The sequence below is a fragment of the Novosphingobium pokkalii genome, from assembly GCF_014652855.1.
Lineage (GTDB): Bacteria > Pseudomonadota > Alphaproteobacteria > Sphingomonadales > Sphingomonadaceae > Novosphingobium > Novosphingobium pokkalii.
The window spans coordinates 315087-372757 of sequence record NZ_BMZP01000001.1 but is presented as its reverse complement, the minus strand read 5'-3'; the positions used below and the strand labels follow the sequence as shown (position 1 = coordinate 372757).

General features: G+C 66.2%; 46 protein-coding genes (2 of these 46 cut by a window edge). 24 read left to right on the top strand and 22 right to left on the bottom strand.

Annotated features, from left to right (window positions below; genetic code table 11):
- Positions 1-549, bottom strand: partial view of an HWE histidine kinase domain-containing protein gene (locus IE191_RS01650; RefSeq protein ID WP_191322589.1) — the 5' portion only. 399 nt of this gene lie to the left of the window's left edge; only the first 549 of its 948 coding nucleotides appear in the window; its start codon is at positions 547-549; the stop codon falls past the left edge of the window.
- Between the two features lie 62 nt (positions 550-611).
- On the bottom strand, positions 612-1775 hold the full coding sequence (locus IE191_RS01645) for a hemerythrin domain-containing protein (protein WP_191322691.1): 1164 nt from the start codon (positions 1773-1775) through the stop codon (positions 612-614).
- On the opposite strand from IE191_RS01645, the gene IE191_RS20970 reads away from it, so the two are divergent.
- From IE191_RS20970 to IE191_RS01635, 3 genes are all read left to right on the top strand, one after another.
- Entirely contained in the window at positions 1768-2160 is a 393-nt protein-coding gene (locus IE191_RS20970; RefSeq protein WP_229815024.1) for a hypothetical protein, read from the top strand. The genes IE191_RS01645 and IE191_RS20970 overlap by 8 nt on opposite strands.
- Entirely contained in the window at positions 2081-2995 is a 915-nt protein-coding gene (locus tag IE191_RS01640; protein WP_191322588.1) for a Crp/Fnr family transcriptional regulator, read from the top strand. The genes IE191_RS20970 and IE191_RS01640 overlap by 80 nt, the downstream gene beginning before the upstream one ends.
- 243 nt (positions 2996-3238) lie before the next feature.
- Complete coding sequence (locus IE191_RS01635; RefSeq protein WP_191322587.1) at positions 3239-3973, top strand: Crp/Fnr family transcriptional regulator; 735 nt, start codon at positions 3239-3241, stop codon at positions 3971-3973.
- A 189-nt stretch (positions 3974-4162) separates the two neighbouring features.
- Here the strand turns inward: IE191_RS01635 and IE191_RS01630 are convergent, their stop codons facing one another.
- The 3 genes from IE191_RS01630 to IE191_RS01620 form a co-directional block, all read right to left on the bottom strand.
- Positions 4163-4531, bottom strand: a complete 369-nt coding sequence (locus IE191_RS01630; protein WP_191322586.1) for a PRC-barrel domain-containing protein — start codon at positions 4529-4531, stop codon at positions 4163-4165.
- Between the two features lie 128 nt (positions 4532-4659).
- Complete coding sequence (locus tag IE191_RS01625; protein WP_191322585.1) at positions 4660-5685, bottom strand: Rieske 2Fe-2S domain-containing protein; 1026 nt, start codon at positions 5683-5685, stop codon at positions 4660-4662.
- Between the two features lie 63 nt (positions 5686-5748).
- A complete protein-coding gene (locus IE191_RS01620) occupies positions 5749-6417 on the bottom strand; it encodes a TetR/AcrR family transcriptional regulator C-terminal domain-containing protein (protein WP_191322584.1) in 669 nt (222 codons plus the stop codon).
- A 179-nt stretch (positions 6418-6596) separates the two neighbouring features.
- Here IE191_RS01620 and IE191_RS01615 point away from each other — a divergent pair, with 179 nt between their 5' ends.
- Positions 6597-8882, top strand: a complete 2286-nt coding sequence (locus IE191_RS01615; protein ID WP_191322583.1) for a TonB-dependent receptor — start codon at positions 6597-6599, stop codon at positions 8880-8882.
- A gap of 46 nt (positions 8883-8928) precedes the next feature.
- Here the strand turns inward: IE191_RS01615 and IE191_RS01610 are convergent, their stop codons facing one another.
- Positions 8929-9480: a MarR family winged helix-turn-helix transcriptional regulator gene (locus IE191_RS01610; RefSeq protein WP_191322582.1), complete on the bottom strand. Its 552-nt coding sequence runs from the start codon at positions 9478-9480 to the stop codon at positions 8929-8931.
- Positions 9481-9495: 15 nt separating this feature from the next.
- Between IE191_RS01610 and IE191_RS01605 the strand changes: the two genes are divergently transcribed.
- Positions 9496-11262 (top strand): tannase/feruloyl esterase family alpha/beta hydrolase, encoded by a 1767-nt coding sequence (locus IE191_RS01605; protein ID WP_191322581.1) that lies wholly within the window; start codon positions 9496-9498, stop codon positions 11260-11262.
- 10 nt (positions 11263-11272) lie between these two features.
- Here the strand turns inward: IE191_RS01605 and IE191_RS01600 are convergent, their stop codons facing one another.
- Positions 11273-11914, bottom strand: a complete 642-nt coding sequence (locus tag IE191_RS01600) for a TetR/AcrR family transcriptional regulator (RefSeq protein ID WP_191322580.1) — start codon at positions 11912-11914, stop codon at positions 11273-11275.
- Between the two features lie 151 nt (positions 11915-12065).
- On the opposite strand from IE191_RS01600, the gene IE191_RS01595 reads away from it, so the two are divergent.
- The 3 genes from IE191_RS01595 to IE191_RS01585 are packed head-to-tail and all read left to right on the top strand — an operon-like array spanning position 12066 to position 14737.
- Positions 12066-12983: a sugar phosphate isomerase/epimerase family protein gene (locus tag IE191_RS01595; RefSeq protein ID WP_191322579.1), complete on the top strand. Its 918-nt coding sequence runs from the start codon at positions 12066-12068 to the stop codon at positions 12981-12983.
- Positions 12976-13380, top strand: a complete 405-nt coding sequence (locus IE191_RS01590; protein ID WP_191322578.1) for a C-glycoside deglycosidase beta subunit domain-containing protein — start codon at positions 12976-12978, stop codon at positions 13378-13380. The genes IE191_RS01595 and IE191_RS01590 overlap by 8 nt, the downstream gene beginning before the upstream one ends.
- Before the next feature lie 22 nt (positions 13381-13402).
- Complete coding sequence (locus IE191_RS01585) at positions 13403-14737, top strand: family 1 glycosylhydrolase (protein ID WP_191322577.1); 1335 nt, start codon at positions 13403-13405, stop codon at positions 14735-14737.
- 60 nt (positions 14738-14797) lie between these two features.
- On the opposite strand, the gene IE191_RS01580 is transcribed toward IE191_RS01585, so the two are convergent.
- Both IE191_RS01580 and IE191_RS01575 read right to left on the bottom strand, forming a co-directional pair.
- Positions 14798-16303, bottom strand: coding sequence for a S10 family peptidase (locus IE191_RS01580; RefSeq protein ID WP_191322576.1), 1506 nt, complete (start codon positions 16301-16303; stop codon positions 14798-14800).
- Between the two features lie 32 nt (positions 16304-16335).
- Complete coding sequence (locus IE191_RS01575) at positions 16336-16608, bottom strand: hypothetical protein (protein ID WP_191322575.1); 273 nt, start codon at positions 16606-16608, stop codon at positions 16336-16338.
- Positions 16609-16651: 43 nt separating this feature from the next.
- On the opposite strand from IE191_RS01575, the gene IE191_RS01570 reads away from it, so the two are divergent.
- The 4 genes from IE191_RS01570 to IE191_RS01555 all read left to right on the top strand — a co-directional run bounded on the left by IE191_RS01570 (position 16652) and on the right by IE191_RS01555 (position 25035).
- Positions 16652-17539 (top strand): ABC transporter ATP-binding protein, encoded by an 888-nt coding sequence (locus IE191_RS01570; RefSeq protein ID WP_191322574.1) that lies wholly within the window; start codon positions 16652-16654, stop codon positions 17537-17539.
- A 14-nt stretch (positions 17540-17553) separates the two neighbouring features.
- Positions 17554-21147, top strand: a complete 3594-nt coding sequence (locus IE191_RS01565) for an ABC transporter permease/M1 family aminopeptidase (RefSeq protein ID WP_191322573.1) — start codon at positions 17554-17556, stop codon at positions 21145-21147.
- Between the two features lie 139 nt (positions 21148-21286).
- A complete protein-coding gene (locus tag IE191_RS01560; RefSeq protein ID WP_191322572.1) occupies positions 21287-23926 on the top strand; it encodes a TonB-dependent receptor in 2640 nt (879 codons plus the stop codon).
- Positions 23926-25035, top strand: a complete 1110-nt coding sequence (locus IE191_RS01555) for a Ca2+-dependent phosphoinositide-specific phospholipase C (RefSeq protein WP_191322571.1) — start codon at positions 23926-23928, stop codon at positions 25033-25035. The genes IE191_RS01560 and IE191_RS01555 overlap by 1 nt, the downstream gene beginning before the upstream one ends.
- Positions 25036-25039: 4 nt before the next feature.
- Here IE191_RS01555 and IE191_RS01550 read toward each other — a convergent pair whose 3' ends face one another.
- A complete protein-coding gene (locus tag IE191_RS01550; RefSeq protein WP_191322570.1) occupies positions 25040-26182 on the bottom strand; it encodes an MFS transporter in 1143 nt (380 codons plus the stop codon).
- Between the two features lie 112 nt (positions 26183-26294).
- On the opposite strand from IE191_RS01550, the gene IE191_RS01545 reads away from it, so the two are divergent.
- The gene (locus tag IE191_RS01545; protein WP_191322569.1) at positions 26295-27254 is read left to right on the top strand and encodes a LysR family transcriptional regulator; all 960 of its coding nucleotides are present in this window, start codon (positions 26295-26297) and stop codon (positions 27252-27254) included.
- Between the two features lie 42 nt (positions 27255-27296).
- Here IE191_RS01545 and IE191_RS01540 read toward each other — a convergent pair whose 3' ends face one another.
- Positions 27297-28121 (bottom strand): hypothetical protein, encoded by an 825-nt coding sequence (locus IE191_RS01540; protein ID WP_191322568.1) that lies wholly within the window; start codon positions 28119-28121, stop codon positions 27297-27299.
- Positions 28122-28256: 135 nt separating this feature from the next.
- Positions 28257-29543, bottom strand: coding sequence for a S8 family serine peptidase (locus tag IE191_RS01535; protein ID WP_229815023.1), 1287 nt, complete (start codon positions 29541-29543; stop codon positions 28257-28259).
- A 107-nt stretch (positions 29544-29650) separates the two neighbouring features.
- Here IE191_RS01535 and IE191_RS01530 point away from each other — a divergent pair, with 107 nt between their 5' ends.
- The 3 genes from IE191_RS01530 (at position 29651) to IE191_RS01520 (ending at position 31250) form a co-directional block, all read left to right on the top strand.
- Positions 29651-30115: an RNA polymerase sigma factor gene (locus tag IE191_RS01530; protein ID WP_191322567.1), complete on the top strand. Its 465-nt coding sequence runs from the start codon at positions 29651-29653 to the stop codon at positions 30113-30115.
- On the top strand, positions 30112-30822 hold the full coding sequence (locus IE191_RS01525; RefSeq protein WP_191322566.1) for an anti-sigma factor family protein: 711 nt from the start codon (positions 30112-30114) through the stop codon (positions 30820-30822). The genes IE191_RS01530 and IE191_RS01525 overlap by 4 nt, the downstream gene beginning before the upstream one ends.
- Positions 30823-30911: 89 nt before the next feature.
- Complete coding sequence (locus IE191_RS01520) at positions 30912-31250, top strand: DUF2322 family protein (protein WP_191322565.1); 339 nt, start codon at positions 30912-30914, stop codon at positions 31248-31250.
- Between the two features lie 48 nt (positions 31251-31298).
- Here the strand turns inward: IE191_RS01520 and IE191_RS01515 are convergent, their stop codons facing one another.
- The 4 genes from IE191_RS01515 to IE191_RS01500 form a co-directional block, all read right to left on the bottom strand.
- The gene (locus IE191_RS01515) at positions 31299-33581 is read right to left on the bottom strand and encodes a TonB-dependent receptor (RefSeq protein WP_191322564.1); all 2283 of its coding nucleotides are present in this window, start codon (positions 33579-33581) and stop codon (positions 31299-31301) included.
- Between the two features lie 64 nt (positions 33582-33645).
- Positions 33646-34887 (bottom strand): MFS transporter, encoded by a 1242-nt coding sequence (locus IE191_RS01510; protein ID WP_191322563.1) that lies wholly within the window; start codon positions 34885-34887, stop codon positions 33646-33648.
- Positions 34888-34968: 81 nt separating this feature from the next.
- A complete protein-coding gene (locus tag IE191_RS01505) occupies positions 34969-36072 on the bottom strand; it encodes an LLM class flavin-dependent oxidoreductase (RefSeq protein ID WP_191322562.1) in 1104 nt (367 codons plus the stop codon).
- Complete coding sequence (locus tag IE191_RS01500; RefSeq protein WP_191322561.1) at positions 36027-36935, bottom strand: aldo/keto reductase; 909 nt, start codon at positions 36933-36935, stop codon at positions 36027-36029. The genes IE191_RS01505 and IE191_RS01500 overlap by 46 nt, the downstream gene beginning before the upstream one ends.
- A gap of 29 nt (positions 36936-36964) precedes the next feature.
- On the opposite strand from IE191_RS01500, the gene IE191_RS01495 reads away from it, so the two are divergent.
- Positions 36965-38053, top strand: a complete 1089-nt coding sequence (locus tag IE191_RS01495) for a Gfo/Idh/MocA family protein (protein ID WP_191322560.1) — start codon at positions 36965-36967, stop codon at positions 38051-38053.
- A 51-nt stretch (positions 38054-38104) separates the two neighbouring features.
- Here the strand turns inward: IE191_RS01495 and IE191_RS01490 are convergent, their stop codons facing one another.
- From IE191_RS01490 to IE191_RS01475, 4 genes are all read right to left on the bottom strand, one after another.
- The gene (locus IE191_RS01490) at positions 38105-38386 is read right to left on the bottom strand and encodes a hypothetical protein (protein ID WP_191322559.1); all 282 of its coding nucleotides are present in this window, start codon (positions 38384-38386) and stop codon (positions 38105-38107) included.
- A gap of 67 nt (positions 38387-38453) precedes the next feature.
- Positions 38454-39887, bottom strand: coding sequence for an efflux transporter outer membrane subunit (locus IE191_RS01485; protein ID WP_308432863.1), 1434 nt, complete (start codon positions 39885-39887; stop codon positions 38454-38456).
- Between the two features lie 5 nt (positions 39888-39892).
- Complete coding sequence (locus tag IE191_RS01480; protein ID WP_191322558.1) at positions 39893-43063, bottom strand: efflux RND transporter permease subunit; 3171 nt, start codon at positions 43061-43063, stop codon at positions 39893-39895.
- A 6-nt stretch (positions 43064-43069) separates the two neighbouring features.
- Positions 43070-44266: an efflux RND transporter periplasmic adaptor subunit gene (locus IE191_RS01475; protein ID WP_191322557.1), complete on the bottom strand. Its 1197-nt coding sequence runs from the start codon at positions 44264-44266 to the stop codon at positions 43070-43072.
- A gap of 107 nt (positions 44267-44373) precedes the next feature.
- Between IE191_RS01475 and IE191_RS01470 the strand changes: the two genes are divergently transcribed.
- Together IE191_RS01470 and IE191_RS01465 are read left to right on the top strand one after the other, a co-directional pair.
- A complete protein-coding gene (locus IE191_RS01470) occupies positions 44374-45069 on the top strand; it encodes a TetR/AcrR family transcriptional regulator (protein WP_191322556.1) in 696 nt (231 codons plus the stop codon).
- Positions 45070-45108: 39 nt separating this feature from the next.
- On the top strand, positions 45109-48504 hold the full coding sequence (locus tag IE191_RS01465; RefSeq protein ID WP_191322555.1) for an ATP-binding protein: 3396 nt from the start codon (positions 45109-45111) through the stop codon (positions 48502-48504).
- A gap of 31 nt (positions 48505-48535) precedes the next feature.
- Here IE191_RS01465 and IE191_RS01460 read toward each other — a convergent pair whose 3' ends face one another.
- Positions 48536-49165, bottom strand: coding sequence for a response regulator transcription factor (locus IE191_RS01460; RefSeq protein WP_191322554.1), 630 nt, complete (start codon positions 49163-49165; stop codon positions 48536-48538).
- 162 nt (positions 49166-49327) lie between these two features.
- Between IE191_RS01460 and IE191_RS01455 the strand changes: the two genes are divergently transcribed.
- The 4 genes from IE191_RS01455 (at position 49328) to IE191_RS01440 (ending at position 55932) form a co-directional block, all read left to right on the top strand.
- Entirely contained in the window at positions 49328-51766 is a 2439-nt protein-coding gene (locus IE191_RS01455; protein ID WP_191322553.1) for a TonB-dependent receptor, read from the top strand.
- 77 nt (positions 51767-51843) lie between these two features.
- Complete coding sequence (locus IE191_RS01450) at positions 51844-53037, top strand: MFS transporter (protein WP_191322552.1); 1194 nt, start codon at positions 51844-51846, stop codon at positions 53035-53037.
- Positions 53038-53071: 34 nt separating this feature from the next.
- A complete protein-coding gene (locus tag IE191_RS01445; RefSeq protein WP_191322551.1) occupies positions 53072-54730 on the top strand; it encodes a tannase/feruloyl esterase family alpha/beta hydrolase in 1659 nt (552 codons plus the stop codon).
- 56 nt (positions 54731-54786) lie between these two features.
- A complete protein-coding gene (locus tag IE191_RS01440; RefSeq protein WP_191322550.1) occupies positions 54787-55932 on the top strand; it encodes a LacI family DNA-binding transcriptional regulator in 1146 nt (381 codons plus the stop codon).
- Here IE191_RS01440 and IE191_RS01435 read toward each other — a convergent pair.
- Positions 55827-57083 (bottom strand): MFS transporter, encoded by a 1257-nt coding sequence (locus tag IE191_RS01435; protein WP_191322549.1) that lies wholly within the window; start codon positions 57081-57083, stop codon positions 55827-55829. The two genes, IE191_RS01440 and IE191_RS01435, sit on opposite strands and share 106 nt — an antisense overlap.
- 207 nt (positions 57084-57290) lie before the next feature.
- On the opposite strand from IE191_RS01435, the gene IE191_RS01430 reads away from it, so the two are divergent.
- A protein-coding gene (locus IE191_RS01430; RefSeq protein WP_191322548.1) for a TonB-dependent receptor crosses the window boundary here: on the top strand, positions 57291-57671 show its beginning. It continues 2463 nt past the right edge of the window; 381 of the gene's 2844 nt are visible here — the first part of the coding sequence; it begins with the start codon at positions 57291-57293; its stop codon lies off the right edge, out of view.

Sequence of the window (57671 nt, the reverse complement as noted above, 5' to 3'; positions counted from 1 at the left end):
CAGGCGGTTGGCATTGGCCAGAGCCTGGACCCGGCCCAGCAATTCCTGCCGGAACTGTTCCGGATCGTCGTCTGCGCGGGATACGCGGATCAGCGCTTGCACCACGCCCAGGGCGTTCTGCACGCGATGAAACATTTCGCGCACGACGATGTCCTGTTGGCGCGCCAGCGCTTCCAACTGTCGCACGGTGCGACGCAAGGTATCGCCAACGGCGATCAGGGCCAGATCCACCACCAGAAACAGCGCAGCCAGTAGCGTCCGGTTCGCCACGGGCATGGCCACGCCGTCTGGCGCCAGGAGACCGGAAAACAGTACGTTCACGACTAGTGTGGCGATGGCCGCCACGGCCGACGCGGCGCGCCAGCCGAGGAAAACCGCTGCGAACAGAATGAAAGGACAATACAGCACATGAGGCGCCGCGTCTGCCAAGCCATCCAGCCACCAGCGCAGTATCGTGGGCACGGCCAAAGCCAGTATCGCGCCAACGACGCTATGCCATGTCGCGAGATCGAGCAGGATGGCGCGGCGAACCACTTCGATCCGCGTCATGGCGCCTCCACGCAATAAGCCGGCCCCCCAGAGGGAGCCGGCCGTTTTCAGGGATTGTCGCGTCAATGACGGTTATCCCAACCCTTGCGCGAAGCTTCGGAATGGCCACGGGAATCGCCGAACCATCCGCCGTGCCCGCGATCGTCGTCGCGCCCCCCGCGACGGCCTCCCCGGTCGTCGTCGTCGTCATCGCGGCTGTAGCGGCTGCGGCGGTCATCGTCATCATGGCGTCCGCTGCTGCCGCGCGACGACCGGTCGCGATCGTCCCAGCCCCGGCGCGAGGCTTCGGAATGGCCGCGCGGGTCACCGTACCAGCCGCTGCCTTCGTGGTCGGAGTTTTCCCAGCCCCGGCGCGAGGCTTCGGAATGGCCGCGCGAGTCGCCATACCAGCCGCTGCCTTCATGGTCGGAGCGTTCCCAGCCCTTGCGCGAGGCCTGCGAGTGCCCTTCGGGATCGCCGAACCAGCCGCCATGCCCGCGGTTGCCACTGCGCCCGCCGCGATCATCGTCGCGGCTGCTGGAGCTGCGACCCCGATAGTCACGATCGTCGTCGTGGCTTCGGCTCGAACGGCCGCGATCGTCGCTCATGAAGCGCCCTTCCTCGTCGCGCGGTCGATCCTGGCTGCTGCGGCCGCCGCGGTGATCATCGTCTTCGCGATAGCGTCCGCCCTGGCCGGCAAACCGGCCGCGATCGTCGCGACCGCCATTGTCGCGTCCTTGATAACTTGCCATGGTTCTCTCCTGGGTATTGCGGGCCTCGGCCCGGGGGGAAGCGCCGAACGATACCGGCGCCTGAGGAGGAAGCCGGTCTTCGGCTTCCAGTTCGCTGCGCAGTTCCTTGAGCTGCGCGGCAAGTTCGGGCGTGTCGACGCCGGCCTTGCCGGCCCGGGCAAAGATGCCGTCGTCGCCTTCTTCTTCCTTGACGTGGTGCAGGATCTGCTCGGCCAGGACTTTGACCTTCGCGTCGCGAAACGGGTCATCGCGACGGGCGCGAACCAGATCGGCGATCAGCACCTTGGCGCTGTCATGCTCAACCTGTGCCTCGTCTAGCGGGTCTTCATCGCGCGCGGCATGGCGGCACGCCGGGTAGAACACTTCTTCTTCCAGCATGGTATGCAGTGTCAGCGCGTGGCACACGTCCTGAATGATGGCGTCCTTGCGATCATCACCTGCCTTTTCGTATTCCGCGAAAAGCTTTTCCACGCGGCGGTGGTCCTGCTTGAGCATCGCGATCGCCTCACCATCGGACTTCTTGGCATGCGCCGAATTGTCGTGCGCCGAAGACTTTGCAGCAGACGTGCGCCGCGTGGCGGTCCTGCCATTGGGCTTGCTGCCGGACTTCGCCGGGGCGCCCGCGGTGGCCTTGGTCTCTGGCGCCGACGCGCTGGCGCCTGGCGCGGCGGCATTGGCCGGGACGGTGCCGGATATAGCCTTGGTGGTGTTTTCCGGGGAAGGGGGGCTGTTGCTGGCCATCGGGCCGTTCTCCTTCGCGTTGGTGGGCGGCCGCACAGGATCGGTGCGGCGTCTGGCGCATGATGGTGCGGCATCATCGCCGGTTGCGAAGGGACAGCGTTCGGCTGACGACAATTATCCGGGCGGCTATCCCAGGTAAGCGATTTTCAAGATGTCCATTCGGGTATAATTCGGCTCATCGGCTATGCGGCACGGCCGGTCTCCCGAGGGCGGCAAAGCCAACCTATGTAAATGGTCCGAAGTGGTGGTTACTTAAAATTGTCCTGATTCGACAATGGCATCGCGCCACCATCAAGGGACAGGATATGACGCAGGAGACCAACCGGCCGACCGGCCCGGTGTGCATGTTCCGCCGCCACGACTATCTCGCCCGCGCCGGAGAAACCAAGGACTGCGTGCTGCGCATCGAAGATGGATGGGCCGCACAATACCGTTTGCTGCCCGACGGGCGGCGCCAAATCATCACGCTGTTTCTGCCCGGCGACTATTGTGAACCGCAATGGCTGTTGCAGGGGCGAGCGACGCTGCCGATCGTTGCCCTGACGCGGGTGCGGGCACGCGTGCTGCCGCATGGCCGCATCCAGGCGCGCGCGCCGCATGAGGAGGACAGCACGATCCGCGTGCTTGATGCCATGCTCACCCTGTTGCGCAACCGGGAGAAATGGATTTTCAACCTCGGCCGCATGACCGCCACCGAACGATTGTGCAACCTGTTGTGCGAACTCCATGCACGGCTCAAGGCGCGCAACCGCGTGATCCAGGATCGCTGCGCGATGCCGCTGACACAATATGACCTGGCCGACATCGTGGGAATTTCTCCCGTTCACGTGAACCGCGTGTTGCAGACCTTGCGCGGCGAAGGGCTGCTCGATCTGAAAGGCCGGTGGATGCAGGTGCGTGACCTGATGGCTTTGCAGCGCCTTGGCGAAGTTTCGGGCGACGCGGCCGGTCCAAACGTGCCGCAGGCGGCCTGATCGCGCCACGGCTGGGCCAGCACAAATGAAGCAAGAACAAGAAAAGATGTTGCACCTTTACATATGTGTAGAAGGGCTTGTGACAGTCCTTTCATCAGGCCGGCGCAGGCGCGGCGATCCAGATTGGTCGCAAAGCGCTGTAACGATCGGGGATGTCATGCGGCCGCGCCACTGCGAATATCTTGTTGTGGCGGCCACCAAGACCGCCGGGTCCGCGCTTGCGTCGCGCGTGATCGGCCGGCGTTGAGCGCAGCATTCATGCCGTGCAACGCCTTGGGCCGGCGGCTGGCTCGCTACGCCCCGCTGGATGAAACCGACCTGCGCGCGATCGAGCGGCTTTGCGCGGTGCCACGCCATCGTGTGCCCCCGCGTCGGGAATTCCTGCGCGAGGGCGATCGCCCCGGCGCGGTGCAAGTGTTGCTGGAAGGATGGGCGCAGCGTCTGGTGCTACTGCCCGATGGCCGGCGGCAGATCACCGGCTTTGCCTTGCCGGGAGACGTGCTGTGGCGGCCGAGTGGCGCGATGCGGCTGGATTTTTCGGTGATTGCGCTCACCCCGGCCATGATCGTGCCGATCAATGCCGGTGCCTGGGATCAGATTGCGAGCGAGAGCAGCGGGATGGCCCTGGCCCTGGCTCGGCAGGAGCGTGTTGCCGAAGCCATCGAGCGGCGCTGGCTGGTCAACCTGGGGCAGCGCACTGCGTTCGAGCGCCTTGGTCACCTGTTCTGCGAGCTGTGCCACCGCCTCGATACGATCGGCATGGTTACGCGTTCTGACCAGAGCCAGAGCTTTGCTTTCCCGGTCACGCAGGTGGAACTGGCCGAGGCGACGGGCCTGAGTCCGGTGCATGTCAACCGCGTCTTACGCGAGATGCGCAGCGAGGGCCTGATCCGCCTGGAGCAGCGCACCTTGCATTTGCTGAAAAGGCAGGCGCTGGCGCAGCGCACCTTGTTCGACCCCGCTTATCTGGAGCCATGAACTTAGAGGCTGACCGAAAAGTCCTGCGGGTCGGTTTGGCGGGTCTTTTGCGCCACCACGGCGTCGGCTGTTCGCCACGATGCTTCCAGCATCGCTGGGCTCTCAGCCTTCTTGTGGTGACCCAAAATCCCTCGCCAAACCTCCGCCGCCCCACTTTCCGGTCAGCCTCTTAGGGGCGCTGCGAGCGGGTCAATAGGGGTAGGACAGGCCATAGTGGCTGTAGACCTGCCGGCCATATTCGAGATCGTGGACCGGTTCGTCCTCCGTCCCATAGTGCGGGCCGCTTTCCAGCGTGGCGCGATCGAGATCGACGACATAGCCGCCCTGGCCGCTGTCATAATTGAGCGCGTTCCACGGCAGCGGATAGTAATCGCTGCCAAAGCCGAGAATGCCGCCGAATTGCAGCACGGCATATTCGACCTCGCCGCTGCGCTTGTTGACCATGAAGTTGTAGACCGAGCCCAGCCGCTCGCCCATGGCGTTGTAGACGGCCGTGCCTTCCACTTTGTCAGAGGCGATCAGTCGGGTGGTTTCGTCGGTGGCGATATCGTGGGCCATGGCGTGTCTCCTTCACTTTCGTTCAAGCCAACCCGCAGCAGGCCCTTGCGCCGCCGGCCACGCGTTCGGACGACGCGAGGGCGTGGCAGGGTGAAGGAAAAACTGACCTATGCTGGTGCGCGGCGGTGTCAGCCCGGGGCGCCTTCGCGCGCGATCATCGCCTCCAGCATGCGCCGCGCGCGGGTGCCGCCTTGGTCGATGCCCAGCGACAGCGGCTTTTCCTGCCAGAAATCGCGACCGCGCACATTGTCATAGGCGGCCTCGATCATCGGCTTGTCTTCCAGGTCGAAAGCCTCGCCAAACAGGGCCAGCAGCATGGCATCGACTGCCGGGTTGTCGAGGTCGTTGAATCGCGTAGAAGACCAGAAATAATGCGTGGTATGCTCGTCGGCCGGGGTGAGGATATGGGCCTGCGGCACTTCGAAGCCTGCATCGCGCGCCGCGCCGCGTGGGGTTACACCCACGTGCAGCCGCATCGACGCGGGTGCGTTCCAGCGCATGTCTAGCCAGTGATCCACTTTCGCATCGGGGGGGAACACGCCCTGGGCAACCGACGGGGGCGCGATGTCGGGCATCCACCAGTTCGAATGGAGCGTTTCGCCCTCCACGGTGACACTGTGTTGCCCAGCAAAAATCACGCCTTGGCCCGCGAACGTCCCCTTGTGCACGAATTCGATGTGCGACAGGTCGAGCAGATTGTCGGTGCCGTAAGCATAGTTGGCCTGCATCAGGGTATAGCCCCGCACGGTGCGGCTGTGGGCCGTATCGGGCACAAAGCTGAAATCGGGAATTCGCGAGGGTTCGGCCGCCGCCGCGTCACCGGCCCAGACCCAGGCAATGCCGTCGCGTTCCACAACCGCGAAGCTCGGTACGGTGGCGCCGGCTGGAATGCGCTCGCCGAAGGGATTGTGCGCGCAGCGACCGTCGGGGGTGAACGTCAGCCCGTGATAACCGCAGACCACCTTGTCACCATCGCGGGTGCCCTTGGACAAGGGTGCAAAGCGGTGTGGACAGCGATCGAGCAGCGCGGCCAGGCTGCCGTCGTGCAGGCGATAAAGGAACAGCGGCTGTCCGGCGATCCGCCGTGCCAAGCCCGCTTCGCCGATCTCGTCCGCCCAGCCGGCCATGTACCACGCATTGCGCAGCATTTTCATCGCATTCTCTCCGTCGCTTTACAATGTGTACCGTCGGTACATATTGTAAAGCGAGCGGTGCCATCAAGCTTTTTGTGCAGCCGTGAGGCCGGGTAGGAACAGCGCCAGGGCACTGTCGACATGCGCGGTGACCGTCGGGTCGTCCGCCGTCTCGACGAGACCGATCAGAACCTGCTCGTAAAGCCCGGCGCGAATGGCGTGGAGCAGGGTATCGGCCGCACGGGCACAGTCGAGATCGGGATGTACGCCGTCGGGTTTGCGGGCTTCCAGCAGCGCAGCCAAGGCTTGGACGATGACCTGGTGTCCATGGGCATAGAAGGCCTGCGCGCCGGCGGGATTGGCCGATGCCGCGCTGATCACCGCGCGATAGAGCGCGAGTGCGCCCGGCGTGAGGTAGAACCGCAAGACGCCGAGCAGCGCGCGACGCAGCGCCTCTGCCAGAGGCAAGGTGCGGATGGCGGCGCTGTCGAGATCGAGCGTCGCGATCGTGGTCTCGGCCTCGGCATGGATTGCCGCCGCAATCAGCCCGGTGCGATCGCCAAAATACTTGGCCAGAGTGGCTTTCGAGCCACCGGCCAGCCGCAGCACTTCGTTGACGCTGAAGCGATCAACGCCCAGCGCCATGATCTGGGCACGGGCATGATGGACCATCGCATCGCACCGCGCCCGCGCCGCGGCCTGTTTGGCGGAGGCAGGCGTGGCGGCAAGCGACTGGGCAGATGGATCGGGCATGGGGCCTGCTAACCGGCAAGAGGCGCATACGGCAAGCGGCGATCGGTCCGTGGTGTGGCCGGCCCGCCACAGCAAGCGGCAACGTGTGCGCGGATGCGTTAGCCTCTAGCGCTGCGCCTCGTTATGTTATAGAACATAACTTGAAGAGCAAAACTGTGTTCTGACGAGGAGAGGAAACCATGACGACGTCGCGCGTCCGTCCGCTTATCTATCTTGCTTTGCTGACCAGCGCCGCGCTGCCGGCCGTCCCGGCCCTGGCGGCCGACGGCGATGCGCCGCAGGCTGCAACCGGCGATACCGACACCAAGGATATCGTTGTCACGGCGCAGCGCCGCCGTGAAAGCGTGCAGAACGTCAACATCGCGGTCACCGCGCTTTCGGGCGATGCCCTGGCGGAAAAGAACGTGAGCCGCGCTCTCGATCTGCAAACGGCCGCGCCGGGCATCACCATCTCGCGTTCGGGCATCACCGACAGCTTCAACATTCGCGGCATCGGCCTAGCTTCCGCGTCACCGCAGGTGACCAATGGTGTTGCCACCTATATCGACGGGGTGTTCCAGACCCCGATCGTGTCCAACGGCCAGTTCTACGACATGGCGGGCGCGGAAGTGCTGCGCGGGCCGCAGGGCACGCTCTCGGGCGCGAATTCCACCGGTGGCGCGGTCTATCTCACCACGCAGCGCCCGCAACTGGACAAGCTGGGCGGATATGCCACGGCCAATTATGGCAATTACAACAATGTTGGCGTCAACGGTGCAATCAACGTGCCGGTGGGAGACAACTTCGCTATCCGCGCGTCCGGCCTGTTCAATCGCCATGATGCCTGGTTCAAGGACATCGGCCCGGCCAAGAACCAGCCCGAGCGCCTCAACGAAATCGATGGGCGCGTTCAAGCACTCTACAAGTCGGGCGGGTTCCAGGCAAACCTGAAGGTTGAAGCGGTCCAGCGCCGCACCGGTGGCTTCGCGCTCCAGCCGATCAACACCACCTTGGCCAACAACCCCTATGTGGTCGGCCGCACCAACACGCCGTGGACGGTCAGCTATGATTCCCCGGTCGCCAACTTCGAGCGCGCTTTCGCCACGGTGCTGGAAGCCAAGTATCAGTTTGATGGCGGTCTGACCATCCGGTCGGTCAGTGCCTATCAGAACAAGCGGCTGTCGGCGGTGACCGAAACCGACGCCAGTTCAATCAATCCGACCAACTGGTCGACTTATCCGGCGCTGGCTGCCCTGGGCAAGGTGCAGAACCAGGTGGTGGGCGCCAACAATGTCCGCGAGCGCGTCTATAGCCAGGAAATCAACATCATCTCGCCCGATAGCGGCGCGTTCAAGTACGTGCTCGGCGGCTATGCGCAGCGCAACAAGATCGACCTGCGCAACTGGAACAGCACCAACGGGGCGTTCACCACGCTGCCGCAGCCGATGACCAACAAGCTGCTGCTGGGCGTGTTCGGCCAGGCCACCTATCAGCTTGCGCCCAAGTTCTCGGTCGACGCCGGCCTGCGCTATTCGCACTTCCACGTCGACGGCTTTGGCGCGGTCTATCGCGCGGCAGCGGGTTCGACCATCGACCAGGTGATGTCGGTGCCTCCGGTGGGCGCAACCGTGCTGGTGCCGCAAACCGGCAGCGAAGGCGACGGGCGCATGACCGGCAAGCTGGCCCTGAACTTCAAGCCCGACGCCGACAACCTGCTGTTCGTGTTTGCGGCGCGCGGTTACAAGAACGGCGGCATCAACCCACCTGGCGGCAGCTTCCGTCCCGAAACCGTTTGGGATTACGAAGCCGGGTGGAAATCCAGCTTCTTCGATCGTCGTCTGAAGACGCAGATCGGCGCGTTCTACATGAAGTACAACAACTTCCAGATGGACGTGATCAACCCGCTGTCGGGCCAGAGCGGTGTGGTCAACCTCGCCAACTCCGACATCAAGGGCTTTGAGGCGAGCTTCCAGGGCAAGTTCGACGCACTGTCGATCGATGGCGGCCTGTCCTTCGTCGACAGTTCGCTGAGCGCGCTGTCGCTTGTCAACAAGTGGGCGATCCCGGCCGGGGTCAGCCTGCCGCAGTGCAACCCCGCCGGCACCGCCGGCACGGTGGGCACGGGTTGCTTCAACTATGTCATCACCAGCACCTCGGGGGGGCCGAACCTCTACAGCCCGAAGTGGACCTGGAACGTGTCGGCGGCCTACCGCATCGATCTGGGCGGCATGCGCACGCTCACGCCGCGCCTGGGCTATGCCTACATCGGCTCGCAGTGGGCCTATCCGACCTATCAGGCTTCGACCGACCTGATTGCTGCGCGTGGCCTGCTGCAAGGCAGCATCACGCTCGACATGGGCACGTTCAAGGCAGAGGTCTATGGCACCAACCTGGCCAACAAGTTCTACGTGGCTGGGCAGAACGGCAAGAACGAACTCTATGGCGCGCCGCGTGAATACGGCCTGCGCCTGAGCAAGACGTTCTGATGCCGTGGCTGTCCCGGTGCGGAGGGGGCCGCGCCGGGACAGCCATTCAATCCGGGCACCACAGGGCCCGCAGCAAGGGGACGAGTTCGGAGCGCAGATGTTCGGGAACGGCGGCATGAATGCGGGCTTCGTGAGCCTCGAATTCGGCAACGATGCGGGCGGCGAGGTCCTCGCCCGCCGGTGTGAGACTCAAGGTCTGGATCCGGCCGCGCCCCTGGCCCGTGGCGACCAGGCCACGCTCCACGAAACGGCGGATGATGGGATTGAGATTGGAGCGCTTGATCGACAGCGAGCGTCCGCATTCCGCCTGCGAAAGGCCCGGGTTGCGGCCGATCATGACCAGGATCGACGCTTCGGAAACGCCAATGCCCAGCGGTTCGAGATGCTGCGAAAGCTGAGCCAGGCGACTGATCGCAGCGCGGCGCAGCAGATAGCCGGGAAAGGCAAGAAAAGGATTGTCCATCGCTGCTCCGGGTCCGGTGCGTTGCTGGCGATGGCCATGATGGCCAGGCCCCGATCCGGCGGTAATAAATGTGTTATTCAGCATAACTCCATGGCGATCAAGAACGCAAGAAAGCGAGCGGCGATGAAACAGCATTGGGCAATGGGTTCCTTGGCACTGGCAACGGCCCTGCTCGCCGGCAGTGGCACGGCGCAGGCGCAGGCTTCGGCGCAGGAGCAGCCGGGTAGCGAGACCGCCGAACCGGATTGCGCGTCTCTCGTCCGCGCTGCGTTTCCGGATGCCACGACCACGCTCTCGCTGGCAGCCTTGCGCCCGCCGACGGCCGCGGAAGCGCGTGGCGCCGATGACCGGATGCAAGGCCCGCCGGCGCCGGCGATGCCCGCCCATTGCGAAGTGATCGGCAAGCTTCAGGAACGCCAGGGCGCCAACGGCCAGACCTATGCGATCAAGTTCCACTTGCGCCTGCCGGTGCAATGGAATGGACGCTTCGTGTTCCAGGGCGGCGGCGGATCGGATGGCAACCTGGGCGATGCCACGGGCGGCTTTTCCAGCCAGCCGGGCGTGACGGCGCTGGGGCAGGGCTATGCCGTGATCTCGTCGGACTCCGGCCATGACAATGCGGTGAACAACGATCCCGCGCGCCAGGGCGTGGTGACGTTCGGGCACGATGCCCTGGCGCGCCACAATTATGGCTTTGGCTATATCGGCCCGGTGGTGCAGGTGGGCAAGGCGCTGATCCGCGCCTATTACCACCGCGATCCGGCGTTCACCTATTTCGTCGGCGGGTCCAAGGGCGGCCAGGAAGCGATGATGGCGGTGCAGCGCTTTCCCGCCGAATTCGATGCCGCGCTGATCGGCTATCCCGGCTTTCACCTCGCCCACGCTTCCATCGCGCAACTATGGGACGGGCAGGCCTTTGGCAGCGTGGCCAAGGCGATGGGTCAGATCGGCCGCGATGGCCTGCCGCTGGTCAACAAGGCGATGAGCGACCAGGATATCCTGCTGGCCCAGGGCGCGATCCTCAAGGCCTGCGACGCGCTCGATGGGCGAACCGACGGCATGATCGAGCATTTCACCGCCTGCACCACGGCACGGGTCTTGCCCGAATTGGCAAAAGTCACCTGCGCGAGCGACAATCCGGCGAACAAGACCGCCGCATGCCTGCTGCCGATGCAGGTTGCCGCGCTGCGCAAGGTGATGGGCGGACCGCGTACTCGCGATGGGCAGGCGATCTATTCCGACTGGGCGTGGGATGCCGGCATCGGCGCGCAGACCGTCAAGGGCATGACGCAGGGTTGGCGCATCTGGAAGATGGGGGGCTATGGCTCCGACACCAACAACGGGGCGCTGCTGCGCCTTGGTGCCCCCAGCAATTCGGCGGTGTTCCGCTCCCCCCCGTTGGACGTGGCGAGCGATGTCACATCGCTCACCCGCTACGCGCTCAATGCGGACATCGATCAGGCCTATCACGATGCCCACGTGAAGTGGGGCGCGCTGAATGAAGCGCCGGTAGATTTCATGCACGCCGACGCCACCGATCTTTCTGCATTTACGCGGCGCGGGGGCAAGATCATCCTGTTCCACGGCGTCAGCGATCCGGTCTTTTCGGTGCTCGACACGATCCGTTGGCTCCAAGCGGTTGACCGCCATGAACACGGTACGTCGGCGCGGTTCCTGACGTTCTACGCCGTTCCCGGCATGAACCACGGGCGCGGTGGCCCGGCGACCGACCGGTTCGATCTGTTCTCGTCGCTGGTCGCCTGGCGCGAAAAGGGTGTTGCGCCCGGACCGGTCACCGCGACGGCTGGCGACGAGACGCCATGGCCTGGTCGTACCCGCTTGCTCTGCCCTTATCCGCAATGGCCCCATGCCTTGGCGGGTGATCCGGAACGGGCCAGTTCTTCGGTCTGCCGCTAAGGGGCCGTGTTCAACCGGCGGGGAAGATCGCTTCCCCGTCGAGCAGGCGCAGTGCCTGGTCTACCACTTCCTGCGCCAGTTCCGCTCGCGCCGGCTCCGGTTGCGGCGTGCGGATCATGTTGCGGTTGGACTGGAGCGCAAAGCCGAACACCGCGCACCATAGCGTGGCAAGGCGAATGCCGCGCTCCCGATCCGAAAGATGGGGTGCGATGGCCAGGGCGATTTCGTGCAGGCCGCGAAAGCCCTGGTCCTGTTCATGCTGGATTTCCGGGGCGAGTCCTTCGCGCACCAGCTCGCTTTCATACATGAGCGCAAAGATACGGCGGTTTTCCGACGCGAAGCCGAGAAATTCCAGCAGCAGGCGGCGCAGGTGCGCGCGAGGCGCCAGGGCGGCCGCGCCCTGCGTCGAACGCGCGAACATTGTCCTGTAGCCGTCGACTGCGACTGCCAGCAGCAAGGCGCGGCGATCGGGGAAATGGTGATAGGGCGCGGCCGAACTCACACCGATTTCTTCCGCCAAACGCCGGATAGAAAGCGCTTCATAGCCCTCGCGCTCCACGAACGCGCGGGCCGCATCGAGCAATTCCTGGCGCAGGTCCTGCCGGTGAGAGGGTCTGCCGCGCTTTTCCGCGGATCGTGATCGGGTGGCCATGGGCGCCATCCTTGCGGCGTTTCAGGCGCCTCTGCAAGCCCGCCACGCCAGAAAACAAGCGCTGCTTATTTTGAGCTTGCCACAGCAATTCCCGTCGCTTAGAAACGCATTAAGCAGTGATAAATAAGATGCGCGAACGGGGGAGATTGTCGTGCCAGGTTTCCAATATGGCGTGTCGCTCTACAGCTACACCGACGATTTCGGCACGGTGATGACGCTGGACGATGCGTTTGATCACGTGGCCGATACCGGCGCCACCGGGATCGAAATCCTGGGCGAAACCAGCGTGCCGCTCTATCCCGAGCCGCCGTCAGTATGGCTCGACCACTGGTTCGCGCAACTCGAGCGCCATCGGCTGGAACCCACCAACTTCGCTTGCTGGGTCGATACGCGGATCCAGATCGATCGCACCATGAGCGTGGCCGAAGGGGCTGCCCAGATTGCCCAGGACCTGCGCCTGGCCCATCGCCTGGGGTTTCGCTTCATCCGCCCCAAGTTCGGCGTGATCGATGGTGAGCTGACGCCCGATCCGATCTGGGAAGGCGCGGTGGAACGCAATCTCGATCTGGCCCATCAGCTTGGACTGATCATCCTGCCGGAAATCCATTCGCCCACGCCGATCCGTCATCCGGTGACCGACGCCTATGTCCGCTTCATCCAGCGCACCGGCACCACCAATTTCGGCCTGATGATCGACACTGGCATTTTCCAGGATCGCCCGCTCGACGTGTGGGGCGGCGGCGAGACCGACGAGATCAAGAAGGGGGCGCTCAGCTTTCTCAACGGCATCAAGGTGCCGGTCGAGCATCTGGCCGACGTGATCGACTATGTGCCGTTCATCCAGGCCAAGTTCCATCACATCGATGAAAACCTGCATGACCATCACATCCCATGGGATCGCATCGTGCCCATGCTCAAGCAGCTTGGCTATAGCGGCTATCTTTCCAGCGAATACGAGGGCGCGCGCGATCCCTGGGTGGCGATCGAGCAGGTGCGCCGCCAGCATGCGCTGATCCGCGCGCTGGAAGAGCAATACGACGCCGCCCACGCGGAGACGATCCATGCTTGAACGCAGCCATATCCAGAGCACCGGCTTTCGCAACGCCGGCCCCGCAGGCGCGCGGACCGGGTTCGAGGTGCGCCTGCGCCAGGCGAACTACCGCTCGTCGCGCTTGAGCCTGATCGAAGGCGTGGACATCACCGTCGACGGTGTGCTCTATCCCGCCGAGCACAACCTGTTCCGCCTGGGCGAGCAGACCTACACCCGCGCAGAGTTGAACGAGGCCACGCAGACGCGGCTCTACGTGGGCGATCACTTCACGGTCATCGTGCCCAAGCCGGGTGGTCTGGCCCGGGGCGTGCATCGCGTGGAGAGCGCGATCCACTATCGCCATCCCTATTTCCCGCCGGAATTCCAGCCTGTGATCGTGCGCAACGAACGCCACGCCACGATCATCCAACCCTAACCCCGCACAAGGACATGGCAGCATGATCGATCGACGCAGCCTGGTCACCTCGGCCATGGCCCTCGGCGCTTCCACGGCGATGGGAAGTGCGGCCACCCTGGCCAAGGCAGCGGCGGCCAAACCGATTGATCCCCGGTTTCCCGCCGGCTTCCTGTGGGGGGCATCCACGGCGGCGCATCAGGTGGAAGGCAACAACATCAACGCCGACCTGTGGCTGATCGAGAACCTGCCGGGCACGATGTTTGCTGAGCGCTCGGGCGACGCGGCAAACAGCTTCGAACTGTGGCCGACCGACCTCGACCTTGCCCGGAACATGGGCCTCAATTCCTATCGCTTCAGCCTGGAATGGGCGCGGATCGAACCGGACAAGGGGCACTTTTCCAACGCCATGCTCGATCACTACAAGGCGATGATCGACGGCTGCCGGGCGCGCGGCCTCAATCCGGTGGTGACGTTCAACCACTTCACCACGCCGCGCTGGTTTGCCGCGCAGGGCGGATGGCATCATGCCGAATCCCCCGATCTCTTCGCCCGGTTCTGCGACCGCGCGGCGCGCCACCTGGCTGGCGGGATCGAATTGGCCACCACGCTCAATGAACCCAACCTGGTGGGCGTGATCGGCGAAATCCTGCCCGCCGCGCTGGTTGCCGGCGATCGCGCGATGCAGGAAGCCGCCGCGCGCCAGCTTGGCGTGCCGCTTTATGCCCCGGGCGTGGCGCTTTATGTGCAGGATGCCAAGCTCTATCGCGCCAACATGATGGAAGCGCATCGGCGCGGGGTGGCGGCGATCAAGGCCGCGCGCGGCGCGCTGCCGGTGGGCGTGAGCCTGGCCATCCTCGATGACCAGGCCGCCGGACCGCATTCCATGCGCGACCAGATCCGTGAGCGCTATTATGGCGAATGGTTGCGGCTTGCCGCGCAGACCTGCGATTTCATTGGTGTCCAGAACTATGAGCGCAAGGTGTGGGGCGACAAGGGCCCGCTGCCGCCCCCGGCCGACGCCCGGCGCAACACCACCGGGGCGGAAGTCTGGCCGGGCTCGCTGGCCGGCGCCGTGCGCTATGCCTGGGAAGCGACCAGGTTACCGGTCTACGTCACCGAGCACGGCGTGAACACCGACGACGATACGCTGCGCCAATGGCTCATCCCGGCGGCGCTGGCCGAACTCAAGCGCGCGATGGACGATGGCGTGCCGGTGCGCGGCTACATGCACTGGTCGCTGCTCGACAATTTCGAGTGGGGCTTTGGCTATGCCCATCGCTTTGGCCTGCACGCCTTTGACCGCGAAACGTTCGTGCGCACCGCCAAGCCCAGCGCGGCCGTGCTGGGCGCCATCGCCCGGCGCAACAGCCTGTGACGGTGACCTTGCCCCCTCTCCTGCGCGGAGAAGGGGGCAAGGCGCCGTGCATGCGATCGATCAGTGGTAAATCGCCTGCGCGTCGCGCTTGAAGGCGGCGCCGCTGTCGGGGCGGCTGTAGAACATGTGGCCACCGGGATAGACGCGCAGTGCGACCCGTTCGTCGCGGCCGAACGCGGGCATCTGGTCCACGATCAGGCGCGAGGCGAAGAACGGGCAGGAGAGATCGTCCCAGCCGTGGACGATCATCACGTGCATCTTGGGATCGGCGGCGATCGCCTTGCGCAAGTCGGTCACCGGGGTGTCATCCGGCACGCCGCGATCCCAGGCTTCGTTGACCTTGTAGGACAGCGCGTAATAGCGGGCGTCGGTTTTCCAGCCCACTTCGCGGGTCATGAAATCCACCGCCGCACTGGTGGTGGGGGCGATCAGCGCATCGAGCAGCGGATCGTTGGAGCGCTGCTGCGGCGACCACGGGAAGGGATCGAACGCTGTGACATTGGAATCATAGACGCTGCCGATCGTGCCATCGGCCCGGTGCACTTCGCGCAGGAACGTGCGGGTGTCGACGCGACCGCCCAGGCGCTGGACCAAGGCCGGATCGAGCCCGGTCAGTTGCGTGACGCGCTGGACGATGCGGTTGGTCGCTTCCACATCGGCGCGGCCACGCAGCAGGTCGCGGGCGAAATCGCCACGGGTATAGGCTTCCACCTCGGCCATGGCCTGCGGGGTCAACTTGCCCTGCCGTTCGAGATTGGCGGCGGCCATCGAGGGCAGGTCGATCATCCAGGGCAGCGGCGAAAGCGCGGTGGCATCGTTGCCAGAGGCCGGATCGAGATAGGGCGAAACCAGCACCAGCCCGTTGACGCCGACACCAATCTGCGACTGCAACTCGTAGGCGATGCGTGGGGCGCGATAGCCGCCATAGCTTTCCCCCATGACGTACTTGGGAGAGCGCAGGCGGCCTTCCTTCACCAGCCAGTCGAACACCACCTTGGACAGATAGCGGATATCGGGATCGTTGCCGTAAAAGGCCTTCTTGGTTTCGGCCTCGTCCACCAGGCTGCGGCTGTAACCAGTGCCGATCGGATCGATGAACACCAGGTCGGTAAAGTCGAGCCAGCTATTGGGATTGTCCACCGCAACGGGCGAATCCGACGGGGCATCGCCCTGCGCGCCGAACTGCACGCGCTTGGGGCCGACGGCGCCATAGTTGAGATAGACCGACGAGGCGCCCGGCCCGCCGTTGAAGGCGAAGGTCACGGGGCGGTTTGGCCCGGCGCCGGGCAGGGTATAGGCGGTGTAGACCACTTCGCCGATGACCTTGCCCTTGGCATCGCGCACCGGCACGTGGCCCACCGTGGCGTTGTAGGTGATCACCTTGCCACCGATCCGTGCGGACTGGCTGATGGTCTTGTCGGCGGGAAGCGGTGGCAGGCTTAGGCCGTCATCCTCCTTCTTCTCGACCGTGGTCGTGGTCTTGGCATCTTGCGCGTGAGCCAGATCGGCAACGGCAAGCGTGGTGGAACCCAGGGCTAGCAGGGCGGCAAGCAGGCGAGGGGACAAGGTGGTGAACTCCCTGATGGTATACGTCTTTGTTACAGCCAAGTCGCGCCCGGGCAATATCCGTCGCGCTGCGATCCACCGGAAAAGCGGCCGGTGCGGCCCGCTTGGTTACAACCTGCTCGACCACCGGCCGCGCATGTCGCTGCAATACCGATTTTGCCCCGATTTTGCTGCCGGAACCCGCATTCTGGCTCCAAAAACGCGCGATTTTGAAAACTCCATCCAAAATGGAAGTATTTGGGCGATTGATCGAATTCCCCCGAAACCGCCTCATCCAGCGTTTGCCAAGCGCGTGCCTGTGTCATACCGTAACACCTTGTTTCGCGCGGCCATGGAGCGACGAGCGGCATGCTGGAACTGCACAACGTTTCGCATATCTACCCCAACGGCACCCGCGCACTGGACGATGTCTCGCTGACCATTCCCAAGGGCATGTTCGGTTTGCTCGGCCCCAACGGCGCGGGCAAATCCACCCTGATGCGCACCATTGCCACGCTGCAACTGCCCACGAGCGGGCGCCTGGTGTTCGACGGCATCGATGTCTTGGCCCAGCCCGAAGCCATTCGCGCCCAGCTTGGCTATCTCCCGCAGGATTTCGGCGTCTATCCCCGGGTCAGTGCCTATGACCTGCTTGATCACATGGCCGTGCTCAAGGGCATCGCCGGGCGCGGCGAGCGGCGCGACACGGTGGAAACCCTGCTCAACCAGGTCAACCTGTGGGACGTGCGCCGCAAGGCGGTGGCTGGCTATTCCGGGGGCATGCGCCAGCGCTTCGGCATTGCCCAGGCGCTGATCGGCAATCCGCGCCTGGTCATCGTCGACGAGCCGACCGCAGGGCTGGACCCCGAAGAACGCAACCGTTTCCTCAACCTGCTGGCCGAGATCGGCGAGAACGTGGTGGTGATCCTGTCCACCCACATCGTCGAGGACGTGACCGACCTGTGCCCGCGCATGGCGATCCTGGGGCAGGGGCACATCCTGCTGGAAGGCGCGCCGGGGGCCTTGATCGATGGCTTGCGCGGCCAGGTGTGGGAATGCGCGGTCGATCGCGGCGCGCTCGATGCCATGCGGGAAAGCCATCGGGTGATTTCTACGCGCCTGCGCGGTGGGCGCACGATCGTGCATGTCATCGCGCCGGACGATCCCGGCGAAGGGTTCCAGCCGGTCCACGGCGGCCTGGAAGACGTCTACTTTTCCGCCCTGCTGGCCGCACGCGCGGCGGCGCCCGTCGCCTGAGGAAGCGCCGCACCATGTTTGGTCGCATCGCCGCGTTCGAGATCCGCTATCAGTTGCGCAGCCCGGTGTTCTGGGTGGTGTTCGCGCTGTTCTTCCTGCTCGCGTTCGGTGCGATGGCGTCAAGCCAGATCTCGCTGGGCGGCGTGCCCGACAATGCGCAGCAGAACGGTACGCTGGGCCTGGCCTTGACGCAGGGGGTAATGACCATCTTCGCGCTGTTCGTGGTCACGGCCTTTGTCGCCAATGTGATCGTGCGCGATGATGACAGCGGTTTCGGACCGCTGGTGCGCGCCACGCGGGTGCGCAAGTTCGACTATCTGTTCGGCCGCTTTGCCGGCGCCTATGTCGTGGCGCTGGTGGTCTTCGCGGCCGTGCCGCTGGGCAGCTTCATCGGCTCGCTGATGCCCTGGCTCGATCCTGAAACGATTGGCCCCAATCGGCTCGATGCCTATCTGCGCCCGTTCGTGCTGCTGGCCATGCCCACGCTGCTGCTTTCGGCGGCGTTCTTCTTTGCCGTGGCGACACTGACCCGCTCGATGATGGCCACTTATGTGGCCGTGGTCGCCGCGCTGCTGGTCTGGGGCGTGACGCGGGGCATGCTCGCCAGCCATCCGGACTTGCGCACGCTGGCCGCGCTCACCGATCCGTTCGGCATCGTCGCGCTCTCGCTCGACACGCGCTATTGGACTTTGGCGGAAATCAACACGCGGGCCTTCCCGGTTTCGGCCGTGTTCGTGCAGAATCGCCTGATCTGGTTGGCCGTCACGCTGCTGGCCTTGGTCTTTGCCGGTTGGCGTTTCCGCTTTGCCAGTCGGCCCGCCAGCCGCCGCCAGGTCCGCCGCGAAGCCCGCCGGGCGCGCAAGCTGGCCCAGCATGCGCCGCACGTCGTCGCCCGCCTGCCTGACCCGGACCAGGCAAAGGCGCGCTGGCCCCGGTTGCTGGCGCGGGTGGGGCTGGAAGCCCGGATGATCGCGCGCAGCCCGGCGTTCCTGGTGCTGGTGGCAGTTGGCGTGATCAATGCGCTGGCTTCGCTCAGCCTCAGCGACAACCTTTACGGTACCAAGAGCTATCCGGCCACGTTCCTCCAGATCATGGCGCTGCGCAGCGCTTTCACGCTGGGGCCGCTGGTCATTGCCGGGTTCTATGCCGGCGAACTGGTATGGCGCGACCGCGAGCGGCGGATCAGCGAGATCATCGACGCCAGCGCACTGCCGAGTTGGGCGCTGCTGCTGCCCAAGGTGCTGGCTCTTGCGCTGGTGCTGGTGCTGACCGTGGCGCTGGGCGTGGTGGTCGGCGTGGCGGTGCAACTGGTCCAGGGATTTGCCGCAATCGATATCGGCGAATACCTGTGGTGGTATCTCGTGCCCACCGCGCTCGACATGGTGCTGCTGGCCGGACTGGCGGTGTTTCTTCAGGTCGTGTCGCCGGCCAAGTATGTCGGCTGGGGGCTGCTGCTGGCCTGGTTCGTGTCCACGATTGTCGCCTCTGCGATGCATTGGGACCATCCGCTCTACCAATATGCGTCAAGCGTGCCCAACCCGCTGACCGACATCAACGGCGCGAGGGTGGGCTGGGCAACCAACTGGTGGCTGCGGCTCTATTGGGGCTGCCTGCTGGTGGCACTGATGGCGGCGGCGCACCTGCTGTGGCCGCGCGGCGCCAACAACGGCGTGCGGGTTCGGGCGGCGCGGGCGCTGCGGCACTGGCGCAGCCCAGCGGGTGCGGTGATCGGAGTGGCTTTGCTGGCCATGGCCGCCACCGGCGGCTGGCTGTTCGTGCAGATGAACGTGCGCAATGCCTATGAAAACGGGGAGCGACGCGAAATCGACGCGGCGGAGCTGGAAAAGCTCTATGCCCGCTACGAACACGCGCCCGAGCCCAGCGTCACCCATATCACCCTCAACGTGGCACTCGAACCGGAAGTGCCGCGGCTGATCGCCAGTGGCGTCTATGATCTGGTCAATGCCACCAGCCAGCCGCTGACGGTGGTTCACCTGATGCTGCCGCAGCATGACCGTGATATCCTGGACTTGCGCATCGACGGCGCGCACCAATCCATGGCGGACGATCGGCACCAGGTGCGGTTCTTCACGTTCGATCGCCCGCTGGCGCCCGGCGCGCGCACCACGCTGCGGTTCAAGGTGCGCCGCTGGCAACAGGGCATCAATCCGCTGGGCGATGATACGAGGCTGCTGGCCAATGGCACGTTCCTGGACAATAGCGAGATTGCACCCACGATCGGCATCCAGCGTGCAGCGATGCTCGACGATCCGGTCAAGCGCCGCAAGCATGGCCTGCCCGGTGAGCACCGCATGGCCAGGCTGGAAGACCAGAGCGCGCGCAACTTCAACTATATCGCCAATGCCAGTTGGGTGACGAGCGACATCACCCTGTCAACCGCTGCCGATCAGGTGCCGCTGGCGCCGGGTGACAAGGTGAGCGACCGGGTAGAGGGCGGCCGGCGCGTGGCGCGATTTGTCTCCCAAGTGCCGATCCTCAATTTCTGGTCGATCCAGTCGGCGCGCTATGCCGTGGATACGCGAGACGCCAGCGGCATTGGCGTTTCCATCTATTACGATCCGCACCATCCCTATAACGTGGCGCGGTTGCAGCGGGCGGCGCATGCCGCGCTGGATTACTACCGCGCGAATTTCGGCCCCTATCAGTTCCGCTATGCCCGCATTGTCGAGTTTCCGGGCTATGCCAGCTTTGCCCAGGCCTTTGCCGGCACGATGCCCTTTTCGGAATCGATCGGCTTCCTCGGCAACTTCTCCGATCCCGACAAGATCGACTATGCCACCTATGTTGCCGCGCATGAACTCTCGCACCAATACTGGGGGCACCAGGAAGTGAGTGCGGACATGCAGGGCGGCACCATGATGGTCGAAACCCTGGCGCAATATTCTGCGCTGATGGTGATGAAGCACCTCTATGGCCCGGACAAGATCCGCCGCTTCCTGCGTTATGAGCTCGACCAGTATCTCGCATCGCGCGGACGCGAGGCCATCGAGGAACTGCCGCTGGCGCGCGTGGAGAACCAGCCCTACATCCACTATCGCAAGGGCGCCGTGGCGCTCTACCTGCTTCAGGACCGGCTGGGCGAAGACCGCGTGAACGCCATGCTGCGCGGCATTCTCGATCGCTATCGTTTCAAGGGCGCGCCGTTCTCCACTTCGATGGACCTGGTGCGCGGCTTCCACGGGCTGGCCCGCAATGCGCAGGAGCACGAATTGGTGGCCGACCTGCTGGAGACGATCACGCTGTGGGATTTCAAGGCCGATGGCGCCACCACCCGCAAGCGTCCCGATGGGCAATGGGAAACCACGCTGACGATCACCGCCGCCAAGGAGCGTGACAACGGCAAGGGTGTCGCGACGCCGGTGGACCTGGACCAGAGCGTGGACATCGGCCTGTTCACCGCACAGCCGGGCGAGGGCACGTTCGGCAAGGCCGACGTGATCGCGATGCAGCGCCAGACCATCCGCAACGGCAAGGCAACGATCACCCTGCTCAGCGCGCGCAAGCCCGCCTATGCCGGCATCGATCCCTACAACATGTTCATCGACCGCAAGAGCGACGACAACGTGATTGCCGTGACCGGTTCCTGACGCCGTTCCCCACCATCATTTTATCTGATAAATTGCGTCTCATTTCCAAATTCATCAAACCGTCACGGTATTTACCGCGAAGCGTCACGATTGGTGCCTAGGGCGCCCCCGAACGATAACCATTCTTCGGGGCTCAACCATGCGCATCACCAAACTGGCACTTGCCACGTCCGCCACGGCTCTCGCCGCTCTGCTCGCCGGCCCGCAGGCCTTGGCCCAGGCGGCGCCTGCCGCAGCGCCAGAACCGGCGGCCGATGGCGGCGAGATCGTCGTGACCGGGACGTATGCGCGCAGCCTCAGCGCCGCGACCGAAGTGAAGCGCAAGGCCGCGTTCCAGGTCGACTCGATCGCCTCCACCGACATCGGCAAGTTCCCCACCCAGAACGTGGCCGAAGCGCTGCAACTGGTGACTGGCGTTGCGATCACGCGGCCGCGCGGCGAAGGGCTTTACGTCAGCGTGCGCGGGCTGGGGCCGCAGTTCCAGAACACCCTGCTCAACGGCAGCCCGGTGGCAGTCAACGAAGTGATCGAGAACGGCGGCGCGGCCGGGCGCCAGTTCCGCTTCGAAATGCTGCCCGCCGAATTCACTTCGCGAATCGACGTGGTCAAGACGCCCACGTCCGACATGACCGAGGGCGCGCTGGGCGGCAACATCAACGTCAAGACGTTCGAGCCGTTCGATGTCGGCACCAAGACCACGCTCAACGTGCGTGGCACCTATACCAGCAAGACCGACCGGGTGCGGCCCAATGCCACGCTGATCACCAGTTGGGTGAACAAGGCCGATACGTTCGGCGTGCTTGCCGGCGCGCAATACTGGGCCAAGGACGTGCGCAACGACCGCTTCCTCAACTTCGGGTGGTACAAGGACCGCTTCGCCTCCACGCTCGGTTCTGGCTATTACCTGCCCACCCGTACGCGCCCGACGGTGGAGACGGAAAAGCGCAAGCGCCTGTCGGGCATGCTGTCGCTGCAATGGCGCCCCAGTGCCGAGGCAACGACCACGCTGAACCTCATGGCGACGCGGCTGGACGTGGCCTATGACGAATTCGGCCTCGACATCTATCCCGATGATTCCAGCGTCTCCGGCCACAAGCCAGTTCTGGTGCCCGGCAGCGTGGTGCTGGATGGCGACACGGTGGTCAAGGCGACGATCAACGACGTGCGCTTCATGGCGTCGCGCGAATACAGCCTCAACCGCCACGACCTGTTCAACGCCAACCTGCGCCAGACCTGGGACAGCGATGGCTGGCACGTGGTCGGCCTGGCCAACTGGTCTTACGCGCACAGTTATCACCCCAGCTATGACGTGGGCACGGTGCGCAGCCGCGCGATGTTCTTTGCGCCGCTGACGTATGACGCCACCGGCGGATACAAGGCGGTGCCAACGTTCACCACCACCGTCGATCCCACCAATCCCGCCAATTACCAGCTCTATCAGTTCAACATCGCCCCCAAGAACAGCAAGGACTGGAACTTCTATGGCCGCGCCGATGTGGCGCGCGACCTGAGCGGTTTCCTCAGCAAGGTGGCCGTGGGCGGGGAATACCAGTTCCGCAAGCGGGACTATTCGCGCCGCGACTTCATCGTCAATCCCACTGCCGGCACGCCGCTGACCAGCCTGGGCACGGGCGCCTATCAGCAATTGCCGTTCGATGATTACCTGCCCGGCCTGGGCGGCAACATTCCGCGCCAATTCCTGGTGCCGGTGACCAGTGCTTATCTCAATGCCTTCTTCACCCCGACCGTGCGCAATTCGGCGCTGACTGCTGCGGACCTCGCGGCCTCGTTCCGCACCACCGAGAAGATCGCCAGCGTCTATGCCCGCGCCGATTACACGTTCGAGTTGGGCGGCGTGGCGATCACCGGCAACATCGGCGCGCGCTATGTCCACACCGACCAGGTCGCCAGCGGCAACCTGCGTAGCGGCAGCACCACCACGCCGGTCAGCTTCCCCAAGACGTTCAACAACGTGCTGCCCAGCTTCAACCTGCGCGCGGAATTCTCGCGCAGCCTCGTCGGCCGCCTCAGTGCCAGCCGCGTGCTGACCCGCCCCAACGTGACCGACAGCGCCCCGCGCATCACGGTCTCGACCGACGCGCCCACCGCAAGCGGCGGCAACCCGGCGCTGGTGCCGTTCCTGGCAACGCAGTTCGACGGCTCGCTGGAATGGTATTTCAACCCCACCGGCTCGCTGAACGGCGCGGTGTTCTACAAGGCGCTGGACAACTACATCACCCAGCAGAACGTGCCGATCGACATTCCGGGGCGCGGCACCGTTCAGCTCAGCACCCAGGTCAACGGCGGCAATGCCAAGGTCTATGGCCTGGAAGCGGCCTATCACCAGGTCTTCACGTTCCTGCCCCAGCCGCTCGATGGCCTTGGCTTCCAGGCCTCGTATACGCGCACCTCGGTGGAGGCGAACTACACCGCCGGTTCGCGCACGATCACCAACGAGCTGATCGGCCTGTCGAAGAACAGCTTCAACGTCGTCGGCTTCTATGAAAAGGGTCCGCTGTCGACGCGGCTGTCCTATGTGTGGCGCGATCGCTATCTGTCGAACACAGGCAGCACCACGCAGGCGCCGGTCTATACTGCGGCGTTCGGCTCGCTCGACGGCTCGATCGCCTTGCGCGTCAACGGCAATGTCACGCTCAGCCTGGAAGCGATCAATATCGCCAAAGCCAAGCAATATACCTACAACGATCGCACCGTCCGCTTTGGCGAGATCAACGACTATGGCCGGACGATCCTGTTCGGCGCGCGGGCGGAATTCTGATGCGGCGGGCCATGCTCAAGGCGGCGCTGGCGCTTGCACTGTCGGCGCCGATGGCCGTGCAGGCCGGCACGCCGCTGCGGATGAACGACATCCAGGTGGTCGGCTCGCACAACAGCTTCAAGGCGCAGATTCCCGCGCCGATCCTCGATGCGCTGCGCGCGCGCGATCCGCGCTTGGCCGAGGCGCTGGACTATTACCATCTGCCACTCTCGGCGCAGCTCGATGCGGGGGTGCGCCAGGTGGAGATCGACATCTTTGCCGATCCGGCCGGTGGGCGCTATGCCCACCCGGCCGGGGAGGCCCTGCTGCCCGCCGATGCCCGGGGGCAGGGGCCGGGTTTCGATCCGGCACTGATGGCCCGTCCCGGCTTCAAGGTGCTGCACATTCCCGACGTGGACTATCACGCGGTGTGCCCCACGCTGGTGCGCTGCCTGGGCGAGATCGACGCCTGGTCGCGCGCGCACCCGCGCCACCTGCCGATCATGATCACGATCAACGCGGCGGATATGGCAGACAGCCGCCTCGCGACGCAGCCCCTGCCGCTCGACAATCCGGCCCTGCTCGATCAACTCGACGCCGAAATCCGCCGCGCCTTGCCGGGCAAGCGGCTGATCACGCCCGACGAGGTGCGCGGCCGTGCGCCGACGCTGGCCGCTGCCGTTCACCAGCAAGGCTGGCCGCTGCTTGCGGCGGCGCGCGGGCGGGTGTTCATTCTGTTCGACGTGCGGCAGGCGGTGTCTGACGCCTATCGCGTCGGGCATCCCTCCCTGCGCGGGCGGGCGATGTTCGGCTGGTATCCCGACGGGCAGTCGGAAAGCGCGATCCAGATCGTGCAGGATCCGCTGGTGGACGGCGCGAAGATCAAGGCGCTGGTCAAGGCCGGGGTGATCGTGCGCACCCGCACCGATGCCAATACGGTGGAGGCGCGCGCGCACGATCTGGCCAAGGCCCGCGCGGCGCAGGACAGCGGCGCGCAGGCCGTCAGCACGGACTACTACCCCGGCGCGCCCGATCCGCTGGGGCTGCACTTCGTGGTGACGCTGCCGGGTGGCGCCATGGCGCGGTGCAACCCGGTGCGCCTGGCGAGGGCCTGCACCTTGGCGCCGTGATCCGTCAGGCGCGGCGGCTGGTCAGGAGGATGGCGACCAGCCCGATGGCCGAAGTCGCCGCGCCGGCCAGGGCAATGACCGGGTAGCCCAGGCCCATGGCGATCACCCCGCCGCCCAGCGCCGCACCCAGCGCGTTGCCAAGGTTGAACGCGCCGATGTTGACCGAGGAGGCGAGGTGCGGCGCATCGGCGGCAGCGCTCATCACCCGCACCTGGAGCGGCGGCACCAGGGCAAAGCTGGCCACGCCCCACAGGAACACGATCACCGCAACCGCCACGGCATGGGGCATCAGCGCGGCAAAGGCGATCAGCACGGCAGTGAGCGCGGCAAGCGTGACGATCAACGTACGATCGACCGAGCGATCGGCGAACTTGCCGCCCAGCCCGTTGCCCACCGTCAGCCCGACGCCATAGGTGACCAGCATCGCGGTGATGAAGCCAAGCGAGGCATGCGTGGCATTGCGCAGGATCGGGCTGATGTAAGTGAACACGGTGAACATCGCGCTGGAGCCCACCACCGTCAGTGCCAGCGCGCCCAGCACTTTGCCGCGGGTGAGCACGCGCAGTTCGGCGATCGGATCGCTGTCATGCTCGGCCGGCAGCGGCGGCAGGGTGAAGCGCAGCGCGGCCATCATCATCACGCCGAGTGCGGCAATCGCCCAGAACGGCGTATGCCAGCCGACGTTCTCGCCCGCCCAAGTCGCCAGCGGCACGCCGACCACGTTGGCGATGGTCAGGCCCATGAACATCGTCGCCACCGCCCCGGCCTTGCGCTCGGGCGGCACCAGGCTGGCCGCGACCACCGAGCCGACGCCGAAGAAGGCGCCGTGGTTGAATGAGGTGACCAACCGCGCGATGAGCATCATGGCATAGCTGGTGGACAGCGCGGCGAGCAGGTTGCCCAGCGTGAAGATGCCGGCCAGGCCCACCAGCAGGGTGCGGCGCGACAGGCGGCCGGTGGTCAGCGTCATGATCGGGGCGCCCACCACCACGCCCATGGCATAGGCGCTGATCAGCAGGCCCGCCGCCGGGATCGATACGCCCAGGCCGGTGGCGATGGCGGGCAGCAGCCCCATGGGCGCGAATTCGGTAACCCCGATGCCGAAGGCACCCAGGGCCAGGGCCATGAGCCCGGCATTCCATTTCATTGCGATGATCCTGATCTGTTTTTGTGCGGCAGCGAACGGCTTGCCAATCAATGCACAGATGGCCCAGAGTGATCCCCGTGTTTAGAGGCATGCGACGCGAAGGATTTTTGCCATGAACGCAAAGATGCAGGCAGCACTCGATACGATCGCCGGCGCGGACAGGGCGCGGGAGATGGCCGTGTTTGCCGCCGTGCACGATGGCGGCAGCTTTTCGGCGGCCGGGCGGGCGCTGGGCCTCAGTCCCTCGGCCGTGAGCCGGGCGATCGACCGGATCGAGGCGCGGCTGGGCGTGCGGCTACTGCTGCGCTCCACGCGGGCGCTGGCGATGACGGCCGAGGGACAGGCCTATCTCCTGGCCGCGCGGCGCATCCTGGCTGACCTCGACGAAGCGGAGCAGCAGATCGCCGATCGCGGCACGCCGCGCGGGCGACTGCGGATCAGCGCGGCGCTGTCGCACGGGCGGCAGTGCATCGTGCCGCTGCTGGGGCCGTTCGTCCGGCGTTATCCCGACGTGCTGGTGGACATCGCGCTGACCGACACACTGGTCGATGTTGCGGCGGGGGAAGCGGACGTGGCCATCCGCTTCGGTCCGCTCGCCGACAGCACCCTGACTGCGCGCAAGCTGGGCGCCAATGGCCGGGTGATCGTTGCCTCGCCCGACTATCTGGCGCGACACGGCACGCCGCAGGAGCCGGAAGATCTGCACGCGCACAATTGCCTTAATTTCAATTTCCGCCGGGCCGAACCGGTGTGGCCGTTCCGCCGCACCGCGCCCGATGGCGTGGTGCAGGATTTCGCCCTGGAAGTGAAAGGCACGATTCTGGCCAACAATGGGGAGACCCTGGGCGATCTCGCCCAAGCGGGGATCGGCATTGCCCGCGTCGGCACATTCAGCGTGGTGCAGCCCCTGGCCGATGGCCGGCTTGTGCCGTTGCTGGAGCGGTTCAATCCCCGCGACGAAGAGCAGATCCACGCCGTTTTCGTGGGCGGTACGGCAACGCCGGCGCGGGTGCGCGTGTTCGTTGATTATTTGGTGGAGACCCTGCGCCCCACGCGCAATCCCGGCGCGTGAGGCCACGCGCCGGGATGCTGTCTGGCCGAAAGGCCGTGGTGCTTAGTGGCTCACCGAACCCGAGCTGGAGCCCGAGCCGGACACACTGCCGCTGAGCGTGCCGCTGGTGCTGCCGGTCAGCGCCCCGCCGGCCTGCTGGGGTGCACTGCCGGCCGCGTTGCGGGTGGCGTTGGCCGCACCGTTCGCCACGCGGCGACCCTTGGCCGTGCCGGCGGCAGCGGCGTTGCTGGCAGTGCTGCGCGTGGTGTTGGCCAGGCCCTGTGCCTTTGCCGCACCATTGGCGGCGGCGGTGCTGGCGGTGTTGCGCGCCTGGGTCAGGCGCTGCGTCGCCTGGTCACGGGCGGTCTGCGTGGCATCCTGCACCCGGCTGACCGCACCGGTCGCGGTGGTGCGCGTGGCAGTGGTGGCCGAATTGGCGGTGCTGGTCAGTTGATCGGTGCCGATCGCCTGCGCATTGGCGCTGCCGCCCAGCGTACCGCTGCCGCTGCCGGCCAGCGAGCCCGCCGCCGATCCGGCCGGACCGGTGAGGCTCTGCGCGACCGAGCCGTTGGCGCTGCCGCTGGCGGTGCGATCGGCATGGACCTTGCCGTTGTGGCGGTTCACGCTGGTGCTGCCGCTCGTGCTGCCCGTGGCGTTGGCTGCACCCTTGGTGGTGGAGCGCACGTCATTCAGTGTGGACGTGTGGTCGAGCGTGCCGTCAAGCGTGCCGCCGATCATCCCGCCGCTGCCGATGGTGCCGCCCATCACGCCGCCAACGGCGCCACCAAGGCCACCACCCAAACCACCGCCGCCACCCAGCAACTGGGCGTGGGCAGGCATGGCAACCAGCGTGCAGGCAACAAGCGAAGTGGTGAAAAGCTTACGCATGATGAGATCCTTTCCTGACTGCGGGATCGCGCCGCTCCGGTGCTAGGTCATCCGGCTCGATCCTCTTGTCCTGAAAACGCACCCCCGGTGGGATTTAATCCATCACGCGAAAATTTTTTCGCAGGGCCGGTGCAATCAGCGGCAGATGGTGCAGAGCAGGCCCCGGCCATACTGCGAATCGGGCCCGCGCGGGCCAAGGTCGATCGCCTCGCGATCCAGCGCCTGGGGCAGGGAAGCATGGGCATCGCGCGCGGCGGCCACGCGCGAAGCAACGAGAGGCGCCGCGAACGACGTGCCGCGCACCGGCACCATCTGCCCAGCGGCGTTGGCGGCGCGCAGGCCGGCGCCGGGCGCGGCATAGTCCAGGTGCAAGGCGCGGCCAGCCTCGATCAGGGCGCGATTGCGTGCGTCCACCGCGGTGACCGCCAGCACGCCGGGATAGCTCGCGGGATAGGCGGGCGGGGCGGCTGGTCCATCGTTGCCCACGGCGGCCACGATAACCGCGCCCCGTTGCAGCGCCGCCGTCATCGCCCGCGCCAGGACCGGGTTGGCCGGGCCGACCAGGCTGATGGTGATCACGCGCACTTGCCGGCCGATCAACCAGTCCACCGCGCGGGCAATGGCCAGGGCATTGCCACCGGCCGGGCCACGGCCATAGACATCGGCTGCCAGCACATGGCGCACGCCCGCGCGGGCCAGCAAGCCGGCCACGGCGCTGCCATGGTCCGATGGGGCCGGGGCGCCGGGGGCGAAACCCTGGACGGCATCCACGCCTTGGGCCGGCGCGCCATCGATCATGCCAACAGGCGTCTGCAACGGCGGCATGCCGCCGCCGTGCGCCGGAGCGTTGCCTCTGGGAGCCGCGCCAGCCGGGAAATGCAGCACATCGGCGCTGACCGTGGCGCCGGGCAGGGCCTTGTCCAGCAGCGCCTGCGCCTTGGCCAGTGGCAGGCCCGTGGGGACAGCCAGCCGCGTGACGGCAAGATCAAGCGCGGCAAGGCGCTCCTCGCCCAGGACCGCAAAGCCCAGGCCGCGCGCCTGATCGAGCGCGGCGGCATCGGGCGCCATGATCAGCAGTTCGCCCTTGCGCGCCAGATCGCCCTGCGCATCGCGTTCGATCGTGGCGGGATTCTGGCGCAGCAAGCGCCCCAGGCGGTCGAGCCGGGCCTGGGCGAGCGTGCTGGCGATCCGGGCCAGCGGCATCGTCGATGCGTCCAGCGCCTGCGCCACGTCGGCGGGAAAGCCGGTCACCGCCTGACGCGCGGTGTCAGCCAGCGGATCGAGCGTCTTGTCGAGCGCGCCCCCGACGCCTGCGCCCATCCCGGGCAGGAGGCCTTGCGCCAAGGCAGGCGTGGGCAACGCCGGCAGGGCCACGGCGGTTGCCAGCAGCGTGACGAGCAGGGGGCGGATGATCGGTCGCAAGACGGTTTCCCAAGACGGGCGGAATTGCCTATGGATGAAACGAGCGACATGGTTCGTTCTATCCATCGGAAAAGGCAAGAACGCTGACCGACCGTTTCGAAACCGCCATGTTGGCCCTGCTGCCCCGGCTCCGCCGGTTTGCCACGGGCCTTGCGCGCGATACGGCGCGGGCCGACGATCTTTGCCAGATGACCGTGGAACGCGCGCTGCGCAGCCGCCAGCAATGGCAGGAGGGCAGCCGCCTGGACAGTTGGATGTATCGCATCATGCGCAACCTGTGGATCGACGAGGCCCGTGCCGAAACCCGCCGTGGCCAGACTTTCTTGGATGAAGACGCCGGCGTCGCGGTGGGCGCCGACGGCGGGCAGGAAGCGCGCGCGCAATTGTCCGACGTGGACCGCGCCATGGCGCGCCTGCCCGAGGAACAGCGCGAGGCGGTCTTGCTGGTGATGGTCGAGGGCCGGTCCTACAAGGAAGCGGCGGAGATCGTCGGCTGCCCGGTGGGCACGCTCAATTCGCGGCTCGTGCGCGGACGCGATGCGCTGCTCGCCATGCTGGGAGACGACCTGTGACGTTCTCTCCCGAAACCCTGGCCGCCTTTGCCGACGGGCAACTCGACAGCGCCGAGGCCGCCGACGTGGCCCGCGCGGTGGATGCCGATCCCGCCCTCGCGCGGCAGGTGGAACGCCATCGCGCGCTGCGGGCACGGCTGGCGGCGCATTATGCGCCGGTTCTCGAAGCGCCCTTGCCCGATCGCCTGCGCCAGGCGGTGATGCCGCCCGACGCCACGGTGGTTGACCTCGCGCAGGCGCGCGCCCGCCGCACGCGCCGGCTCACCTGGGGTGGCGGCATCGGCCTGGCTCTCGCGGCCTCGCTCACCCTTGCCGTGGTTCTGCAACGGCCGGGCGCAGAAGCGCCGCTGCCCGGCTATGCCGCTGGCGCGCTGGCGAGCGCGCTGGACAATCAGCTTTCCGGCCAGGCGCCGGTTGGCGCGCCAGTGCGCGTGGTGATCAGCTTTGCCGATGCGTCCGGCGCGTTTTGCCGTGGCTATGCCAGCGGGCAGGGTGGCGGCATTGCCTGCCGTGACGATCGCGGCTGGAAAGTGACGCGGCAACTGGGTGCACAAGTCGCGACGCCGGAGGCGGATGACGGCGCCTATCGCCAGGCCGGCAGCCACGACGCCGCGCTCATGGCCCTGGCGCAGGACATGGCCCAGGGTGCCGCGCTGGACCAGGCAGCCGAGCGCGCGGCCCGGGCCGAGGGGTGGCGCAAGCCCTGATGGGCTTGGCAGGCGTGACGTCAGGCTAAACTTGCCGCGTGACAACGGGCGCCGCTATGGGGCAGGTCCAGTTGTCAAAGGACGCCATGATGCCGAAGCCGATCGAACCGGGCCCCTCGTTTCGGGAAAACCTCGCCTTGCTGCCCGAGATCACGGGCGTTGCGCGGATCGACCTGCGCGACGGCGATGGTGCCGTGGTGGCCAGCATTCCTAACGAGCCCGGAAAGCAGGGCTCCGTTGCGGTCTATCAATACCTGGCGCAGCAAGGCGGCGTGCTCGATGCGCAGGTCGCCGCGATCGGCCTCGCCCTGTTTGCCGAGCATGTGCCTGATGCACAGGCGCGTCCGGGCGCCCATCCCAATGTCGATCGGCTTCTGGCGATTGCCTACGGCGCGCCGCCGCTGCACCTCGCGATTGTTGCCGCCTGAAGCCAAGGCCCGCCACGCGCAGCATGGCGCGCGGCGGGCCTGGTTCGCTCAGAACGTCTTGCGCAGCGTCACCCCGCCATAGCGCACGTCGTCGCGCGGCACGTAGCGGACGATGCCTGCCACGCCGCCGTTGACCAGATAGCTGGCATAGTGGGTGTTGGCGATGTTCTTCATATAGGCGCGCAATTGCCAGCCATCGTCATGGCCGAGCAGGGCGACGCTGCCGTTCCAGATGGCATAGGCCGGCTGGATCGTGCCCGGCGTCTGGGTCAACTGGTACTGCGCCTCGCTTTTGAAGGCGATGTCGCTTTGCAGTTCCAGGTCCACCGTCTGGGTCAGGGCAAAGCGATAGGCCGCATTGGCAAACAGCTTGACCTTGGGTGCGAAGGGCAGCGGTTGGCCGTTGATGTTGCAGCTTGCCGGCAGGCCGGCCGGGCAGTTGAAATTGATCACCTTGGCATCGTCATAGGCGGCCGAGAGATCGACGGTGAAGCCCTTGGTGGGCACCAGCGTGACATCGGCCTCCACGCCCCGCGAACGCACCTTGCCGGCGTTGATCAGGCGCGTCACGCTCGTGCCGTTGACGAGGTCGGCCACGTTGGCCTGGTAGTTGTTGAACGTGGTCGAATAGACAGCCAGGGCATAGCGCAGCGAACGGTCCGCCGTGCTGCCCTTGATGCCGGCCTCGAACGAGTTCGAGGTTTCCGGCGCCAGGGCGATCTCGTCGGTGGCCTGCATATTGAAGAAGGCGTTGTAGGCCGGGCCCTTGTACCCGCGCGACCAGGTGCCATAGAGCTGGGCATGGCTGCCGGCATCGAGTTGCAGGCCCAGGCGCCAGGAATCCCCGCGCGTGGAGGTTGAGCCGTTGCTGTTGTGATAGGCGCGGATGCCCGAGACGTTGAGCGCGCTGTTGCCGGTGTTGTTCGGATCGTTGGTCGATGTGCGGACGTGGTAGTACGACAGCTTGTCCCAAGTGGAACGATAGCCGGCGATGGCACGGAAGTGGCTGGTGAAGTTGATGTTGGCTTCACCGAACAGGGCATAGTTGTTGGCGCGGATGCCATAGTTGGCCACGCCCGTGGTCAAGCCCGAAGTGCGCGTCAGGTCGCGCTGATAACGCTCGTCGGTTTCCGCGCGCAGGATATAGGCGCCCACCACGTAGTCGATCAGCTTGCCCTTGGGCGAAGTGAGGCGGAGTTCCTGTGAATATTGGTTGGTGTTGACGTCACCCCGGTCCTCGGTCTGCGGCTGGACCGAGACCGGCGCCTGCGTCGCATCGAGATCCTGGTGCTGGTGGTTCTTCCAGCCGCGCCAGGCAGAGATCGAGGTCAGCTTGTAATCGCCCAGCGAAAGATCGGCGGTCAGCGAGGCACCGAAGTTCTCGTCGCGCACGTCGGTGTTGAACGTGGTCGCGGCGGTGCGGTTGGCAGGCCCTGCCGTGATGCCATAGCCGTTGAGAATGCCGACCAGCGTGGGCGAAGGCGTGACTGCATTGGTGGGATAGGCGATCTGGCTGGTGTTGGCATAGACGCCGTTTGACGTGGTGTCATAGCTGTGCAGCCAGTCACCCGCCAGCGTGAGCGTCAGCGCGTCGCTCGGCCGTGCCTCGATCTTGCCGCGCAGGCCATAGCGTTCAAAGCCGTTGACCTTGTCCTTGGTCACCGCGTTCCACACGTTGCCCTTGTAGTTGGCATAGACGCCGTCGATGCGGGCCGCGACGGTGTCGGTCAGCCCGCCGGTGACACCGGCCTTGACGCGGTATTCCGCGTCGGTCGTGGCTCCGCCTTCGACATAGGCGTGGAACTGTTGGCTTGGTGCGGCGGTGACGATGTTGATCACGCCGGCCGAGGCATTCTTGCCGAACAGCGTGCCTTGCGGGCCGCGCAGCACTTCGATGCGCTCCACTTCGCCGACGTCGAGCGTGGCCTGGCCGGGGCGATTGAGCACCACGCCGTCGAGCACGGTGGAAACCGAGGATTCCACGCCCGGCGAGGTGGTGATCGTGCCCACGCCGCGAATGAACACGGTGCGATCCTTGTTGGAGGCGCCGTTGCGGAAATCGACCGTGGGCACGCTGGCCGAGAGATCCTGCAAGGTGTGGATGCCGCGATCATTGAGCGACTGGCCGCTGACCGCGCTGATCGCGATCGGCACCTGTTGCAGGCTTTCGTTGCGGAAGCGCGCGGTGACGACGATCTCGCCCGGCGCTGGGGCATTCGCCTCGGCCGGAGCCGGAGCCCGTGCTGCATCCTGGGCAAAAACAGAAGCGGGCAGCGTCAGCGCCCCGGCCAGCAAGAGGGCACGGCGGTGCGACACGGAAAACTGAGGCATCGATTTCTCCCTTGAACCCCGCCGTGCTATACTCAACTTTTTCGGTAGAGAACGAAGTTTTTCTTTAGTGGCCCAACGCCACGCCCGCATCGCCCGGCTCTACCGGCACGATGCGCGGCAGGCCCAGGCTGATCAGCCCCAGCGCCAGCAGATAGGATACCGCCGCGAAGGCGAACAGCGGGCCATAGCCGAGGCCGGCAGCCAGGGTGAGGCCGGCGATCTTGGTGATCGCGGTGCCGCCCATGTTCCCGCAGAATGCGGAAAAGCCGGTGACGCGGCCCACTTTTGCGCGGGGAGTGACATCGGCGATCAGGCCGAACAGGCTGGTGGAAAAGCCTTGATGCCCGGCCAAGGCCAGCGCGAGAACCGCCGCTGCACCCCAGGCGCCCGGCGTCAGCAGGGCAAGCGGGACGGGCACGACGGCGAGCGCGGACACGAGCATCACGCGCTTGCGCACCCGATCGATCGAACCGCCCGCGCTGATCCAGCGACTCGACAGCGTGCCAGCCAGTAGCGAGCCGAGCGCTGCCCCGGAATAGGCCAGCGCGAGTGGCGGGCCGAGTTCGGTGCCTGCCAGGCCAAAGGCGCGGTGGAAATAGTCCGGCATCCAGAACAGCATCAGGAACCACGTGGCGTCAGACAGCACTTTGGCGCCCGCAATGGTCCAGGTGCGCGCCTCGCGCCACACCGGCCGCCCATCCAGCCGCGCCGGGCCAGACGGTGTGTCCTGACAATCCACGCCGCGCGTGGCGAGCCACCAGCCACCGGCCCAGACGAGGCCCAGCGCGCCGGCCAGCACGAACGCCGCGCGCCAGCCCCAGACGGCCGCCACCACCGGGATCGCCAGCGGAGCCAGGATCGCGCCGAGCGAGTTGATCGCGTTGGACAGGCCGATGCCGGTGGAGCGCTGCTCTGGCGAAAAGATTGCCGCCATCGTCTTGATCCCGGCGGGCGTGCCCATCGCCTCGCTCGCGCCCAGGCTGATGCGGCAGGCCATGAACGCGGAAAAGCTGCGCGCCCAGCCATGGGCCATGGCCGCCAGCGACCAGGCCGCCACGCCAAAGGCGTTGGCCCGGCGCACACCCAGCCGATCTACCAGCCAGCCCGCCGCCAGGAATCCGAATGCCGCCCCGGTCTGGAACAGCGCGGCCAGCGTGCCGTAGTCGTCGTCGCTCCAGTGCAGGTCTGCCGCGATCGTCGGCTTGAGCACGGCGATGATCTGGCGGTCGACCAGATTGAGAATACCCGCCGTCAGGGCCAGTGCGAACAGCAACTGGCGACGGCGGGGGCTGAGCAAGGCAGTCATGTCCGGGCGGCACTCCTTTGGCAGGCGGTGCTAAAGCCACAAGCCAAGGAGAGCCAGAAAGTTCAACTTGGGCAGTAGAGATTAAAACGGTGCGTGGTCGATGTGCGGCAGCACATAACGCGCAAACAGATCAGCCTCGCGCGCGTGGGGATAGCCCGACAGGACAAAGGCATCGATACCCGCCGCGCGATAGGCATTGAGCTTGGCCAGCACTTGATCGGGATCCCCGACGATCGCTGCGCCACAGCCCGAGCGAGCGCGGCCGATGCCGGTCCACAGGTTGTCTTCGACATAGCCATCGCTGGCCGAGGCTTCGCGCAGCGCGGCCTGGGCCTGGACGCCTACCGATTGGGAATCGAGCGACTTGGCGCGGATCGCGGCGCCTTGTGCCGCATCGAGCTTGCTCAGCAGGCGATCAGCAGCGGCGCGCGCCTCGCTTTCCGTTTCGCGCACGACGACATGGACGCGATAGCCGCAGCGGATCGTGCGGCCGTGCCGGGCGGCGCGCGCGCGCATGTCTGCCACGATGTCCTTCACCGCGTCCATGCGATCGGGCCACATCAGGTAGACATCGCAGCCCTTCGCGGCAGTTTCGCGCGCCGGTTCGGACAGGCCGCCGAAATAGAGCGCCGGGACGCGCGGCGCCTGTTGCAGCATGCGCGGCGCATCGAGCTTCAGGTTCCAGAAGCGGCCCTGGTGATCGAGCGGTTGGCCGGCCAGCAGCGTACGCAGAATGGCGATCGCCTCGTCCGTGCGTTCATAGCGGGCCGCGCCGTCGAGCGTTTCGCCCGGCAGGTCGCTGGAAATGATGTTGACCGTCAGCCGGCCGCCCAGGATCTGGTCGATCGTGGCGATCTGGCGCGCCAGTTGCGCCGGCCACAGCTCGCCCACGCGCACTGCCATCAACAGCTTGATGCGGCGAACCTGCGCGGCGATGGCGGCGGCAAAGGCCGTGGTATCGATGCCCAGCGCATAGCCCGAAGGCAGCAGGACATTGTCGAACCCGCCTTCCTCGGCGCCGAGCACGATGTTGCGGCAATGCTCCCAACTGGATTGCAGCTTGGGATCGGGCTGGCCCAGATATTCATAGTCGTCGTCGCAAAGCGCCGAGAACCAACTGATTTCGCAGGGTTTCAAAGTCACGGCATCGGTTCTCCGCGCGAGGCTGCGAGCACCGCGTACCATTCCCCGCGCGTCCATTCGACCTTGAACGCATCGCGCAGGGCCGCAATGCGGCGCGGTTGCTGCGAGCCGACGATAGGCACGATCCGCGCGGGATGCGCCATGATCCAGCTCAAGGCAGCCGCACTGGCGTCGGTGCCATAAGCAGCGCCCTGCTGCGCCAGAAGCGCGCCGACCGGGTGCGCCGGATCGGTGAGCCGCCCACCGCCCAGCGGCGACCAGGCCAGGACCGCCATGTCGCGTTCCATTGCCTGGTCGAGCGTGCCGTCATAGAGCGGGGCAAACCGCGCAGCCGAATATTCCGGCTGGGTGGAGACCAGCGGGAAGGGCAGGAACGCCTGCAAGGCCGAGACTTCAGCGGGGCTGTAATTCGACACGCCGATCTGGCGCACCTTGCCGGCCTCGACCATCTCGATCAGAGCCTCGGCCACTTCACGCGGATGGGTGAGGAAGTCGCGGCGATGGATCTGGTAGAGATCGACGGACGGCAGCCCCAGCCGTTCGAGCGAGGCGTCGATCGCGCTGCGCAGATAGTCCAGCGTCGAATCATAGGGCTTGCCCAGCCAGATGCCGCCCTTGGTGGCGATCACCATCCGCTCGCGCCAGTGCGGATTGGCAGCGAGCGCCTTGCCGAACAGGGCCTCCGCCCCGCCAAACCCGATCGGCGCGTCACAGCCGTAGATGTCGGCGGTGTCGAACAGGGTAACGCCTGCGTCCAGCGCGGCTTCGACGCGATCGGCAATGGCGCCCAGATCGTCGTTGCCATCCGGGCTGGCCAGCCGCCACATGCCCCAGGCGATCGGGAAAACAGCAAGTCCGCTCTTGCCGAGCGCGACGGGTTCGGTCTTTAGGCTGAGGTTCGTCATGGACGTGCCATGGCACAAGGAGCTGGGTGATGGTAGAGAAACTGCGATATGGGCTGGTCGGCACCGGCATGATGGGGGTGGAACATATCCACAATATCAAGCTGCTGCCCGATGCCGAAATCGTTGCCATCGCCGATCCGGAAGCGACCTCGATCGAATGGGCGCGGGCGGCGCTGGGCGAGCAGGCGGCCCGCGTTGCCGTCCATGCCGATGCAGCGAGTCTGATCGCCGCTGGCGGTCTCGACGCCGTGGTCGTCGCCTCTCCCAATTTCACCCACCGCGCGGTGCTGGAGCCGCTGCTGACCAGCGACGTGGCGATCCTGTGCGAAAAGCCGTTGTGCACCACGATGGCCGATGCCCGCTGGGTGGTGGAGCAGGCCGCCGCGCGCCGCGCCCCGTTCTGGACCGGCATGGAATACCGCTTCATGCCGCCCGCCGCCGCCTTTATCGACGCCATCCACGGCGGGCAGGTGGGCGCCTTGCAGATGCTTTCGATCCGCGAGCATCGCTTCCCGTTCCTGGTCAAAGTGCGCGACTGGAACCGCTTTTCGGCCAAGACCGGCGGCACCATGGTGGAAAAGTGCTGCCACTTCTTCGACCTGATGCGCCTGATCACGCAAAGCGAGCCGGTGCGTGTCTATTGCTCGGGTGCGATGGACGTGAACCACGTAGACGAGCGCTATGACGGCACGCGTCCCGACATCATCGACAACAGCTTCACGACCGTGGATTTCGCCAATGGCACCCGCGCGATGCTGGACTTGTGCATGTTTGCCGAAGGGGCCGAGCATCAGGAAGAGATGAGCGCGACGGGCAACAAGGGCCGTCTCGACGTGCTGATCCCGCCGGGCGATCTGGTGTGGTCGCCGCGCGTGCCCTGGCCGGGGCCCAAGGCCGTGGAGCGCCGTCACGTTGCCGTGGATGAAACTGCCCTGGCGGCCGGGTCACACCATGGGTCGACCTATTATCAGCACGAGGCCTTTGCCCGCGCCGTACGCGGCGATGGGGATGTGCTGGTCACCGCACACGACGGCCTGATGGCAGTGGCCATCGGCACGGCGGCCGAAATCAGTGCGCGAGAACACCGTGTGGTGGAGATCGCCGAAGTTCTTGGCTGAGCCCGCCATGCCCGGGTGGCGGCCACATGCTGCCACCCGGATCAGCGTCGGTCAGTTGGCGGCGCCGCGCCGCATGTGCTTGCCGCCGTAGCGCTGGCCCAGATACGCCGAGAGTCGGCGGAGATAGCCCACGGCTTCAGTGGCGCTGCCATTGTTGCAGGGCAGGGGATTGCGGCTGGTGCCGGTGGCGCGACGCTCCACCTTTTCGCAGAGCAGTTCGATGTCGCTGCGGGTCAGCAGGTTCTTTTCCCGCAGCACGCACAAAAGCGACTCCAGGATGATCAGGCTTTCCTCGCCCGCATCGGTGACGCCTTCCCGCACGCTGTCGCTCATCGCCAGACCTCTTCCAAACTATGTTATGCAGAACATACTATTGAGGTCTGGCGCTTTGGCAAGAGCCTCAATCGAGCCCGCCACCTAGCGTTCGGTAGAGGGTGACAAGGTTGTTGGCGCGGTTGAGGCGGGTGGTGATCAACTGCTGTTCGGCCGAATAGGCACTGCGCTGCGAATCGAGCGCGGTAAGAAACGAATCCACGCCCGCCCGGAAGCGCGCGTCAGACAGCATTGCCGCCTGCTGCGCGGCAGTCACCCGCGCGGTTTGCGCTGCGAGCTGCTCGTCGATCGTGCCGCGCTGGGCCAGCGCGTCCGCAACTTCACGGAATGCGGTCTGGATCGTCTTCTGGTATGTCGCCACCGCAGCGTCCCGCTCTGCCTTGGCATAGGCCAGGTTGGCCTGGTTCTTCCCGAAGTTGAACAGCGGCAGGCTGGCCGACGGGGAAACGGTGTAAGTGCCCGTGCCACTCGAAAAGAGGTTGCTCAGCGTCGAACTGATCGTGCCGATCGTGGCCGTGAGCGAGATGGTCGGGAAGAACGCCGCGCGCGCTGCGCCGATATTGGCGTTCTGGGCGATGAGCTGGTGTTCGGCCTGGAGCACGTCCGGCCGTCGCAGCAGGACGTCGGACGGCAGGTTGCCAGGCAGGGCGTCCAGCGTGGGCGTCTGCGCCCCCAGGCCCTGCGGTTGCAGGGCTTCGGGCACGGGCGCCCCGGTCAGCAGTTGCAGCGCGTTGAGATCTTGCGCCACTTCGGTCTGGAGCACAGCAATATCGTTGCGCGCCGATTGATAGCTGGTTTCCGCCTGCTGCATTTCCAGTGCGGAAGCGGTGCCGATGCGAAACTGGGCCTTGGTCAGGTCCAGGGTCTGGGCATAGGTCTTGAGCGTGCGTTCCGAGGTGGCCAACTGGTCACGATCAGACGCCAGCGTCAGCCAGGCAGCGGCGATTTCGCCGATCAGCGTCACGCGGGTGGCGCGGCGCCCTTCCTCGCTGGCCAGGTACTGCTCCTGGGCGGCCTTGGTCAGGTTGCGCACGCGGCCGAACAGGTCGATCTCGAACGACGACAGACCGACATTGCCGGTGAAATACTGGATATCGGCAACACCCCCGCTGGCCGCGCCGCCGGCACTCGCAGCAAACGAGGCGGTGTTGGTGTAAGTGCCCGAACCGCTCGCCGAAATCGCCGGGAACAGGTCCGCGCGCTGCGCCCTGTACTGGGCACGGGCGGCCTGCACGTTGGCCACCGCCAGGCGCAGGTCCTGGTTGTTGGCCAGCCCAAGTTCGATCACCTGCCGCAGGCGGTCGTCGCGGAAGAATTCGCGCCAGCCGATGCGGGCAAGATCCTGGGTCTGGGCAGCATCCGCCGCCGGGTAGACGCCTTGGCCCTGGGGCAGGGCGGGGGGCACGGCCGCAGCCGGCCGGGCATAGCGCGGCGCCATGTTGCACCCCGACAGCAGCAGGGCGGGCAGCACGGCCGCCAGCATGGTTTGGGATTTGGTCACGAGTCTCAAGCTCCCTGGGGCGCGGAGGCGCCCTCATCGTCTTGGGTAAGGGGGCGATCGGCCTGCTTGCGCGCCACGAAGAGGTTGTAGACCACCACGAAGAACATCGGCACCAGGAAGATGGCAAGCACGGTGGCCGAGAGCATCCCGCCCACCACGGCACGGCCGATGGCGTTCTGGCCGCCGGCACCTGCGCCGCTGGCCACGGCCAGAGGCAGCACGCCGAACACGAAGGCCAGGCTGGTCATCAGGATCGGGCGCAGGCGCAGGCGCGCGGCACTCACCGCCGCTTCAAACACGCCCATGCCATCCCTTATGCGTTCCTCGGCGAATTCGACGATCAGGATCGCGTTCTTGGCCGAGACGCCGATCGTGGTGATCAGGCCCACCTGGAGGTAGATGTCGTTGTTGAGGCGGGTCAGCGTCGCCGCCAGCAGCGCGCCGATTACCCCCAGCGGAACGACCATGATCACCGACAACGGCACCGACCAGCTTTCATAAAGCGCGGCAAGGCACAGGAACACGATCAGCAACGACAGGCCGTAGAGCGCTGGCGCCTGGCCCCCGGACAGGCGTTCTTCATAGGAGAGGCCCGTCCATTCCAGCGCGGTGCCGGGCGGCAGCTTGGCATGGATCGCTTCCATCGCGGCCATGGCCGCGCCGGTGGACACCCCTGGCGCCGGTGCGCCCAGGATTTCCATGGCGGGCAGGCCATTGTAGCGGGTAAGCTGCACCGGGCCCTTTTCCCACGAGATCGTGGAGAAGGCGCTGAAAGGTGTCATGCTGCCATTGCTCGATCGCACGAACAGCTTTTCCAGGTCCTCGGGCGCCATGCGATCGGCCGCGTCCGCCTGGACGTAGACCCGCTTCACACGGCCACGATCGACGAAGTCGTTGACATAGCTGCCACCCCACGCGGTGGCGATCGTGCTGTTGATGGTCGCGATGTCGAGACCGAGCGCGCCGGCCTTGTCCTGGTCCACCGTCACCTTGAGCTGTGGCGCATCATCGAGCGAGTTGGGCCGAACCCCGACCATGCTCTTGTCCTGCATTGCCATGCCCAGCATCATGTTGCGGATCTGTAGCAACCGGGCATGTCCCAAGCCTGCCTGGTCCACCAGTTGCAGGTCGAACCCGGTGGCGTTGCCCAGTTCCTGCACGGCGGGGGGCGTAATCGCGAAGATCAGCCCGTCGCGATAGGCGGCAAAGGCCCCCATGGCGCGCCCGGCGATCGATTGGGCGCTGTTGGCGCTGCCCGAGCGATCGCTCCATGGCTTGAGTGGGATGAACGCCAGGCCGCTGTTCTGTCCCGAGCCGGCAAAGCTGAAGCCATTGACCGTGAAGACACCGGCAACGTTGCCGCTTTCCTGGCCGAGGAAATGCTCGCGGATTGCGGTCAGCCCTTTTTCGGTGCGCGCGGCGGTGGAGCCGGCGGGACCTTGAACCAGCGCGATCACCACGCCCTGGTCTTCGTCCGGCAGGAAGCCGCCGGGCAGCCGAACGAACAGCAGCGCCAGCCCGCCCACGATCAGGGCATAGATTACCATCGAGCGCTTCCAGTTGCGCACGGTGGAGCGTACGCCCTTCTCGTAACGCTGCTGGCCGGCATCGAACTTGGCGTTGAACCACCGGAAGAAGCGGGCCAGCGGGCCGTTGCTTTCCTGGTCCTGGGGCTGGTGCGGCTTGAGAATAGTGGCGCAAAGTGCAGGCGTCAGCACCAGGGCGACGAGCACGGAAAGCGCCATGGCCGAGACGATGGTGATGGAAAACTGGCGATAGATCACCCCGGTCGATCCGCCGAAGAAGGCCATCGGCAGGAAAACCGCCGCCAGCACCATGGCGATGCCGACCAGCGCGCCGGAAATCTCGTTCATCGATTTGCGGGCAGCGTCGATGGGACTGAGGTGCTCGGTCACGATCAGGCGCTCGACGTTTTCGACCACTACGATGGCATCGTCCACCAACAGGCCGATCGCCAGGACCATCCCGAACAGGGTGAGCGTGTTGATCGAATAGCCCGCAGCCGCCATTACCGCGAATGTGCCCAAGAGCACGACAGGCACGGCGATCGTGGGAATCAGCGTGGCGCGCCAGTTCTGGAGGAACAGGAACATCACAAGGAAAACCAGCACCACCGCCTCGACCAAGGTGTGGACGACCTGCTCCACCGAAAGGCGCACGAAGGGTGTGGTATCGTAGGGGTAGATGACTTTGATGTCGGACGGAAACTGCTTGGAAAGCTCGGTTACACGGGCCTTCACCGCATCAACCGTGTCCAGCGCGTTGGCGCCAGGCGCCAGCTTGATGCCAAGACCGGCGGCGGGCTTGCCGTTCCACTTGGAATCAAAGCCATAGTTTTCGGCCCCGATTTCCACGCGCGCCACGTCGCCCAGGCGCACCACGGCGCCATCGCTGCCCGTCTTGAGACGGATCTTGGCAAACTCGTCGGGAGTCGCCAGGCGCGATTGCACCGCCACAGTCGCGTTGAGCATCTGCGTGCTCGGCGCGGGCAACGCACCGATCTGCCCGGCGGAAACCTGGGCGTTCTGTGCCTGTAGAGCGGCCGTGACATCGGCAACCGACAGGGCATACTGGTTCAGCTTGAGCGGATCGAGCCAGACTCGCATCGCGTACTGCGAACCGAAAATCTGCGTGTCGCCCACGCCCGAAACGCGCGAGAGCGGATCCTGCAACTTGGAAACGATGGTATCGGCAAGGTCCGCGCCGGAGCGCTTTCCGCTTTCAGAGTAGAGGCCGACGAACATCAGGAAGTTCTGCGTGGCCTTGGCCACTTGCAGGCCCTGCTGCTGCACTTCCTGCGGCAGGAGCGGCGTGGCCGCCTGCAACTTGTTCTGCACCTGCACCTGGGCAATGTCGGGGTTGGTGCCCTGCTCGAAGGTGAGGGTGATCGTCACCGTGCCCGCCGAAGAGGAAGAGGACGAGAAATAACGCAGGTGATCCAGCCCCTTCATCTGTTGTTCGATGATCTGGGTGGTGGTCTTTTCAAGCGTTTCGGCGTCCGCACCCGGATAGGTGGCCGTGATCGAGACGGCCGGCGGGGCAATGGCCGGAAACTGGGAGATCGGCAGCGAGCGGATCGCCAGGACGCCCGCCAGCATGAGCACGATCGCGATGACCCATGCGAAGATGGGCCGGTCGATGAAAAAGCGTGCCATCGAGGATTACTTTCCTTGCCCTTGGCCTTGCCCTTGGGCCTGCGCCGGCGCCTGGCCGGCCGCGGCATTGGGGTTCCACGGCTGCGGATTGACCGGCATGCCCGGCTGCAACATCATGCCGCCTTCAACGATGACCTTGTCGCCACTGCGCAAACCGCTGGTGACGATCCACTTGTCGCCTTGCGTGCCGCCGGTCTGCACCTGGCGCGGCTCCACCTTGTTCTGGGCGCCCACTACCATGACGACGGCGTTGCCATGTTCATCGCGGGTCAACGCCTGCTGTGGCACGGCAATCGCGTTTTGAACCGTTCCCTGCACCAGCTTTGCCCTTACGAACATGCCCGGCAGCAACAGACTGCGCGGATTGGGGAACACCGCGCGCAGCACTTGCGATCCGGTCGCCTGGTCCACCGTCACGTCGGTGAACAGCAGGTCGCCTTCCAGGGCATAAGTGCTGCCATCTTCCAGGATCAGCTTGACCTTGGCCTTGCCATCCTTGGTAAGCTGGCCATCGCTGATCTGACGGCGCAATTTCAGCAGGTCTGCGCTCGATTGCGGGATGTCCACATAGACCGGGTCGATGCGCTGGATCGTGGTCAAGGCGGTGGTCTGTGCGGCGGATACCAGCCCGCCGGTGGTGGTCAGCGAGCGGCCGATCCTTCCGCTGATCGGCGCGCGAATGGTGGTACGCGCGAGGTTGATCTGCGCGGTGCGCAGCGCGGCCTGCTGCGCCGCCACGTCGGCGCGGGCCTGACCGGCGCTGGTCACCGCGTTGTCGTAATCCTGCCGCGAGATGGCATTGATCTTGACCAGTTCGCCGTAGCGGCGGGCCTGCGCTTCGCTGGAAGCAATGGCGGCCTGGGCCTTGGCCAAGGCGGCGCGCGCGCTCATCACCTGGGCCTGGTAGGGCGAGGGGTCGATGCGATAGAGCGGCTGCCCGGCACGGACGAAATCGCCCTCGGTAAACAACCGGGCCTGGATCAAGCCATCGACCTGCGGCCTGACGTCAGACGTCTCATAGGCAACGGTACGGCCGGGGAACTCGGCCGTGATCGACAGCGGCTCTTCCCGCACGGCCAGTACCGAAACGGCCGGTGCCGCATTGCCGCCGGGACCGCCAGGACCACCCGCGCCGGGAGGCTGCGATCCGCAAGCCGCAAGAGCAAGAGCCAGCGCCGGGGTGACGTGCCGCAAAAATGTCATGCAAAATCTCGCTGATCAGTGTATGTGAGTGAGCGATCACTCACAAATGCGCTACTGTGTCGGGGGGCCGGTGGTCAAGAAGGAAAAGTTGGGTAGAGAGACGGGCTATGGAATTCGACATGGTGCAAGCCTGCCCCGGGACGGGCGGCAAGGCCGCACAGCGGCGTGAAAAGATCATAGAAGCCGCACGCAAGCTTTTCATCGATAATGGTTTTCATGCGACGGGCGTGGCTCAGATCGCCAAGGAGTCCGGCATCGCGGTGGGGCAGCTCTATCGCGATTTCGCCTCCAAGGAGGAGATAATTGCCGCCATTGCCGCGCAGGATACCAATGAGGTCCTGAACAGTGACGACATCGAGCGCAGCGTGGCGGACCGCGACGAGTCGGCGCTGTGGCGATGGCTTGAGGAATTTTTCAAGCCCGACCCCGAGTGCCCCAGCGTGCTGATTGCCGACATCGTGGTGGAGGCCTCGCGAAACCCCAAGGTCGCCGGGATTTTCGGCGGCTGCCACGATCGCGTGCGCGCCCGCTTGCTCGGCGTGCTCGAAGTGCTGGTGCCGGGCGATGCGATGGTCGCGGCGCGCGATACCATGGCGGACATGACGCTGATGGTCTCGCTGGGCATCTTGCAGCACGACCTCATTCGCGGCCGGGAAGAAGCTTACCATCTCGCCGGTGTTGCATTCGCTTCGCTGCGCGAGCAGATCCTGGCGCTGCGCAACCAGCATGTGGGCGACGGCCATGAACGGGTGGAAAAGGGCGGACTTTGCTCGGTTTGCAGCGGAGCGCTGGCTGACGGCTGAACCCGCGGCGCGGCACCAGGCCAAGTGCCAGGCAGCGGAATGACGCAGGCGGTCGCACTACTGGCGCTGGTCATCCCGCTCTATGTCGGGATGCTGGTGATCATTGGCTGGCGCGCCGATCGCCGCGCAAGCGAGGCGGCGGCGCGCTGGCGTGGCGTGCGCTACGGGCTTTCGCTGGCTACGCTCTGTTCGGCCTGGACTTATTTCGGCGCGGTGGGCGATGCGAGCGAAGGCAGTTGGCTGTTCATCGCCAATGCCATCGGCCCGATTCTGGCGCTCACCTTGCTGGCCCCGGTCTGGCGTCGCATCGCCGTGCTGGCCAAGCAGGAAAACGTTGGCTCGCTGGCCGATTTCCTCGCGGCCCGGTTTGGCAAGAGCCGGGCGCTGGGCATTCTCGCCACACTCGTCGCGACTCTGGCGGCCTTGCCCTACATCTCGCTGCAACTGGTCGTGCTGGCGCATGTCTGGGCCTTTGCGATCGGCGCGACAGGAGCGCCCGACGATGGGCCGAGCGCCCTGATCATGCTGGCTCTGCTGGTGGTGCTGGCCGTGGCATTCGGCGCCCGGCGCCCCAGCCTGACGCAGCATAGCCGGGGCTTTGTCAGCATGATCGCGGTCGAAGCGGTGATCAAGCTCGCGGGCCTCGTTGCTGTTGCCGCCTTGGTCGGTCTGCTGCTGTATCGCGCCGGCGCGGCCGGTGCCCTGGCTGGAGGCGTTGCGGCGCTGATTCCGGCCATGCCCAGTGCAGCCTGGTCGACGTTTGCCACCTTGAGCCTGCTCTGCACGATCACCGCGTTCACGCTGCCCCGCCAGTTCCACCTCGGCTTCGTCACGTTGGAATCACCAGACGACATCGCCGCAGCAAGCCGCGTGGTGCCGGTCTATTTCGGGCTGTGGGTGGCTGCCACACTGCTGATCGCGCTGGGCATCCGCGCGAACCTGGGCATGCCGGGACAAAGCCCTTATCTCCAAATGCTGGCAATTCCCCTGCTGCGAGGCCATTCCGCGGTTGCCGTCCTGGCGCTGCTGGGCGGACTTTCTGCCGGTGGAGCGATGGTCGTGGTGGAACTGACCGCGATTTCCGCCATGGTCTCGAACGAGATTGTGCTCCCGCTCGGGGCGCGCTGGCTGCATGGCCGGCTGGCGGGCAACAACGTCGGCGCCGCAATCGTGCTGGTGCGGCGCGTCACGATCGTGCTCGTGGCCGGGCTGGCCTGGCTCTATTATGGCGGGGTTCGCGGCGTTCAGGGGCCAACGGAACTGGGGCTCACGGCGCTGACCGCCTCGGCGCAACTGGTGCCGCCGCTGATCGGTGGCATCTATTGGCGGCGCGGGCACGCACGCGGTGCCATCGCCGGCGTTTCGGCAGGCATTGCCGTCTGGCTGGTGGCCATCGCCGCGCCCGCGCTGGCGGGCGGGGATGGCCTTGGTCTGGGGCGTGCGCTGTGGCCTGTCGCGCCCCTCCCTTGGGCCAATGCCGCCATCCTGCTCAGCCTGCTGGTCAACACCGCCTGCTTCGTGGCCTTTTCCTGGCGGGCGCAGCCCCGCCTGATCGATGCGATCCAGGCCAACAGCTTTGTCTTGCAGCCCGCCGCGCCCGGTTCGGCCGATCGGCCGGAAATCGGCGCGGACGTGGGCGATCTGCGCCGCCTGCTGGCGCAGTTCCTGGGCGCGCAGGAAGCCGATCGCACGCTTGCCGAGTTTGCACGCCAGGCCCGTCAACCCCCGCCCGACGACAGCCAACCGGTCTCGCCGGCCATGGTCCGCGTGGCCGAGCGCGTGCTGGCGGGCGTGATCGGTGCGCCATCGGCGCGCAACGTGGTGGCCATCGCCATGGCTGCTGGCGGGCGCGATGCGGAAGAGATCGGCCGCATTCTCGACGAGGCGAGCCACGCCGTGCAGTTCAGCCGGGAACTGCTCCAGACCACGCTGGACAGCCTGCCACAGGGCGTCTGCGTGGTGGATGGCGAAAGCCTGCTGGTGGCGTGGAACGCGCGCAGCCTCGACCTGCTTGGCCTGCCGGGCGAAGCCATGGCGGTGGGCCGGCCGCTGGCCGACCTCTTGGCGCAAGGACGGATCGATCACCACGATCCCGCATGGAAACGCTGGCACGGCGCGCGCAAGGGACACGAGGCGGTAAGGGTGGAAACCCGTGCCACGGGCCAGCGAATCCTGGCACTGTCGGGTACGCCGCTGGCCGGCGGGGACTATCTGCTGACCCTGGCCGACGTGACCGAGCTCAAGCAGGCCGAAGCCGTGTTGACACAGGATCGCGCCGCGCTGGAGCAGCGGGTCGACGAACGCACCCGCGCTCTGACTGAGGCCAATATCGCGCTGGAACGGGCCCGCCGCGATGCCGAGCAGGCGACCGGTGCGCAGCGGCGCTTCGTTGCGGCGGCCAGCCACGATCTGGTGCAGCCGATGCATGCGGCGCGGCTGTTCATCGGCAATGCGCTGCTCTCCACTCCCTCGCCCGAGCAGCGCGCGCTGCTGGCCAAGGCGGACCAGGCCGTGGAAGGGGCGCACCGCATGCTCCAGGCGCTGTTGACGCTGTCGCAACTGGAACTGGGCGCCTTGCAGCCACGGCCGCAACCGGTCGACGCAGCAGCGCTCATGCGCGCGCTTGCCGCCGAATTCGAGCCGGTGGCCCGTGCGCGGGGGCTGCAACTGGTGGTCATGCCCACGCGCCTGTGGCTGCACAGCGACCGCGACCTGCTGCGCTCGATCCTGCAAAACCTGCTGGTCAATGCCCTGCGCTACACGCCGCAGGGGCGGGTAGTGATGCTGGCGCGGCGGCGCGGGGACACGGTTCGCCTGGAAGTGCGCGATAGCGGAGTGGGCATTGCCGATGATCAGTTGCCCCAAGCCTTCCGCGAATTCGGCCGCCTGGCGGAAGGGCAGGTGCTGGCGGAAGGAACAGGTCTGGGCCTCTCGATCGTGGCGCGGATTGCGGCGGCGCTCGGCCACAAGGTGGAAGTTGCCTCGCGCAAGGGCGTGGGCAGCGTGTTTGCGGTGATCGCGCCGGCCAGCGCCCCGGCGCCGGTGCGCGTGGCGCCGACGCCGATTCAGGCCGATCTCGCCGGGCTGGCCGTGCTTTGCGTGGACGATGATCCCGACATTCTGCTGGCGGTCGGTGCGCTGATCGAACGCTGGGGTGCGGTGGTGACGCGCTGTGCCAACCTGGCGGAAGTGCCGGCGGGCGGGCATTGGGATGCGGCCGTGGCCGATTACCAGTTGCCCGACGGAAATGGGCTGGATCTGCTGCGCGATCTGGCCGGGCGCTGCCCGCTGCGGATCCTGGTGACGGCCACCCCCGGTGGAGACTGGGCATCGGACCTGCCTGCCGAGGGCATCTGCCTGCTGGCCAAGCCTACCCCGCCGCTGGCATTGCAGGCGCTGCTGGCGCAGCAGGCCCTCTGCCGTCGGGAGGCATGAACCACCCGGCTGCGCATTCCATCGCCCGCGTTCAGTCCCGCGCGAGTGCAAGCAGTTGTGCGCGGGTCTGCACCCCCAGTTTGCGAAAGATGCCGGTGAGGTGATACTTCACGGTCGCTTCGCTCAGCCCCATCTCATAGGCGATCTGCTTGTTCATCAACCCGCGGTGCACGGCTTCCACGATCCGCGCCTGCGCCGGGGTGAGTGGTTCGCGCAAGCCATCTCCCTCGGGCGGCAGGAACCAGGTTTCCCCGGCAAACAGGCTCTCCAGCGCAGCCGACAATTCCTCCACACCGGCCGCCTTGGAAATGAACCCCGCCGCGCCGCAGGCTTGCGCGGTCAGCACCGTATCGCGGTCGTCGGTGGCAGAAACGATCGCCACCATCAGGTCCGGCGCCTGGGCTTTCAGGCCGAGCAGGCCGGCAATGCCGTGGCTGTCGGGCAGCTTGAGATCGAGCAGGACCAGCGTGTCTTGCGTGTCTGCCGCGATGGCCCGCCGTGCCTCGGCCAATGTCTCGAATTGCGCGATGGCCATCTGCGGGTCGATCTGGCGGACCGTTGCCGCCAGCGCTTGGCGGAACAGGGGATGGTCGTCCACCAACAGCACGCGCAGGCGCGGTTTGGAGGCAGGCTCGCCAAGGGGCAGGGGATCATCTTGCATGCTTGTTCCGTGATGCGGCGCCGTGGCGCATGACGCAAGGCGGGCGGACCATCGGCTCGACCTACGTCTAGGCGCTTTTGCCGATGGCGCAAGCTAAGCAGGCGCCAAGGCCGAAAGCGGCCCCGAACAACAAGCTGACACAAGCAGACAAGGGAGTTGATGATGTCCGAACGGGGGAATCTCGCGCTGGCGAGGGCAATGGCGCGCGCCCATGGCCGCAGTGCCGGAAGCCATGCGAGCAGCCTGGCCATCGCCCTTGCCTTGGCCATCAGCGGCGGCGCACCGGCCTTGGCCCAGACACAGCCTCAATCCACCCCGGCCCAAACCACGCCTGCCCAAACCACGCAAACGCAGGACAGCGGCCCGGCCGATATCGTGGTTACCGCGTTCAAGCGGGCCGAAACCTCGCTCAAGGTGCCGGCCGCGATTGCCGTGCTCGGCGGCAACGATTTGCGCACGGTTGGCGTCAATTCGGTCAACGACGTACAGAACCTGGTGCCCGGCGTGGTCATCGGCAATGGCGCATTCGGCACCAACGTGACCATTCGCGGCGTGACCAGCAGCGATCAGACTTCCAAGGGGGAACTGGGCATCGCCTTCAACATCGACGGTGCATTCATCGGGCGCGGCCAGGAACAGGGCGTCGCGTTCTTCGACATCGATCGCGTGGAAGTGCTGCGCGGGCCGCAGGGCACGCTCTATGGCCGCAGTTCCACGGGCGGGGCGATCAATGTGATCACCAAGAAGCCGGTGCTCGATCGCTTCGAAGGCTACGTTCGCGTGGAAGCGGGCAATTACGACACACGCCGGGCCGAAGCCGCGATCAACGTTCCGATCACGCCGGTGCTGGCCGTGCGGCTTGCCGGCAATGTCAACGATCGCGATGGTTTCCTGCGCCCGGTCGATACCACGGTGAGCGGCGCCACGGGCACGACCGCTCTCTCGGCCGCCGGCCAGCCTGCCAAGGGCGACCAGAAGGACCGCACCGGCCGCTTCTCAATCCTGTTCAAGCCCAGCGACGATCTCAGCGCAACGCTGGTGGCAACAGTCGGCCACATCGGCGGGGTCGGTCCGGGTGGCGCGTTGCTGTCCAACCTCAATGCCGGGGGCAGCAAGGCGTTCGAGATCGTGCCCAATCCGATTCCATCGTGGCAGGATCAGAACTTCGCCAATTTCAACGGCCAGTTGACCTCGCGCATGGGGGCGGTGCAACTCGACGTGCTGGGCGCCTACCAGCACTTCAGCGCGCGCAACCAGATCACCGGCAATGCCAACCCCTATGACACGGGCAGCGATAGTGCACCCGGCGTTTTCCTGCTCGACCAGTATACCGGGCGCTTCAACACCACCCAGTTCGAAGCGCGCTTGTCCAACGCCGAACCCGGCGTGGTCGATTATGTGGTCGGCGCCAATTACTATTACGAGAAGATCCACGAAAGCGATCACAACTGGAAAGCCCCGGTCGATACCTGGACCGACACTTCCACCTGGATCACCGCGATCGATCCGGTGAACACCACGACGCACAAGTCCTACGGCGTGTTCGGCCAGGCCACGGTGCACCTGTCCGACAAGATCGGGCTGATCGGCGGCCTGCGCTACAGCAACAACGAGAATGGCCGCGTCGGCACCTTTGCCGTCAACGTCGCCACGGCCGATGATCCCTCGTGCACGTATCCCAACGATTGCATCGGCGGGCCGAACAGCGGTACGGAAAAGGACCACAAGGTGACCTGGAAGGTGGGCCTCAATTACCAGGCCGACCCGGCAAACCTGTTCTATGCCTCGATCGCCACCGGGTTCAAGGCGGGCGGCTTCAACGATTATGATCCGGCCACCGGCAAATCCGTCGTGCCCTATGGCCCGGAATCGATGACCGCCTATGAAATCGGCTACAAGGGGCGGCCGCTGCCCGGCCTGACGTTCACCTCCAGCGCCTATTACTATGATTACGCCAAGGACCAGATCAACGGGCTGGCGTTGTTCGTCGGCTCCGCTGGGGTCACCGGCGTGCTCTATACCCAGCTTGCCCCGGTCGAGATCTATGGCTGGGAAAACGAGGCGCGCTATCAGGTGGATCGCAACACGGCGGTGAGCCTGGGCGTGGCCTATGCCCATTCGCGCATCCGCTCGCTCAAGACCGGCTATCTCGGCTATCTCACCGGGGTGTTCGCCGATTGGGCCGGCTATCGCCTGCCCAACCTGCCTTCGATCACGGTCAACGGCTCGATCACCCACAACGTGGACCTGGCCAACGGCGCGCAAGTGCGCCTGCGCCTGGCCAGTAAGTACAGCAGCAGCTACCTGCTCAGCGACTATGCGAACGCGGTGCAATACCGGCAAAGCCCGTTCACCAGGTCTGATGCCAGCGTGACCTACGCCACCGATGGTGACCAACTGACGGTGCAACTGTTTGTCGAAAACATCGAGAACAAGTTGCAGAAGACCTTCGGCCCCAACGGCTACAACGGTGCCTATGGCGGCTTTACCGGCAGCGTTGCCTCTGCCGAAACCAACGGAACGTCGTTCCCGGTCGGCTCGGTCAATTTCTCCACGTCACTGCCGCGTCTCTACGGCGTGCGCCTCGCCGTGAAATTCTGAACCGGTCATCTGTCGGGCGGGGGCGGCTGCGTGCTGGCCCCGCCCATCTCTTTGCCTTGCAGGATAGACGTTTGCCCATGTCCCCATCCGTTGAATGGTCTCGCCGCGGCATCGCCGTGATGTGGCTCTGTTTCGTGCTCAACATGGTCGACGGGGTGAACGTTTTCGCGCTCACATACGTGGCGCCCGCCTTGCAGCAGCAATTCGGCGTCGGCGCTTCGGCCTTCTCGATTGTGTTCAGTGCTGGACTGGTGGGCATGGCGGCGGGCGGCCTCGGCGTGGCCCCGCTGGCAGATCGTTTTGGGCGCCGGCCGATCGTGCTCATGGCGCTGGCGTTGATGGCCGGGGCGATGATCGCCAGCGCCCTGGCCACCGGCATCTGGACCCTGGCGCTTGCCCGCGTGATCGTGGGCTTGGGCATCGGCACGGTGCTGGCCAGCATCACGGCGCTTTCGGCCGGCTTCGCGCCAGACCGGATGCGCCATGTGGCCACGGGCGTGCCGCAGGCGGGCTATCCCATCGGCGCCACGATCGCCGGGTTCGTGGTCGCGCCCTTGCTGCCGGTTCACGGCTGGCAGGCGGTGTTCGTCGGGGCCGGGCTGGTGAGCCTGGCGCTGATCCCGATTTGCTGGTTTGCCTTGCCAGAGGCGCCGGATCGAGCCGTGGCGAGAGATATGCCAGCCCGTGCGCGCGCTTCGCTCGGCACGGCGTTGGGCGGGGCGCGGCGGCGCAACACGGCGCTGATGTGGCTGTGCACGATCAACGGGTTCATGGCGCTCTACTTCATCGCGAGCTGGATCACCAAATTGGCGATCCAGGCCGGCCTGGCGCCGGGCGATGCGATCGTGGCCAGCGCGATCTACAATGGCGGGGCCTTCGTGGGGACCATTGCGCTCAGCTTCCTGGCCACGCGCTGGGATCTGCGCTGGCTGATGCTTGCCATGCTGTGCGGCGCCAGTGTGCTGTTTCTGGTGTTCGGGGCAGTGGCGATGCCGCTCTGGGTGCTGCTGGTAGTCTGCTTCCTGATCGGGATCACGTTGCAGGGCGGCGTGAACTGCAATTACCCACTCGCCGCCAGCCTCTACCCGGCCGAAGTGCGCGCCACCGGCATCGGCTGGGCCATGGGCGTGGGCCGTGCCGGCGCCCTGCTCGGGCCGGTGATTGGCGGGGCGGCCATGGGGGCTGGGTTGCCGCTGGTGGCAGTTTTCGCGATCTTCTGCGTGCCCATGCTGCTGACCGGGCTTTGCGCTGTAGCGATCCGTCTGGGGTGAAAACCGTTTCCTTGTCACAGAAAGGAATTTCCCGATGTTGAAAACGATCATGCTGGCGCTTGCCGCATGGTTTGCCATGGCCGGCGGTGGCGGCCTGGCCCAGGCCAAGGGCTTGGCGCCGCTGGCACCCGTCGCGCCGGTGGCGGCCTGTGCCGATCTGGCCCGGATCGACCTTTCCGGCGCCACCGGCGCGCCCACCCGGCAAGAGGCAAAGTCGGTGACAGAGGCCGGGGCCAAGCCCTATTGCCAGGTCAGCGGCACGATCGCCCCGGCGATCCGCTTTGAAGTGCGCCTGCCGCTGGACGGCTGGACGCAGCGCTATCTCCAGACCGGTTGCGGCGGCCTGTGCGGCAACCTGCGCATCGATGCCGGCAAGGCCGAAGGCTGCGCGCCGGTGACCGATGGCAGCATCGTGCTCGCCAGCACCGACATGGGCCACCAGGGCATGGACACCGCATGGGGCAACGATCCGCAGAAGCGGCGCGATTTTGCCGAGCGCGGGGTGCATGTCACGGCGCTTGCCGCCAAGGCCCTGATCAAGGCGTTCTATGGCCGCGATCCGCGTTATTCCTATTTCTCCGGCTGTTCCGATGGCGGGCGCGAGGCGCTGATCGAGGCGCAACGCTATCCGCAGGATTTCGATGGCATCGCCGCTGGCGCGCCTGCGCTCAATTTCACCATCCAGAATTCCTTTCACCATGGCTGGCTGGCCAAGGTGAATACCGGGGCCGATGGCAAGCCGGTTCTGCTCGCCGCCGACATGGCGCCGCTGCACAAGGCTGCGCTGGCGGCCTGCGACGGCAATGACGGCCTGGTCGATGGCCAGATCACCGATCCGCGCACGTGCCGGGTCGATCCTGCGGTCACGCTGTGCAAGGGCGCATACCAGCCCGGCAAGTGCCTGACCGCCGCCAAGGTGGAAGCCGCACGGCTGATCTACCAGGGCGCACGCACGGCGCAGGGGCAGCCGCTGGAAGTGGGGCCGCTGCAACCGGGCAGCGAAATGAACTGGATCGGCGTGTTCGTGCCGATGAACGCGGATGGCCCGATCATGAGCGGCATGTTCGCGTCCGACACGATCAATCACCTGCTGTTCACGCCCAATCCCGCCACGCCCTATACCCCGCAGACGTTCCCGTTCACGCTGGACATGGTTGCCCAGGAACAGCCGGCACGAGCACTCTACAATGCCGACAACCCGGACTTGTCCGGTTTTGCGGGCAGGGGCGGCAAGCTGATCCTGTGGCATGGTTGGGGCGATCCGCACATCAGCCCGATCAACACCATCGCCTATTTCGACAAGGTTGGCGAGGCGATGGGCGCGCCCACACGCGACGGCTTCGTGCGGATGTTCCTGTTTCCGGGGATGGGGCACTGTTCGGGCGGCGACGGGCCGAGCGAGTTTCCGCTGCTCCAGGGGCTGATGGCCTGGGTGGAAAGCGGTGAGGCGCCTGCGGTCATGGTCGCCCATCGGGCCAAGCCCACCCACGAGGGCGCACCGCTGCCGGCGGACGGGCCGATGAAGCCGCCACCGGGCGCCACTGGTATGCCCAAGCTGCCGATGATGCCGATGATGCCGCCCCAGCCCACGCTGCCGCCGCGCAGCCGCCCGGTCTTCGCCTATCCGGCCGTGGCGCATTACAAGGGCACCGGCAGCATCGACGAGGCAGCCTCGTTCGAAGCGCGCCCGTGATGTGAACCGACAAGGCCGATTGCGCGCGGTCGCCAAGTGGTGCAACGCTGTTGCCCATGGCAAGACCTTCGCAATCGGCCTCGTCCGGCGCTTCTTCGAGCGCCGCTGGGCGCGCGCCACGCCTGGCGGACATTGCCGCCGCTGCCGGGGTTTCGATCGCGACGGTTTCCCGCGCGCTGGATGATCATCCCGCGATCACGCCCGAAACCAAGCAGCGGGTGCGCGCACTGGCCCTGGCGCAGGGCTATCCCTTGCGTGAAAATGCCGGGCCGCGCGCGCCGCGTGGCCGCCGTCGACGGGCCGCCACCAAAGGCAGCGTGTGCCTCATCATGCCGGTCGCCCTGCCGGCGGGCCGGCCGTTGGCCAATACCTTTGAACTGAACCTGCTGGGCGGCATCGGTGCGGCGATGCGGGATCGCGGACTGGATTTTTCCGTGGCCGCCCAAGCCCCGTATGACGATGCCAGCCTGTTGCGTTTCATGCAGGCCCAGCGCCATGATGGCGTGATCCTGTTTGGCCAGTCACAATATCACCATGGGCTCAACACCCTGGCAGACAGCGGCGTGCCGTTCGTGGTCTGGGGCGTTGCTGCACCGGGGCAGCGCTATTGCTCGGTGGGTAGCGACAACGTGCGATGCGGTTTCACCGCGGCTGAGCATCTGCTGCGGCAGGGGCGGCGCAACCTGGTGTTCCTGGGGCACGCCGCCGCGATTACCACGGCGCAGACCGGCGTGTCGCAACTGGCCGAGCGCATGGCCGGCTTCCGCGCGGCGCTTGCCGCCATCCCCGGTGCTTCGGGCCAGACCGTCGTGCGGCCGTGCAGCGACGGCGCCCAGGCCGGGCGCGATGGCGTGGCCGCGCTGGTTGCTGCCAAGGCCGCGTTTGACGGCATCGTCGCCTCGTCAGACATGGTGGCGCTGGGCGCGATGGAGGCACTGCACGCCGCCGGGCTTCGCGTTCCGCACGACGTCGCCGTGATCGGCTACGACGATTGCGAGATCGCGCAATGGGTCCGGCCGCGGCTCAGCACCATGCGACAGGATCCGATCCTGGCGGGCAACCTGCTCGTGGCGAAGATCCTGCGCGCGATGGATGGCTATGCGATCGAATCCGTGCGCCTGCCGACCGAACTTGTCGTGCGCGAATCCTGCGGCGGCCTGGCGGCTCCGGCCACCAGCGCAAACACGCTCACGGCCAGGTAGGCCAGTGCCGGCACGCCAAAGGCCGCTGCCGGGCCAAGGTGATCGGCCACCCATCCCGCCGCGATCGATACGAGTGCACCGCCGGCCGTGGCCATGCTCGCCAGGCCGGTGACAGCGGCCGGGCGCGCGCTCGCTCGGCGCAGGGTAAGCGCCAGGATAACAGGGAACATGACCGCGTTACACAGCCCGATCGCCAGCGCAGACGCGCCTGCAATGATTCCTGGCGCCGTGGCGGCCAGAACGCAGGCAAGCGTCGCGGCCGCCGCGCATCCGGTCAAGACACGCGCATCGGATCGACCGACCAGCAGCCATCCGCCGCCAAACCGCCCAGCCAGAGCGCCACCCCAATAGACGATGGCGACCCATTGCCCAGCTTGGCCCAGTGGCAGGCCCAGCACTGCCCGATCATGCAGGAACACCACCAGCATGCCGCCCACGGCCCCTTCCGCACCGACATAAAGCGCGATCGCGGCAGCGCCTGCCCAAGCCCAGCGCGAACGCAGCGCCTGCCGCACCGGGGCTACATCCGGTTCGTTCTCCGAGGGCGCTGCGCCGCGCGGCGCACGCCGCAGCGCTACAGCCAGGATCACGGCAGATAGCAGCGCGCAGCCGAGATAGGCCAGGCGTGTGCCATCCGTGAGCCCGGCGGGATTGTCTCGCCCCAGCACGAGCAGGGCCGCCAGTTGCACGCCGCCGAACACGCCGAGAGCGTTGAACCCTTGCGCCAGGGTCATCCGCGCGGTGCGGCGGGCCGGATCGCCCTGCTGGGCCAGCACGGTGTTGCACGCCACCTGCAAGGCCGTGTTGGCCACCGCCACCAGCATCAGCGCGGCAAGGAATGCCGGGAAGCCCCACGCCTTGCCGAGCAGACCAGGCCGCAGCGCCAGCCACGCACCCAGGCTGGCCAGCGTGCTCAACGCCAGGCCGCCGGCCACGGCCTGCCCGGCACCCACGGAGTGGACCAGCCGCGCCAGGGGCAGGGCGGCCACGCCGCACATCACCAGTGCCCCCCATTGCAGCGTCAGGGCTTCCGACAATGACAGCGCAAAGATCACGCGCGCGGCCGGGACCAGGGCCGCCCCCAGCGCGCCGGTCACCCCCATCACGGCAAAGGCGGCAAATGGGACAAGCGCGGATCGGGAAGTGGTCATGGCGCACACGCTGCCGCAGTTGGTCCGCCCACAGAAGAGGGTGCCTGCAATTTGCACGTGCAAACGGAATGAAACCGAATTGCAATCGATTGCCCCTGTGCGCATTGCTGGCGTGCTCACAGCGGCTGGGCGTAACAAGGGCCAAAGCCGCAAGAGCACAGCCTCGCGCCACAAGGCCGGGCATCCATGGGAGAGGGGTATCCGCACATGAACACGCGCATGAAATTGGTCTGTTCCACCGCCGCCGTCGCTTTGCTGTCTGGCGCGCCGGTACGCGCACAGTCCACCGACACCGCCACACCGGCGGCTCTAGCCGATACACCTGCGGAGCCGGCCATCGTCGTCACCGGCATGCGCGCCAGCCTGGAACGCGCGCAAGCGGTCAAGCAGAAGAGCACCTCGGTGGTCGAGGCCCTGGCGGCCGAAGATATCGGCAAGCTGCCGCAATCGAGCGTGGCGGACTCGCTCGGTCGCCTGTCCGGGCTTGCCGGCGAACGGCGCGCGGGCCGCATGAGCGGCATCTCGGTGCGCGGCTTCCGCGAGGATTTCGTCGGCACGACCATGAACGGGCGTGAACTGATCGGCATT

Coding starts and splice junctions, on each gene's coding strand:
- IE191_RS01465 (WP_191322555.1), top strand. CDS start 45,109: ATGACGCAGGCGGTCGCACTACTGGCGCTGGTCATCCCGCTCTATGTC.
- IE191_RS01610 (WP_191322582.1), bottom strand. CDS start 9,480: ATGCTGTTTCATCGCCGCTCGCTTTCTTGCGTTCTTGATCGCCATGGA.
- IE191_RS01495 (WP_191322560.1), top strand. CDS start 36,965: ATGGTAGAGAAACTGCGATATGGGCTGGTCGGCACCGGCATGATGGGG.
- IE191_RS01585 (WP_191322577.1), top strand. CDS start 13,403: ATGATCGATCGACGCAGCCTGGTCACCTCGGCCATGGCCCTCGGCGCT.
- IE191_RS01540 (WP_191322568.1), bottom strand. CDS start 28,121: ATGCGTAAGCTTTTCACCACTTCGCTTGTTGCCTGCACGCTGGTTGCC.
- IE191_RS01440 (WP_191322550.1), top strand. CDS start 54,787: ATGGCAAGACCTTCGCAATCGGCCTCGTCCGGCGCTTCTTCGAGCGCC.
- IE191_RS01445 (WP_191322551.1), top strand. CDS start 53,072: ATGTTGAAAACGATCATGCTGGCGCTTGCCGCATGGTTTGCCATGGCC.
- IE191_RS01555 (WP_191322571.1), top strand. CDS start 23,926: ATGCGGCGGGCCATGCTCAAGGCGGCGCTGGCGCTTGCACTGTCGGCG.
- IE191_RS01510 (WP_191322563.1), bottom strand. CDS start 34,887: ATGACTGCCTTGCTCAGCCCCCGCCGTCGCCAGTTGCTGTTCGCACTG.
- IE191_RS01575 (WP_191322575.1), bottom strand. CDS start 16,608: ATGACACAGGCACGCGCTTGGCAAACGCTGGATGAGGCGGTTTCGGGG.
- IE191_RS01590 (WP_191322578.1), top strand. CDS start 12,976: ATGCTTGAACGCAGCCATATCCAGAGCACCGGCTTTCGCAACGCCGGC.
- IE191_RS01520 (WP_191322565.1), top strand. CDS start 30,912: ATGCCGAAGCCGATCGAACCGGGCCCCTCGTTTCGGGAAAACCTCGCC.
- IE191_RS01480 (WP_191322558.1), bottom strand. CDS start 43,063: ATGGCACGCTTTTTCATCGACCGGCCCATCTTCGCATGGGTCATCGCG.
- IE191_RS01560 (WP_191322572.1), top strand. CDS start 21,287: ATGCGCATCACCAAACTGGCACTTGCCACGTCCGCCACGGCTCTCGCC.
- IE191_RS01640 (WP_191322588.1), top strand. CDS start 2,081: ATGATGGTGCGGCATCATCGCCGGTTGCGAAGGGACAGCGTTCGGCTG.
- IE191_RS01645 (WP_191322691.1), bottom strand. CDS start 1,775: ATGCTCAAGCAGGACCACCGCCGCGTGGAAAAGCTTTTCGCGGAATAC.
- IE191_RS01570 (WP_191322574.1), top strand. CDS start 16,652: ATGCTGGAACTGCACAACGTTTCGCATATCTACCCCAACGGCACCCGC.
- IE191_RS01530 (WP_191322567.1), top strand. CDS start 29,651: ATGTTGGCCCTGCTGCCCCGGCTCCGCCGGTTTGCCACGGGCCTTGCG.
- IE191_RS01615 (WP_191322583.1), top strand. CDS start 6,597: ATGACGACGTCGCGCGTCCGTCCGCTTATCTATCTTGCTTTGCTGACC.
- IE191_RS01500 (WP_191322561.1), bottom strand. CDS start 36,935: ATGACGAACCTCAGCCTAAAGACCGAACCCGTCGCGCTCGGCAAGAGC.
- IE191_RS01505 (WP_191322562.1), bottom strand. CDS start 36,072: ATGGTACGCGGTGCTCGCAGCCTCGCGCGGAGAACCGATGCCGTGACT.
- IE191_RS01515 (WP_191322564.1), bottom strand. CDS start 33,581: ATGCCTCAGTTTTCCGTGTCGCACCGCCGTGCCCTCTTGCTGGCCGGG.
- IE191_RS01600 (WP_191322580.1), bottom strand. CDS start 11,914: ATGGCCACCCGATCACGATCCGCGGAAAAGCGCGGCAGACCCTCTCAC.
- IE191_RS01625 (WP_191322585.1), bottom strand. CDS start 5,685: ATGAAAATGCTGCGCAATGCGTGGTACATGGCCGGCTGGGCGGACGAG.
- IE191_RS01565 (WP_191322573.1), top strand. CDS start 17,554: ATGTTTGGTCGCATCGCCGCGTTCGAGATCCGCTATCAGTTGCGCAGC.
- IE191_RS01550 (WP_191322570.1), bottom strand. CDS start 26,182: ATGAAATGGAATGCCGGGCTCATGGCCCTGGCCCTGGGTGCCTTCGGC.
- IE191_RS01460 (WP_191322554.1), bottom strand. CDS start 49,165: ATGCAAGATGATCCCCTGCCCCTTGGCGAGCCTGCCTCCAAACCGCGC.
- IE191_RS01545 (WP_191322569.1), top strand. CDS start 26,295: ATGAACGCAAAGATGCAGGCAGCACTCGATACGATCGCCGGCGCGGAC.
- IE191_RS01630 (WP_191322586.1), bottom strand. CDS start 4,531: ATGGCCCACGATATCGCCACCGACGAAACCACCCGACTGATCGCCTCT.
- IE191_RS01435 (WP_191322549.1), bottom strand. CDS start 57,083: ATGACCACTTCCCGATCCGCGCTTGTCCCATTTGCCGCCTTTGCCGTG.
- IE191_RS01455 (WP_191322553.1), top strand. CDS start 49,328: ATGTCCGAACGGGGGAATCTCGCGCTGGCGAGGGCAATGGCGCGCGCC.
- IE191_RS01620 (WP_191322584.1), bottom strand. CDS start 6,417: ATGCCCGATCCATCTGCCCAGTCGCTTGCCGCCACGCCTGCCTCCGCC.
- IE191_RS01475 (WP_191322557.1), bottom strand. CDS start 44,266: ATGACATTTTTGCGGCACGTCACCCCGGCGCTGGCTCTTGCTCTTGCG.
- IE191_RS01490 (WP_191322559.1), bottom strand. CDS start 38,386: ATGAGCGACAGCGTGCGGGAAGGCGTCACCGATGCGGGCGAGGAAAGC.
- IE191_RS01450 (WP_191322552.1), top strand. CDS start 51,844: ATGTCCCCATCCGTTGAATGGTCTCGCCGCGGCATCGCCGTGATGTGG.
- IE191_RS01470 (WP_191322556.1), top strand. CDS start 44,374: ATGGAATTCGACATGGTGCAAGCCTGCCCCGGGACGGGCGGCAAGGCC.